Source organism: Streptomyces sp. MMBL 11-1, from assembly GCF_028622875.1.
In the GTDB taxonomy this organism is placed as follows: domain Bacteria; phylum Actinomycetota; class Actinomycetes; order Streptomycetales; family Streptomycetaceae; genus Streptomyces.
In genome coordinates, this window is record NZ_CP117710.1 from 112,883 (window position 1) to 170,553 (window position 57,671).

51 protein-coding genes are annotated in these 57,671 nt (G+C 70.4%); 35 read left to right on the forward strand and 16 right to left on the reverse strand.

Annotated features, from left to right (window positions below; genetic code table 11):
• Positions 1 to 468: 468 nt before the first annotated feature.
• The gene (locus PSQ21_RS35895) at positions 469 to 591 is read left to right on the forward strand and encodes a hypothetical protein (RefSeq protein WP_274036398.1); all 123 of its coding nucleotides are present in this window, start codon (positions 469 to 471) and stop codon (positions 589 to 591) included.
• Between the two features lie 836 nt (positions 592 to 1,427).
• Here PSQ21_RS35895 and PSQ21_RS35900 read toward each other — a convergent pair.
• The 4 genes from PSQ21_RS35900 to PSQ21_RS35915 all read right to left on the reverse strand — a co-directional run bounded on the left by PSQ21_RS35900 (position 1,428) and on the right by PSQ21_RS35915 (position 8,206).
• On the reverse strand, positions 1,428 to 2,636 hold the full coding sequence (locus PSQ21_RS35900; protein ID WP_274036399.1) for a hypothetical protein: 1,209 nt from the start codon (positions 2,634 to 2,636) through the stop codon (positions 1,428 to 1,430).
• Entirely contained in the window at positions 2,633 to 6,865 is a 4,233-nt protein-coding gene (locus PSQ21_RS35905; protein WP_274036400.1) for a DEAD/DEAH box helicase, read from the reverse strand. The genes PSQ21_RS35900 and PSQ21_RS35905 overlap by 4 nt, the downstream gene beginning before the upstream one ends.
• A gap of 270 nt (positions 6,866 to 7,135) precedes the next feature.
• Entirely contained in the window at positions 7,136 to 8,062 is a 927-nt protein-coding gene (locus PSQ21_RS35910; RefSeq protein ID WP_274036401.1) for a methyltransferase domain-containing protein, read from the reverse strand.
• 9 nt (positions 8,063 to 8,071) lie between these two features.
• Positions 8,072 to 8,206, reverse strand: coding sequence for a hypothetical protein (locus tag PSQ21_RS35915; protein ID WP_274036403.1), 135 nt, complete (start codon positions 8,204 to 8,206; stop codon positions 8,072 to 8,074).
• Between the two features lie 268 nt (positions 8,207 to 8,474).
• Here PSQ21_RS35915 and PSQ21_RS35920 point away from each other — a divergent pair, with 268 nt between their 5' ends.
• Together PSQ21_RS35920 and PSQ21_RS35925 are read left to right on the forward strand one after the other, a co-directional pair.
• Entirely contained in the window at positions 8,475 to 8,948 is a 474-nt protein-coding gene (locus tag PSQ21_RS35920) for a hypothetical protein (RefSeq protein WP_274036404.1), read from the forward strand.
• Positions 8,949 to 8,951: 3 nt separating this feature from the next.
• Positions 8,952 to 10,787: a hypothetical protein gene (locus PSQ21_RS35925; protein ID WP_274036405.1), complete on the forward strand. Its 1,836-nt coding sequence runs from the start codon at positions 8,952 to 8,954 to the stop codon at positions 10,785 to 10,787.
• Between the two features lie 271 nt (positions 10,788 to 11,058).
• Here the strand turns inward: PSQ21_RS35925 and PSQ21_RS35930 are convergent, their stop codons facing one another.
• Complete coding sequence (locus PSQ21_RS35930) at positions 11,059 to 11,238, reverse strand: hypothetical protein (RefSeq protein ID WP_274036406.1); 180 nt, start codon at positions 11,236 to 11,238, stop codon at positions 11,059 to 11,061.
• A 125-nt stretch (positions 11,239 to 11,363) separates the two neighbouring features.
• Here PSQ21_RS35930 and PSQ21_RS35935 point away from each other — a divergent pair, with 125 nt between their 5' ends.
• Positions 11,364 to 12,017, forward strand: a complete 654-nt coding sequence (locus tag PSQ21_RS35935) for an HNH endonuclease family protein (protein WP_274036407.1) — start codon at positions 11,364 to 11,366, stop codon at positions 12,015 to 12,017.
• Between the two features lie 679 nt (positions 12,018 to 12,696).
• The gene (locus tag PSQ21_RS35940; RefSeq protein ID WP_274036408.1) at positions 12,697 to 13,035 is read left to right on the forward strand and encodes a hypothetical protein; all 339 of its coding nucleotides are present in this window, start codon (positions 12,697 to 12,699) and stop codon (positions 13,033 to 13,035) included.
• Between the two features lie 241 nt (positions 13,036 to 13,276).
• Here PSQ21_RS35940 and PSQ21_RS35945 read toward each other — a convergent pair whose 3' ends face one another.
• The 4 genes from PSQ21_RS35945 to PSQ21_RS35960 form a co-directional block, all read right to left on the reverse strand.
• Positions 13,277 to 14,422, reverse strand: a complete 1,146-nt coding sequence (locus PSQ21_RS35945; RefSeq protein ID WP_274036409.1) for a methyltransferase domain-containing protein — start codon at positions 14,420 to 14,422, stop codon at positions 13,277 to 13,279.
• 553 nt (positions 14,423 to 14,975) lie between these two features.
• Entirely contained in the window at positions 14,976 to 15,572 is a 597-nt protein-coding gene (locus tag PSQ21_RS35950; protein ID WP_337961709.1) for a gamma-glutamylcyclotransferase family protein, read from the reverse strand.
• A complete protein-coding gene (locus PSQ21_RS35955) occupies positions 15,478 to 16,023 on the reverse strand; it encodes a GNAT family N-acetyltransferase (RefSeq protein WP_274036411.1) in 546 nt (181 codons plus the stop codon). Before PSQ21_RS35955 ends, PSQ21_RS35950 begins: the two co-directional genes overlap by 95 nt.
• Positions 16,024 to 16,046: 23 nt before the next feature.
• A complete protein-coding gene (locus PSQ21_RS35960; protein WP_274036412.1) occupies positions 16,047 to 17,363 on the reverse strand; it encodes a hypothetical protein in 1,317 nt (438 codons plus the stop codon).
• A 232-nt stretch (positions 17,364 to 17,595) separates the two neighbouring features.
• Here PSQ21_RS35960 and PSQ21_RS35965 point away from each other — a divergent pair, with 232 nt between their 5' ends.
• Positions 17,596 to 18,177 (forward strand): hypothetical protein, encoded by a 582-nt coding sequence (locus PSQ21_RS35965; protein ID WP_274036413.1) that lies wholly within the window; start codon positions 17,596 to 17,598, stop codon positions 18,175 to 18,177.
• A 68-nt stretch (positions 18,178 to 18,245) separates the two neighbouring features.
• Here PSQ21_RS35965 and PSQ21_RS35970 read toward each other — a convergent pair whose 3' ends face one another.
• Both PSQ21_RS35970 and PSQ21_RS35975 read right to left on the reverse strand, forming a co-directional pair.
• Positions 18,246 to 18,734 carry a TrmO family methyltransferase domain-containing protein gene (locus tag PSQ21_RS35970; protein WP_274036414.1) on the reverse strand — a complete coding sequence of 163 codons (489 nt, stop codon included), beginning with the start codon at positions 18,732 to 18,734 and terminating at the stop codon, positions 18,246 to 18,248.
• 78 nt (positions 18,735 to 18,812) lie between these two features.
• The gene (locus PSQ21_RS35975) at positions 18,813 to 20,198 is read right to left on the reverse strand and encodes a Tat pathway signal protein (protein WP_274036416.1); all 1,386 of its coding nucleotides are present in this window, start codon (positions 20,196 to 20,198) and stop codon (positions 18,813 to 18,815) included.
• 342 nt (positions 20,199 to 20,540) lie between these two features.
• On the opposite strand from PSQ21_RS35975, the gene PSQ21_RS35980 reads away from it, so the two are divergent.
• The 10 genes from PSQ21_RS35980 (at position 20,541) to PSQ21_RS36025 (ending at position 29,563) form a co-directional block, all read left to right on the forward strand.
• Complete coding sequence (locus PSQ21_RS35980; RefSeq protein ID WP_274036685.1) at positions 20,541 to 20,933, forward strand: ATP-binding protein; 393 nt, start codon at positions 20,541 to 20,543, stop codon at positions 20,931 to 20,933.
• Between the two features lie 80 nt (positions 20,934 to 21,013).
• Positions 21,014 to 21,472 carry a DUF5999 family protein gene (locus PSQ21_RS35985; protein WP_274036417.1) on the forward strand — a complete coding sequence of 153 codons (459 nt, stop codon included), beginning with the start codon at positions 21,014 to 21,016 and terminating at the stop codon, positions 21,470 to 21,472.
• Positions 21,469 to 21,993, forward strand: coding sequence for a DUF6302 family protein (locus PSQ21_RS35990; RefSeq protein WP_274036418.1), 525 nt, complete (start codon positions 21,469 to 21,471; stop codon positions 21,991 to 21,993). The genes PSQ21_RS35985 and PSQ21_RS35990 overlap by 4 nt, the downstream gene beginning before the upstream one ends.
• Positions 21,990 to 23,852 (forward strand): glycoside hydrolase family 15 protein, encoded by a 1,863-nt coding sequence (locus PSQ21_RS35995; protein WP_274036419.1) that lies wholly within the window; start codon positions 21,990 to 21,992, stop codon positions 23,850 to 23,852. The genes PSQ21_RS35990 and PSQ21_RS35995 overlap by 4 nt, the downstream gene beginning before the upstream one ends.
• 157 nt (positions 23,853 to 24,009) lie before the next feature.
• Positions 24,010 to 25,446, forward strand: a complete 1,437-nt coding sequence (locus PSQ21_RS36000; protein WP_274036420.1) for an ATP-binding protein — start codon at positions 24,010 to 24,012, stop codon at positions 25,444 to 25,446.
• A complete protein-coding gene (locus PSQ21_RS36005) occupies positions 25,446 to 25,892 on the forward strand; it encodes a roadblock/LC7 domain-containing protein (RefSeq protein WP_274036421.1) in 447 nt (148 codons plus the stop codon). The genes PSQ21_RS36000 and PSQ21_RS36005 overlap by 1 nt, the downstream gene beginning before the upstream one ends.
• Positions 25,879 to 26,250, forward strand: coding sequence for a DUF742 domain-containing protein (locus PSQ21_RS36010; protein ID WP_274036422.1), 372 nt, complete (start codon positions 25,879 to 25,881; stop codon positions 26,248 to 26,250). Before PSQ21_RS36005 ends, PSQ21_RS36010 begins: the two co-directional genes overlap by 14 nt.
• On the forward strand, positions 26,216 to 26,842 hold the full coding sequence (locus tag PSQ21_RS36015) for a GTP-binding protein (protein ID WP_274036423.1): 627 nt from the start codon (positions 26,216 to 26,218) through the stop codon (positions 26,840 to 26,842). Before PSQ21_RS36010 ends, PSQ21_RS36015 begins: the two co-directional genes overlap by 35 nt.
• Positions 26,839 to 28,176 (forward strand): cytochrome P450, encoded by a 1,338-nt coding sequence (locus PSQ21_RS36020; protein ID WP_274036424.1) that lies wholly within the window; start codon positions 26,839 to 26,841, stop codon positions 28,174 to 28,176. Before PSQ21_RS36015 ends, PSQ21_RS36020 begins: the two co-directional genes overlap by 4 nt.
• A 142-nt stretch (positions 28,177 to 28,318) precedes the next feature.
• Complete coding sequence (locus tag PSQ21_RS36025) at positions 28,319 to 29,563, forward strand: cytochrome P450 family protein (RefSeq protein ID WP_274036425.1); 1,245 nt, start codon at positions 28,319 to 28,321, stop codon at positions 29,561 to 29,563.
• Positions 29,564 to 30,056: 493 nt separating this feature from the next.
• Here the strand turns inward: PSQ21_RS36025 and PSQ21_RS36030 are convergent, their stop codons facing one another.
• Positions 30,057 to 30,302 (reverse strand): hypothetical protein, encoded by a 246-nt coding sequence (locus tag PSQ21_RS36030; RefSeq protein WP_274036426.1) that lies wholly within the window; start codon positions 30,300 to 30,302, stop codon positions 30,057 to 30,059.
• A gap of 443 nt (positions 30,303 to 30,745) precedes the next feature.
• Here PSQ21_RS36030 and PSQ21_RS36035 point away from each other — a divergent pair, with 443 nt between their 5' ends.
• The 19 genes from PSQ21_RS36035 to PSQ21_RS36125 all read left to right on the forward strand — a co-directional run bounded on the left by PSQ21_RS36035 (position 30,746) and on the right by PSQ21_RS36125 (position 55,488).
• On the forward strand, positions 30,746 to 31,240 hold the full coding sequence (locus PSQ21_RS36035) for an SAM-dependent methyltransferase (RefSeq protein WP_274036427.1): 495 nt from the start codon (positions 30,746 to 30,748) through the stop codon (positions 31,238 to 31,240).
• Positions 31,237 to 32,103, forward strand: coding sequence for an SAM-dependent methyltransferase (locus PSQ21_RS36040; protein WP_274036428.1), 867 nt, complete (start codon positions 31,237 to 31,239; stop codon positions 32,101 to 32,103). The genes PSQ21_RS36035 and PSQ21_RS36040 overlap by 4 nt, the downstream gene beginning before the upstream one ends.
• Positions 32,100 to 32,804 carry an SAM-dependent methyltransferase gene (locus tag PSQ21_RS36045; RefSeq protein WP_274036429.1) on the forward strand — a complete coding sequence of 235 codons (705 nt, stop codon included), beginning with the start codon at positions 32,100 to 32,102 and terminating at the stop codon, positions 32,802 to 32,804. The genes PSQ21_RS36040 and PSQ21_RS36045 overlap by 4 nt, the downstream gene beginning before the upstream one ends.
• 16 nt (positions 32,805 to 32,820) lie before the next feature.
• Positions 32,821 to 33,711: an SAM-dependent methyltransferase gene (locus PSQ21_RS36050; protein ID WP_274036430.1), complete on the forward strand. Its 891-nt coding sequence runs from the start codon at positions 32,821 to 32,823 to the stop codon at positions 33,709 to 33,711.
• A gap of 20 nt (positions 33,712 to 33,731) precedes the next feature.
• Entirely contained in the window at positions 33,732 to 33,971 is a 240-nt protein-coding gene (locus tag PSQ21_RS36055) for a DUF5999 family protein (RefSeq protein WP_274036431.1), read from the forward strand.
• A gap of 148 nt (positions 33,972 to 34,119) precedes the next feature.
• Complete coding sequence (locus PSQ21_RS36060) at positions 34,120 to 34,965, forward strand: SAM-dependent methyltransferase (protein WP_274036432.1); 846 nt, start codon at positions 34,120 to 34,122, stop codon at positions 34,963 to 34,965.
• Between the two features lie 368 nt (positions 34,966 to 35,333).
• Complete coding sequence (locus tag PSQ21_RS36065) at positions 35,334 to 36,308, forward strand: helix-turn-helix transcriptional regulator (protein WP_274036433.1); 975 nt, start codon at positions 35,334 to 35,336, stop codon at positions 36,306 to 36,308.
• Positions 36,309 to 36,532: 224 nt separating this feature from the next.
• Complete coding sequence (locus tag PSQ21_RS36070; RefSeq protein ID WP_274036434.1) at positions 36,533 to 37,510, forward strand: hypothetical protein; 978 nt, start codon at positions 36,533 to 36,535, stop codon at positions 37,508 to 37,510.
• Complete coding sequence (locus PSQ21_RS36075) at positions 37,507 to 38,358, forward strand: Scr1 family TA system antitoxin-like transcriptional regulator (RefSeq protein WP_274036436.1); 852 nt, start codon at positions 37,507 to 37,509, stop codon at positions 38,356 to 38,358. Before PSQ21_RS36070 ends, PSQ21_RS36075 begins: the two co-directional genes overlap by 4 nt.
• Positions 38,355 to 39,254: a GntR family transcriptional regulator gene (locus PSQ21_RS36080; protein WP_274036437.1), complete on the forward strand. Its 900-nt coding sequence runs from the start codon at positions 38,355 to 38,357 to the stop codon at positions 39,252 to 39,254. Before PSQ21_RS36075 ends, PSQ21_RS36080 begins: the two co-directional genes overlap by 4 nt.
• 175 nt (positions 39,255 to 39,429) lie before the next feature.
• On the forward strand, positions 39,430 to 40,272 hold the full coding sequence (locus PSQ21_RS36085) for a hypothetical protein (RefSeq protein ID WP_274036438.1): 843 nt from the start codon (positions 39,430 to 39,432) through the stop codon (positions 40,270 to 40,272).
• Positions 40,273 to 40,668: 396 nt separating this feature from the next.
• On the forward strand, positions 40,669 to 43,809 hold the full coding sequence (locus tag PSQ21_RS36090; RefSeq protein WP_274036439.1) for a lantibiotic dehydratase: 3,141 nt from the start codon (positions 40,669 to 40,671) through the stop codon (positions 43,807 to 43,809).
• An 11-nt stretch (positions 43,810 to 43,820) separates the two neighbouring features.
• Positions 43,821 to 44,477, forward strand: coding sequence for a helix-turn-helix transcriptional regulator (locus tag PSQ21_RS36095; RefSeq protein WP_274036440.1), 657 nt, complete (start codon positions 43,821 to 43,823; stop codon positions 44,475 to 44,477).
• Between the two features lie 110 nt (positions 44,478 to 44,587).
• On the forward strand, positions 44,588 to 46,987 hold the full coding sequence (locus tag PSQ21_RS36100; RefSeq protein WP_274036441.1) for a DEAD/DEAH box helicase: 2,400 nt from the start codon (positions 44,588 to 44,590) through the stop codon (positions 46,985 to 46,987).
• Positions 46,984 to 49,164 (forward strand): hypothetical protein, encoded by a 2,181-nt coding sequence (locus PSQ21_RS36105; RefSeq protein ID WP_274036443.1) that lies wholly within the window; start codon positions 46,984 to 46,986, stop codon positions 49,162 to 49,164. The genes PSQ21_RS36100 and PSQ21_RS36105 overlap by 4 nt, the downstream gene beginning before the upstream one ends.
• Entirely contained in the window at positions 49,161 to 51,407 is a 2,247-nt protein-coding gene (locus tag PSQ21_RS36110) for a hypothetical protein (protein WP_274036445.1), read from the forward strand. The genes PSQ21_RS36105 and PSQ21_RS36110 overlap by 4 nt, the downstream gene beginning before the upstream one ends.
• Positions 51,408 to 51,521: 114 nt before the next feature.
• The gene (locus PSQ21_RS36115; protein ID WP_274036446.1) at positions 51,522 to 53,495 is read left to right on the forward strand and encodes a hypothetical protein; all 1,974 of its coding nucleotides are present in this window, start codon (positions 51,522 to 51,524) and stop codon (positions 53,493 to 53,495) included.
• Between the two features lie 464 nt (positions 53,496 to 53,959).
• Complete coding sequence (locus tag PSQ21_RS36120; protein ID WP_274036447.1) at positions 53,960 to 54,502, forward strand: hypothetical protein; 543 nt, start codon at positions 53,960 to 53,962, stop codon at positions 54,500 to 54,502.
• Positions 54,503 to 54,822: 320 nt separating this feature from the next.
• Positions 54,823 to 55,488, forward strand: a complete 666-nt coding sequence (locus PSQ21_RS36125; RefSeq protein ID WP_274036449.1) for a 3'-5' exonuclease — start codon at positions 54,823 to 54,825, stop codon at positions 55,486 to 55,488.
• 158 nt (positions 55,489 to 55,646) lie between these two features.
• Here the strand turns inward: PSQ21_RS36125 and PSQ21_RS36130 are convergent, their stop codons facing one another.
• From PSQ21_RS36130 to PSQ21_RS36145, 4 genes are all read right to left on the reverse strand, one after another.
• A complete protein-coding gene (locus tag PSQ21_RS36130) occupies positions 55,647 to 56,078 on the reverse strand; it encodes an NUDIX domain-containing protein (protein WP_274036451.1) in 432 nt (143 codons plus the stop codon).
• A 33-nt stretch (positions 56,079 to 56,111) separates the two neighbouring features.
• On the reverse strand, positions 56,112 to 56,234 hold the full coding sequence (locus tag PSQ21_RS36135; RefSeq protein ID WP_274036453.1) for an SDR family oxidoreductase: 123 nt from the start codon (positions 56,232 to 56,234) through the stop codon (positions 56,112 to 56,114).
• Between the two features lie 341 nt (positions 56,235 to 56,575).
• The gene (locus PSQ21_RS36140; protein WP_274036455.1) at positions 56,576 to 56,812 is read right to left on the reverse strand and encodes a DUF397 domain-containing protein; all 237 of its coding nucleotides are present in this window, start codon (positions 56,810 to 56,812) and stop codon (positions 56,576 to 56,578) included.
• A complete protein-coding gene (locus PSQ21_RS36145) occupies positions 56,809 to 57,663 on the reverse strand; it encodes a helix-turn-helix domain-containing protein (protein ID WP_337961710.1) in 855 nt (284 codons plus the stop codon). Before PSQ21_RS36145 ends, PSQ21_RS36140 begins: the two co-directional genes overlap by 4 nt.
• Positions 57,664 to 57,671: the final 8 nt, after the last annotated feature.

The window sequence follows — 57,671 nt, forward strand, 5'->3', positions numbered from 1 at the left end:
CCTGGGCGTACCGGCATGGCCGCCCACACGCTGCAAGGCTACGGACAGGGCTGGTCAGAAGGCGATCCAGTCCGCAGGAGCTCCTGTGCGAGCTGGCACCGGTCAGCAGGGTCGGCGTCCCTGCCGGAGACGACCGCCGTGCGGCTGACGTGCTCCAGCTCTCCTCGTGTCCTGCCGCTGCCACCTGATCAGAGAAGCGCGCCTATAGCCAGCACCGGCTGCCAGTTCCTGAAAGAGGAGTCCCCCGTACAATTCCGGAAGACTGAGCTCGCAGCCCGGTCCTATTCTCCGCGCGAGGATCAGGAGGATCCGATGTCTCAAGTAGGCCTCAGGGAACCCCGCGGGTTTACGACCCTGCCGCCCGGCCTCCGCCGCCGATCATTGCTCATCCTGGCCCTGCATATCCTGCTCACAGGACTGGCGCTGGGAGCCGGTATCGCTCTGGGGCGCGCGGCGGACAGCCTCAGCATGACGTGGGCCGGGTACCTCTTCATCGGCGTGCAGTACCTCGCCTTCGGATACGCAGCTTTGCAGGTGCTCGCCACTGTGAAGTACCTCCGATGCCTGCTCATGCGCGTCGAGGCCGAATAGCTCTCAATCAAGATCCGGCTGCCGGACGAGGCTACGCCCGGCCGCCGCGCCGCACCCAACAGGCAGCCCCACTGCCGAGTTCAGGAGCGCGGCCCGGTCATCAAACCGCGGGGTCCTTACCAGAAGCCTGTTCATTCACCCACTGCCTCGAAACCGCGAGGTTCGCGGCGGTGCCTGCGGGCTCGTAGAGCACCCGTTCCCTCTTCCAAGGCCTGCGGCTCATCGGGGCGGAGGTATCCGCCACCACCGTGCAGCGGGTGGTGCCGGCGGGGGATGTCCGGCGGCGGGCGGCGTTGCCGGATTCGCGGGTTGCGACGTCCATATCTTCTGCGGAGCGGAGGCGGAGCGTGTCAGCGTCGATGGGCATCCGCGGCGCCTAGTTGTCAGGCTCCGCACGAGCTTCCCCACCATCGCCGGCCCGCTCCCTCGACGACGAGGGCGGCGCCCAAGGGATCTACTTCCGGTAGCAGCGGCCTGCGAACGAGACGGCCTACGAGCGGGCCAGCGACGCGCTGGCCGTGTTCGGTGTGTTGACCGAAGAACATCGCCGCGCTGCGTGAGCAGGAGGCCGAGGGCGTACGCCGTCGCCTGGAGTTCGACTGATCTGAGGAGAAGGGGGTGGCGGCCCGCACCGGTTGCCCGGGCGGGCCGGCCGGCCTCGGTTGGCAGCCAAGGCTGTGTCCTGCCCGCTGCCACGATCAGGACGTGCGCTGCGTCAGGAACCACCCGTCGGCAGCCGCGCTGCTGCGCGCCCTTGGCAGTGGGCACGCAGCGTCCCCGGTCCTTCGCACGGACCGGGTCTGCGGAAAGCGTATCGGCGGGTACCGACATCGGGGCTATCGCGTGCGGCGGTGCGCCCGGGCTGCGGTGCGCGCGGCGCGGTAGGCCTGAACCGGGTCGGCGTCGGGGCCGGGGACGGGTTGCCAGGGGCCGTACGGGGCGAGGTAGGGATGCCAGCGGCCGTCGGGTCCGTAGCGGAGCTGGATGCCGGCGGCGGGGTCGGTGAGGTGGTTGTCCTCGCATTCGACGGCAGTGTTAGGGGCGGGCCGCAGGGGCTGGATGTCGGCCTGGGCGCGGGCGAGGACGTCGTGGTCGACGGTGTAGCGGTGGAGGTAGGCCGCGGCGCCAGCGGGTCCGCCGTGGGTGTGGGCGAGGGTGAGGTGCCCCATGGCGACGACGTCGAGGCCGAGGTGGTCCATGGCGGCCTGCCGGTAGGGGGCGCCGTGTTCGAGGGCAGTGAAGCGGGCGAGGTCGCTGCCGGTGTCGGAGCCGGTCGACTGCTCGATGCCGGCCAGGAGTTCTCGGGCACGGTGGGCGGCGTCGGCGACGAGGGCCTGCTGTGCGTCCAGGTCGGGCAGCGGCGCAGGTGGTGCGGAGAGCGGGCTGGTGAGGAGGGGGCGGGCGGTGGTGAGGTCGAGGTCGGCGGGGTTGGGCAGCGGGGCCGCCTGCTGGGCCGGGATGGCCAAGGCGTGGTCGGTGGCAGGGCGTACGAGCGACGGGGCTGCTGCCCGGGAGGGGACACCGGCCGGGCTGGCCGCGACGGCGGTCGGCTCGGTGCCACGTAGGCGCTTCTTGATGTGCTGGTAGGGGCGGCCGCGGAGGGTGAACAGCGGGGCGGGAGCGGTGCGGAGCCGTTCGGCGAGGAGCAGTCCGACGGCAAGGGTGTGCGCGCAGGGCCCGGAGGCCGCCTCGGTGCAGGTGCAGTGGTGGGAGAGGTCCTGCGCCGAGGGGAGCAGCGGGATGCCCCCGGTGTGGCGGGGATCGGCGAGTTCGCCGCTGATGGTCGTGGTGGGGATGCGCGCGGCGAGCGCGGCTTCGAGGCGCTCCCACTGCGCGGCGGTGAGTTCTTCGACGAGCAGGCGGGCTCGGGCGGTCCGGCCGCCGGGCAGGGCGAACTTGGCGGTGGCGAAGCCCTGGTTGACGTTGAGCTGGGGGTGAGTTCCGGTGAGGAGACGGCGTGCGGCGTTCAGGGTCGCGGTGTCGGCGCTGGTGGTGAGGGAGGTGGTCAGGGTGTTGGCCCACACGTCGGTGGTGTGGGGGCTCATGGGCGTGCTCCCAGGGTGACGAGGTCGGCGAGTTCGTGGTCGGTGAGCTGGGTGAGGGCGCGGTCGCCGCTGGTCAGGACGGCGGAGGCGAGGTCGCGCTTGTGGGTGAGGAGTTCGTCGATGCGGTCCTCGACGGTGTGCTCGGTGATCAGGCGGTGGACGGTGACGGTCTGCTGCTGGCCGATGCGGTGGGCCCGGTCGGTGGCCTGGTCCTCGACGGCGGCGTTCCAGGAGCGGTCGTAGTGGATGACGTGGGCGGCGCGGGTGAGGGTCAGTCCGGTGCCGGCGGCCTTGAGGGAGAGGATCATCACGGGGTGCTGGCCGGCCTGGAAGGCGTCGACCATGCGCTGGCGCTCGGGCAGGGTGGTTGCGCCGTGGAGGAAGATCGGGTCGTAGCCGTGCTGGGTGAGGTGGCGGTGGAGCAGGTGTCCCATGCTCACGTAGCTGGTGAAGAGGATCGCGGCCTCGGAGCGGGTCCGGATCGTATCGAGGAGGTCCATCAGGGCTGCCGTCTTGGCGGAGCGGGCGGTGAACTCGGTTGTTGCCGCTGCTGATGTGGGGTCTTCGCGCAGGTAGTGCGCGGGGTGGTTGGTGATCTTTTTCAGGGCGGTGAGCAGCTTGAAGACGAGGCCGTTGCGGGTGATGCCGCGGGATGCCTGGATTTGCTGGAGGGTTTCGCGGACGAGCGCTTCGTAGAGGCCGGCCTGCTCGGTGGTGAGGCGGACCAGGCGCGGGTGGTCGATCTTGGCGGGGAGTTCGGGGGCGATCCCCGGGTCCGTCTTGCGGCGTCGCAGGAGGAACGGTGCGATGACCCGGTTGAGTTCGAGGGCTTTCTCGCCGCCGGGGTCCTTCTCCGCCGCGTTCGCCCACCGGGCCCGGTACTCCTTCAGCGTGCCGAAGAGGCGCGGGTTGGTCCAGTCGAGCAGGGCCCACAGCTCGGAGAGGTTGTTCTCCACCGGGGTGCCGGTCAGGGCGAGGCGGGTGGTGGAGGGCAGGGCGCGTAGCTGCCGGGCGGTGGCGGAGGCGGGGTTCTTCGCGTGCTGGGCTTCGTCCGCGATGACCAGCGACCAGGTGCGGTCGGCCAGGCGGGCGGTGTCGCGGCGCAGGACTCCGTAGGTGGTGACCACCACCGTGGTGTCGGTGAGCTCGTCGAGGGTGCGCTCGGGTCCGTGGTAGGCGCGGACGTCCAGGCCGGGAGCGAACCGGGCGGCCTCCCGGCTCCAGGTGGTGACCAGGGAGGCCGGGCAGATGACCAGGGTCGGGCCCGGGGTGTGCTGCTGGCGGTGAAGGATGAAGGACAGCGCAGTGAGGGTCTTGCCCAAGCCCATGTCGTCGGCGAGGACCGCGCCGAAGCCGAGGCTGGCGGTGTGGGCGAGCCAGGTCAGGGCCCGCTGCTGGTAGCCGCGCAGTGTCGCGTGCAGGCCGGTCGGTACCGGTACGGGCTCGGGGTGGTGTTCGCCGCCGGTGAGGATGCCGATCGTGTGGGCGAGCTGTCCGGCTGTCCGGCAGGAGACGAGCGAGTCGTCGATGGTGATGGTGCCGGTCAGGGCGGCGGTCAGCGCCTGGGTGCCGGGCAGGTGCCCCAGCAGGCGGTGGCGTGCGCGGCGGCGCAGGACGGGGTCGGCCAGGACCCACCGTCCGCGGACGCGGACCAGGGGCCGGGCCGCTTCGGCGAGGGCGTCCATCTCCTGTTCACTCAGCGGCACGCCGTCCAGGGCGACCTGCCAGCGGAAGTCGAGCAGCGCGGTCACGCTGAACCGGGGTGCCTCTCCGACCGACCGGTGTCCGGACCCGCCGGGAGCGGGGTTGGTGCCGATGACCGCGGCGGCCTGCAGGGCGGTGCGCAGCTGTTCGGGCCATTGCACCCGTACACCGTGCTCGGCGAGTTCGGCTTCCTGTTCCAGCAGCGCCTCGATGGCCGCGGGGTAGAGCGTGCAGCGCCCGGGATGTTCCTGGGCGGCGAGTCCGGCCAGCGCGGGACACCGGCGTGCGGCCCGGCGCAGGATGCGCCGGACTCGGGGACGCACGGCCTGCGGGTGCTGGCCGGCGAGGGTGGCGTCGCCTGACCACAGACGAGCGGCGGGTACCGGTGTCTCGTCGGGGGAGGTGTCGGTGGCAGCGGGCGCCAGGTGGAGTTCGGCGGTGAGGCGCCCCGTTGTGGCCTGTTCCTCGCTGGGTTCCTCGATCCGCACGATCACCTGAGGGGCCGGTCCGCCGTCGGCCTGGTCGGCGACGCTGTCCAGCCAGACGGCCACCTCTCCTTCGGCGTCCGCCGTCCTCCGGTCGGGGTGTGTCCAGGGGCCGGTGCCGAACACGGCGGCCGCCGGGGTGCGCATGAGCACGTCGGCGATCGCGTCGGCGGCGGCACCGAGCGCCTCGCGGGCCGGCATCCCGGGCGGCGTCGCTCCGGTGGGTGCGGCGGCGGCGAGGACGGACAAAGCCTGCTCGGCGTTCGGCGGGATGGGGCCGACGCACCACGCGGCCCGGCTGCCGTCGTGGGCGGGGTGGACCAGCTGGGCGGCGATCAGCTGCAGGACGATGTGCAGCGCCCGCTGCCAGAAGACGGCCGTCGCGCTTGCCCCGTGGTCCGCGCGGTGGAGGACGGGCAGGCCTTCGAGGAGAGGGATCCGCCAGCCGGAGGGGCCGTCGGAGCGGGGCTCGGCGGTCAGCGGATCGGGCAGGCCGGTCATCGGGAGCGCCTGTCGACCGTTGTCCTGTATCCGCCACGCCGCTGGTCGCCCGGTGACGGCGGGCACGAACGTGACGGAGCAGCCGGAGGCGACGGCATCCAGCAGCAGTGCGGCGGCCGGTCGGCCCTCCACGTCGAGGAAGGACCGGTGCGGATCCGTAGCCGTACGGGCGGCGGGCGCCGGTGTCGAGGACGGCTGGGTGACGGCCGTTTCCGGGCCGGTCGTACGCCGCTCGCTGCCGGCGGCGACGTCCGGGGCCGGTGCGGGGGCGGTGCGGTCGAGAGCGTGGAGTTTCCGCAGCAGCTTCAGCGCCGCCGCCCGGCGCGCGGAGGTCTTGTCCGGGCCGACGGCGGTCGCCTTCACCGGGGTGTCGCTCGCCCGGTACCGGCAGGAGTAGGCGACCTCCTTGCGGACGCCGAGCGTGCGTACGCTCACTTCGGGTTTGCTGATCGTGTCGAGCTGGTGGTGCTTGTTGAGGTACTTGACCGGGTCCTCGCCGGGCCCGGGAACGGTGATCTTCGGCGTGGGGGCCGGTTTTTCGTCGACCGCGTGCGGCGGTTCGGGCAGGTCCGCCATGAGGGCGAGCAGCGCACACGCCGCGTAGTGCCGGGCCGTCTTACGCACCGGCGCGGAGCGCACCGGACCAGTCGACGTCCCCTCTCCGACCGTCAGCAGGGCCCGCGTGTGGTGGAGGCCCTGGTCGTCGACGTCTTCGGTGTAGGTCAGGCCGTGATCCGCGCCGTGCTGCTCGGCGTGCCAGTGCAGGAGGCGGGCGGGGGCCGGTGGCATGGCCGCCGCCCGTTGGAGGGCGACTTCGCGTACGGCTGCCCAAGCCCGGCTGCGGGCCTCGAAGAGCAAAAGGTAGAGCTCCCGGTGACGCAGCCGGCCAGCGCGGGCACGCTTGAGAGCTTCGAGGTTCAGCTCGGCATCGGGGCTTCGGCCGTCTTCGACGTTCCGGCGCAGACGCTGCTCGAAGACTTCCGACGGCATCCCGGGCAGGACCAGGCGATGCGGCTCGCCGGTCACGGCCGGGTCCTCGCCGGGCAGCATGACCCCCGCGAGGCGAGCCAGCAGGGCGAGCGACGCGCGGTCCTTGGCCTCCCGGCCGGTGGGGGCGGACTGCGCGGGGCCCGTCACCTGGGACTCGGCCGGACCGATGACGGCAGCGACGGCGCACTGGCCGTCGCCGATGGCCGTGTCGGTCTCCTCGAACCGCGGAGGTGGCCACACCTCCACCTGCGTGTGGGCGGTCAGGATTTGCCGGGCCGACTCGATGTTGTGGACCAGGTGCTCCATGACGGCCTGCCGGGCCGGCACCCACGACGATACGGCGGGGGTGGCCAGCAACACCAGGCGCATGTCCCGCACGCTCAGCAGACCGGCACGGCTACGGCGCAGAGTATCGCGGGCCATCGCGATGTCGTCGGTGTCCGATCCGACGAGTTGCTTGAGCGCCTCGTGCCACCGGCCCGCGTCCAGCGAACCGACATCGTGGTCTTCCAGCGTCGTCTGCATACCGGTTGTAGCCGTGAAGCTCACTCCCACTCCCCTGCACGAGCCGCCGGCACTGGAGCCGACGGCGTTCACTAACGGCATCGATCTCGCCACAGTAGGCGAGAACACTGGCACGTCCGACGCCTGCCACGGTCTGGCACCCGGGGTCGCCCCAGACACCCGCGCTCCTTGCCCGGAAGGCCCCCGTGGGGCTGGCTGTCCGGCGGACAGGCCCTGCCCACGCCTCCCGGATCCTGCGCTTCGTAGCTACCTGGGTTCAGTCATGGGACTCATCACGACTGGTGGGTCTGAGAATTACTGGAGGGGGCTCTCCGCCCGGGCTGTGCGCGCGGTGGAGCGCTGTTGGGTTGGATCGATGATCTGCTGTCCGCGAGGTCCTGCTTCGACACGGAGTTCCTGCCACCGGTCAACTTCAACGGAGTCAGGCCATCCCAGTTCCGCGTACGGGCGGGGTTCTCGCTGGCCCCGGAAGCGCATGAAGTGAAGCTGCGCCACGAATCGTCCCTGAGCGGTGCCCGGGCCGGTGCCGGTGAGGCGGACCAGGAGGTCGCAGCCGAAAGGACTGTCGAGGGGGGCGAGGAGGACACCGCCGGGGCGCAGTTGCTCCAGCCACGCTCGGGGGATCGTCCGGACCGAGGCGGTGGCGATGATCCGGTCGAAGGGCCCGGACGCCGGGTGCCCTTCTTCGCCGTCGCCGGTGATGACGAGCGGGTCCAAACCCAGCCTGTTGAGGTTCTGGCGTGCGCGCTCGGCGATGGAGGGGTCGACTTCGATACTGACGACGGTTCCTTGGCCGGTGCGGGTGGCCAACAGGGCGGTGGTGTAGCCGGTTCCGGTGCCGAGTTCGAGTACTCGTTCGCCGGGCTCTGGTGCGAGGTGGCGCAGGAGTTCGATGATGACGCCGCTGTAGGAGATGCTGGAGGTGAACGCCCCCTTCGCGGGGCCGGCCGGTGGGATGAGGCCGTCGTCCATCTGCGTGATCAGTGGTGCGCCGGTGCTGTAGACGGCCTTCAGCCACGCCTTGGGGCGCTCGCCCCGGTCGATCAGGCTGTACAGGCCGTCCTCGCGAGGCGAAGGCCACCACACGCGGGCGGGCGCGAAGTGCTCTCGCGGCACCCTGAGGAAGGCGTCCCGCAGCCACACCGCCTCACCGAACCCGCGGGCTGCGGCGTCCATCTCTGCTGCGGAGCGGCGCCGGAGGGTGTCAGCGTTGATCGGCATCTGCGGCGCCTAGTCGTCCGAGTCGTCGGGCTCGGGCATCGGGTTTCCTGGATCGCCTGGGCTGGAGTAGGGGCCGCCGACCTGTCCGTCGCCGGACTGCCGGTCGTCTCCATGGGCCATGATGCTCATCTGTGAGGGCTTCATCTGCTCTCCTCCGCCAGCGGGCCTCGCAGGCAACGGTAGTGGCCTGGTGCCGAATTTGTGGCCGTCTTCCTCGCTTCGATCGGCAAAGTGCTGAACGGCGGCCGCGCGTCGCGGGAGCGACAGGCGCGAGGCCCGTGGTCCCCGCATGCCGGTGCCCGCTGAGTGGAGTCGCCTGGCCTGGGCTGGCGGAGAGGGCGCTACGCGCCCGATGACCGCTGGCCACGGCGAAGGCCCCAAGGGGCCCGTGTTGCGGCATTACGCTACGCGTGTGACGGACACGGTGACGATCAGCGATGCACTTCGGCGGGCGCTGCTCGCGTACAACGCGCGGGCGGTTCACGCGGGCGGTGAGGCAGAGGCCCACGTCTCGGCGTTCTTGGCCGAGGTCGCCGCCGATGTCCTCGCGCTCCTAGACGCCGGCAAGGACCCGGTGCAGAGCGAGCTTCTCGCGGAGGCGTACCGGTGCTTGACCTTCGCTGCCGACGACCCGCTCGGGCAGTCGTGCCGTGAGCGCGATGAACTGGTGAACATCGCCTGCCACGGGCTGGCTCATGCGCGCCTGGCCGGGCCCGGTGGCCGGGCCCGCGAGGACGAGGTGCACGGGCTTCTGGAGGAGGGGTGGACGGCGTCGCTGCTGGCCTGGTCGCAGATCTTCCCGGCTCGCCTGGACGCCGTGACCCAGCCGTGCGCCTGTGGCGCGCTGGGCACCCGCCAGGTGCTGGTCCCTGTCGAAGGGCGGTGACCAATGGCCCGTTCGTTCCCGGAGATCCCCGCGCGTGGGCTCGCAGGCCTGGGCGTCGAACTGCCCGGCCTGGCGGGGATCCGGATCGCGTTGACCGGCGGCCGCGGCACCGCCAAGTTCCACGTGCCGCCGCCCGACCCCGGTCTGCGCCGCTTTCACCACGACGCCTGCCGGTACTCCAAGCCGGCTGATCAGGCCTCCACGTACGGGCTGCTGGAGGTGTTCGAGCGGATCTGCAAAAAGTGCCCCATCGTTCTTCCGGCTGCTGCGGATGCGCTGTGGCGGGCTGTCGCGTTCGCTGCGGGCCGCCGTGAGGTTCTGGACCGGGCCGAGGCGGAGCGGGAGCCGCGGACCTGGCTCGGCTACGCCCGCGCCGCCGCCCGGCATGACCCGGGCGACGACGAGCTGGTGGATCAGTGGCTTCGGCAGGCCCGCGCCGATGCCGCGCTCGCCGAGGACGCGGACACTGTCGCCGACGCCTGGGACCGCCTCAACCGCGCTCGCCGCTCCTTCCTCGACAGGTACGCGGCTGAATGTCCCGAGGTCGAGGCGTACAACGGGGCGCGTGACGCGGTGCGCCGTTCCGTCGGGTCCGAGCAGCGGCGGGTGCTGGACCAGGTGAGCGCGGCGGTCGGCAAGGTCTCCCGTACTCGGCAGCGGACGTACGGGCCGCCGCCGGAGCTGGATGCCGGGGCGCTGGTGTGCGGGGTGTGGCTGGCGGCGCGCTCGCGCGGCCACTCCGCCCGCCGGGCCGCCGAGCTCGCCCACAGTGCGGCCGGGGCGGAGCTGGTCGGTGCCCAGGTCGTCGACGTCACCCGCCTGCACGTCCCGCCCCGCACCGACGGCAGCGCCTACGAGACCCCTGCGGCCTGGGCGAACGAGGAGCTTCAGCATTGGTGGAGGAGCGCGGTCGCGGACATGTGCACGCGTCTGGAAGCCGACTTCGAGGCGGAGTCGGCGGATGCCGCCAGCCGCCTGCTCCTTGTGCGGGACTGGCCGCTGACCGGTACCCGGGACGCACCGGTGGCCTACCTGGCCGCCTCCCCCGTCCTGGGCCCGGTCGTGCCTTACGGGTACCGGGAGGTGGACGACTACGTGTCCTGGAGCGGCGGGGACAGCGCCGGGCCCAGCTTCGGCGCCGTCCTGGCCGCCCCTGCACATCTGGTCGGCAAGATCGAGAAGGAGCAGGCCGCTCAACCCTCCCACCAGCAGGCCCGGTTCACCGCAGGAGGACCCATCACCGACGGTGCGGCAGACATGGAGGCAGCGCAGGGGCTGCTGCGCACCGTGTTCCCGCTGCTGCCCGGCGACGGTGACGGGGAGCCGCCTGTCCCCGCGGCGGCCGTCGCCGAGCAGCGAGCTGCCCGGCACGCCGCGCGTGGACGGCGTCTGGTCGGCGAGGAGCAGCAGCAGCTCTACCGGATCGCGGACTCCATCGGCGGCGGGTACGCCTGCTGGGTACCCGGCGAACCGGACGAGCTGGAGCCGTTCGCCAGGCTCGTATCGTGGCTGCGGTGGAGCACGGTGCGCGTGGACATGCTGTCCGGCCCGTCCGGCGCGGCCGACCGGTGGGTGAGTGTCTTCGGCACCCTGGAGCCCGCCACCACGACCCACCTCGGCATCAGCCCCGGCGGCCGGCACCGCACCGTACGCATCCCCTGGCACCGGATCGTCGCCGTCACTGGCGTCCCGCGCTACGACCCCGGCTACGGCACTCCCGATTTGTGGCAGCCGTACGAACCCGTCGATGCCCCTCCCCCACCCCCGCCCGGGCCCCGCCCCTCACTGATCCGCGGGGCGGGTCTGCGAGCCGTACCCTCGCCGGACGGGGCCGCGTAACCACGACAGTGGGCCTTCGACGGTTCCTCACCCTGCTCCACGTGAGAGGGCGTCGACCTGGTCAAGGCGACGGCGGGCGGCGCGAAAAGCTGATCCGTCGTTCCCGGTCATTCCTCTACCGCTGGGATGGGTTCGGGTGCATCGTGGTCGTGGTGAGACCGCACCTGCCAGGGTGAGGTTTCCCTTCTCAGGCCCTGCCCGCGCCCCCCGTCGCGTGCGGGGCCTGCCGCTCCTCCCGGCTCCCCACGGGAGGCTTCGCGGCTGCCCGGAATCAGAGTTGAGGGAGTTCTCCGGGGCGGATGGGCACGATGGTGACGTCGGTGGCACCGGCAGCTTCGAGGTCGTCCTTGCGGCCGTTGGCACTGCCCTCGTCGTAGGCGACGGAGGACGCTTGGCGTTGCCCAGCTGCATCGGTCCAGGTGAGGGCGAAGTTCTGCATAGTGATCGGCATGATGTTCATCATGGCCGGTGGGTCTGACACTGCCGCGGCGTCGACCGGTACGACTTGCCACTCGGCAGGGTGAACCGGTCGCGGTCTGCGCCTGGGCGGCTTCGGTCGGCCGGTACGAAGGGTGCATGATCACGACGACCCTGCGGGGCCTTGCCGCTACCGCTCTCGCTGTTCTGCCGCTGCTCGCCGCGGCTCCGGCTCAGGCCGCCGAGCCCTTGCCTCTGGCCGAAGCCGTTCAACAGCTGCCCCTGGCTGCTGAGTCCCGGGAGGGATACCAGCGCTCCAGCTTCAAGCACTGGGTGGACGAGGACAAGGACGGGTGCTCGACCCGAGCGGAGGTGCTGATCGCGGAATCCCGAGTGGCTGCCACGGTCGGGCCTCGGTGCAAGGTCACCGCGGGCCGGTGGTTCAGCTATTACGACGGCGTCACCCTCACGGCCCCGGGCGGCCTGGACATCGACCACATGGTTCCGCTCGCCGAGGCGTGGGACAGCGGCGCCTCGGAGTGGACCGCGGCCCGTCGTGAGGCCTACGCCAACGATCTGTCCGCCGAGCGATCGCTGGTGGCGGTCACCGCGAAGACGAACCGCTCCAAGGCCGACAAGGATCCCGACGAGTGGCTGCCGCCGCTGGCTGACGCCCGTTGCACCTACGCGGCGGATTGGGTGTCGACGAAACTGCGCTGGGGCCTGTCGGTGGACGCGGCGGAGGGCGAAGCCCTTGCCGAGCTTGCGGAGGGTTGCGGCCAGGAGACGGTGACGTTCGAGCCAGCCTTCTGAGCTCTTGGTCGCACCCTCCCTCACATCAGGCCGAAGTCGCTCGCGTCGCGGGTAGACACGTGCGGTCCACGAGAGATAGCCAGCGCTGAGGGATGTCCGCGGGCGGCCGGTCGCCCGGACCCTCCAGTTCACGGATCGTACGGTCGTGGAGGTCCCCGCCGCCGTCGTGCCGACGCGCTTGGCTACCTGGCGACGAAGTACGCGCCGCGCCTCCGTAGACCCCGCAGACGGAGAAGAGACTGGCGAAGCGCCGGTCCTCGCAGGGTGGCCGTACCTCCAGGTACTGGACGGTGGACGGTGTCCGGACCGGTGGTGTCGCTCGTGATCCAACCCGCTCCGGCACCGTAGGCACGGCCGCTACGCTCACCCCTAATCCGCGGCGACGTGGAGCGCGCGGGCCATGCCCCGTTCCCGGAGTACGCCCGATGCCGATAGCCGAGCCGGTGCGGTCCCCTCTCGCCCGGCACCGGACCCTCGCCCCGAGCGGTCCGGTATCCGAATACGCTTTTGTGTATCCGGTGAGCCGTTCGGCTCGCACGGCACATCCATCACAACACCGGGCGGAATAAGCCGACTTACCGCCACCCCTTGGTGCCCTGTGGCCATCGCTGGCTACCCTTCTGTACGCAAAGGTGCCCCAGGCAGGGGCACCTGAACATCAGGGGGAATTATGCGCAAGATGGCGGCGACTGCGGCGGGTATGGCTCTGGCGCTGGGGGCCTTGGGCCTCACCACCGCTCCCAGTGCCTCAGCGGCGACACCCTGCCCGTCCGGAGCAGTCTGTATCCGCGAGACGAACGGCAGCATCCTCAGCAGGAACATCTTCTACAGCTACGGCGCCCACAACCTCTCCAACGTCACCGGCAACCGGGTACTGGTCAACAACCAGACCGGCGGCGCCGGCTTCCGGGTCTGCTACGACTACAACGGCGGCAGGTGCTCCGACGTAATGCGCGGCGTGGGCGAGTCCGCCCCGTACAACATGACGCCGATCAACTCAGTCGTCCTCGTGCGCTGAGCACGCCCCACACGCGTCACTCGACGGCCGGCTGCAGAACTCTCACATCTGGTCGCTGACACCACCGTGGCCCGGCTGCCTTCCCGGAGTCAGCCGGGCCACACACGACTGCGTCGGCAGAGTACCGTCGGCGCGGCCCACAAGATGCCCGGGGCGCCAACCATGTCGGGGTGTCGGGGCCCCTTCATCGGTACCGCGTCGCCTTGCCTTCCCAGCTCCTGGGTTCAGGGCACTACGTCGCCTACGGAGCCCCCCTGGAGGGCAGGAGGGTGGACAGGTCGCGCTCGGGGGCGTCGATCCAGAGGCTCTGCCCGTGTTCGGTGACGGAGATACCCGCCCGGGCGCGGGTGGGCCGTCCGAGGGCTTCCCAGGCGTCATGGGCTGCTTCAGCTTCGTCCCAGAGCTGGCGCGGTCCGTACTGGGCGACGGAGTACTCGTCGGTGTCAGGGGTGTAGTCGGCCGAGGCCCAGGAGAGTTGGTCGTCAGCGAGGATCCAGAGGGTCATCTCGCCGCTGTCGTCGTCTGCGGTGACGGGGAGGTGCCAGGCGTCGGGCAGGGCCAGGCCGATATAGAAGAGGGCGTCCGCATCCTGGGCGATCATCAGGGGTGACAGGCCGGTCGGGGAGTGCCTGGCGTCCTGCAGGTGGTGCAGGAAGTCGTCGAGGTAGCCGCGCTTCGGCCTCCGGGTGCGAGAGCGCATGAAGGCCGGGTAGCCGGTGAATCTCCCCTCGGCACGACCCTCGTGAACGTCGAGGACCGCGAACGAGTACGGAAAGAAGGAGCCTCCCCACGGGCTGACGATGCGGCCCTGCGGCGCCTGTTCGACCCAGGCGAAGGGGATCTCGTCGACGGCGTAGGTGGCGATGATCCGCTGGTACGGGGCGCCTTCCGGCCACCCGTGACCGCCGTCGCCCGCCACGATGCACGGGGACAGGCCAGCCGCCGCATTGTTCTTCGCGGCCTGCTCGGCAAGAGCAGGATCGACCTCGACGGAGACGACCCGGTCGGAGCCCAGACGGTGGGCGAGCCACGCCGCGTTGAGCCCCGTGCCCGCGCCCAGTTCTAGAACGCGGTCGGTGGGCTGCACATCGAGCAGAGCCAGCGCTTCCATCATGACGGAGGGCTGCGAGCTCGATGATGTCGGCAGTCGGTACTCGTCCGGGCCCGAGGGACGGCCGTCGTTGACCTGCGTAGTGATCGACACGTCGCTGTAGACCGCCTCAAGCCACCTCTGCGGAGTGACCGTGCGGGAGATCAGCTCATCGCCGACTTCGATGGCCTCGGGGAGGAACAGCTCGCGCCGTACGGAAGCTACAGAGTTCTCCCAAGGGCCCAGGGCCACCCCCTGGGCGCGCAGCGACTCCCGCAACCCAGCGGGCGAGGCCATCACTTCTTCTTCGGAGGGTTGCTCACCGGACCGCTCCACTGGCCGTCCGACTCCTTCGGTGACTGCTGCTTGTCCCCCTCGGTGCCGCCCTTACCATCCCCGTGCTGCCCCATACCCCTGCTCCTCACATCAGACCGGCGTAACGGTCAGCATCCTCTCTCGCACGATGTGTGATCGAAAGGCGGAGACGAGCCATACTGCTCGCGCAGAGGTGGGGCTCCAGCGTCCTTCTCGTGCCGCCCCACCAGCTCCTGGACGCCGCCAGCGCTCCCTTACCGACCCCGGGCCCACCCGACCTCGACGTAGACGAGACCATCGGGGCCCAGCCCGTGTGCGCCCCCGTCGTGCTGAGCTCGCAGTCCGGCACGAGACCGCGCAGGGATGCACTCGCCGCTACTGGCTGGTGACCGAGCGGACCAGAGACAGAAGGCCGAAGAGCGGGTCAGGCAAGGTCAGGATGGCCCGCCACGCTTCCGAGACGGGCGAGCGTGGACCTCTGGGAAGAGCCCTGAAGGTCGCGTTCGCAGTGTGAGGTGGTCGATCAGGTGGCGGTCTAAGCGCCTTTCGGCCGCCCCGCGGCTAGCCCAGGGGCAAGCCGGGCGCAGCGGGCTGCATAGGAGGCGAGGTATTGGTCCTCGAACGCTGCGGCATCCCAGTCGTCCCTGCGTACCTCACCTCCGGGCCATACGTACGCCCAACCCCGTCGGTCGTCGGAGAGCGGCAATTGCCTCAGTTCGTATAGATCGTCCTCAAACGCGTCGAGGATGCGCCACTCTTCGTCGCTCAGGTCGGTCAGTGCCAGCCCGGAGACAACGTCGGCGGGTGTTCCAGCGACGAGGCCCGGGTAGACGCGGCCTTCGAGTGCGGCGGCCCGGTAGCCCCGTGCGACGGCTGGCGACTTGGCCGGAACTCGGCCCAGTAGGGCCCGCAGGACGGCGTCGAACTGAAGAGTTCCGTAACAGAACAGCACATCGGGGCGTGGCGAGAGTCGGCTCTGGTGCTGAGTGGCTTCCGGGGGCGCGGTGGTTATGGCTTGCGTCATGTGCTTTCCGGTCTTAGTGAGATGCCAGGTACATCGCGTCGTAGACGGGTGATTCTGGAGCGTGCTTGATCTGGCCCAGGATCTTGTATCCCCACCGGACATAGGCATCGTGGGCTGGCTGGTTGTCAACGATGCAGGTCAGGGCTGTGACCTTCTCCTCTCGGCCGGAGATGACCGTGTCGTGGATCTGACGTCCCAGACCGTGATTCTGGTGGGTAGGCAGGACCATGAGTTCCCGCAGCCAGAAGATGCCCTTGGAGTTGGCGAGGTCTTGCAACTGGGTCGGTCGTCGGGTGCTGAGGGACGTCCACCAGGGCTTGTCGTTGGGGAGTGTGGCGCCGTGGACGTATCCGACGATGTGACCGTCCAGTCGGGCTGTCACCGTTTCGAATCCTTCGGAGTCGAAGGCGGCTTCGAGGCGGCTCCGGAAGGATTCGACGGAGAAGAAGGGGTCGCCGACGTAGGGCGGGGTGTCGTACACCGTGGCGTAGACGTCGACCAGCTCGGGGAGCAACGCTTTCGCTGACTGCGCGTCGTGCCGCTGAAGCTCCGGGTCCACCGTGTGCACTCTCCTTTGTTTGCTCACGCGACGTGAGTTCTGATCTGTTCGATTAGGTCGCCGACGCCGCGGACGCGTCGATGGGCAATCAGACCATCATGAACGACCGCCAACTGTGCGGTTGTTCGGGTAGACGCCATCCCGCTCGTGACGAGCTGGAGTGCCTGTGTCGCGGCGGCGAGCCCGTGGTCGAGGTCACCGTTCTGCACGGCCGCGACTGAGAGTCGGCCGAGGCACATTCCGCGATTTCTGGAGTGCGCGATGTCCTGTAGCGCTTCAGACCGTGCGAGGAGCGCCTGCGCTCGGGCTACCTGGCCGAGGTCGAGCCGGCACATGCCCTCCAGGCACGTCAGCTCGGCGAGATTGAGGAAGTCTGCCCAGTCCGGGTCCAGCTCGTGGTCGCCGCGTTCCCATTCCTGCCAGGCGCGTTTGATGGCGGCTTCGGCGTTGAGGACATCCCCGATGCGTGCGTGGCCCTGGGCTTCTCGGATGGCCAGCAGTGCGGTGACGCGGCTCGGGGCATTCCAGAGTTCGGCATGGCGCTGTCCGAGCTTGGCGAAGCGTACGGCCTCGCGTCCTTTGTTCAGGTCTACGGCTTGGCGGGCCATGTTGCTCAGGGTGCGGCTGGCGAGTACGTCGTCGCTGGTGTAGTTGGCCGCGTTGAGCGCTTCGGAGAAGTACTGGCGTGCCTGGGTCTGCAGTCCCGCGTCGTAGCAGAACCAGCCGAGCGATGTCGTCAGTTTCCCCGCGAGCGCGTGCAACTGCTGCCCCAGAGCGTCGTCGTAGATGCCTCGGTCGATCATGTGGTGTGTCCAGAGCAGATGAGCCCGGGTCGGTCGCCACAGCCTGTTCGCGCCGAACTGCTGGTCGATGGCGTAGTTGTCATCTGCTGCGCCGGACAGGAGCTCGACCTCCTCGGGCGAGATTCGCCACTCGCCGCTGCGGTCGGCGCCGGTGGTCGTTTCAGTCAGCCATGGGGGCGGGGCCTCATCGGTGAGAGGACTGGGGCCGGCGGCGACGAGGAGAGGGCTGGGTGACGACTGGCTCACCAAGGGCACCGGTGTGAGAACCACTGGACCCGCATTCTTATCTGCGGGGGGAAGGAAGCCCATCTCCTCGAGAGAGCACTCCCAGTAGGCGGTCAGCACTGCCCGGCTGTCGGGATGCGGCCAAGGTGGAGGGTTGAAGTTCTCCCACTTGGAGTACTGGCGGACCGTGAACGTGGGCCTCTTGCTGATCCGCCCCTCTGCCTGGAGGCGTCGGGCAAGGGCTGAGAGTTCCTGGACGACCACCTCTTGCGTGCGGTTCGCTCGGATACGTAACGCCTTGAGTGTGCGCATGCCCACCTCCTCACTGTCTGGATGTCCTCACGGTAGCGACTTCGCCGACCGCGCGTGGGGCTTCGTCGGCTAAAGCACCAGGTCAGAGGGAAAGGGCAGGCGAAAGGGCGGCCAAAGGGCGTCTAAGAGGCGGCCAGAGTTCCGGGGAAAAGACCTGTTCACCGCTCCAGCTCTTCGCTGCACTAGGTCACGCAGCAGACACCCTGTGTTTAGCGTGATGGTGGGAGGGCTTATGGAGGTCGGTGAGATCGCCGAGAGCACGGCTCTGTCCGTGTGGTTCTCCACCGCTACAGCGTGCCCCAGCACCGCGATCCGTCAGTGGCAGGCAAGCCCTCACGCTCCGCGCCGGCTGAAGTGCGGGGTGACCTTCGACGTCGTCCTGGTAGATCGGCGGTTGGTCAAGGCCGCGTTCCGGCTCCTCGATCAGTACGAGCAGCCTCTTGGCCCAGCTGTGAGGTTCACCAGCCTGAGCTCGGCCGCTGTGCTGGTGCCGAGCGGCACGGTCGGACGCTGGGGTCGCCTGGTGGCCGCCTCACAGTGGCCGGGCAGGCTCGCCCGGCCGGTATGCCTCGGCGAGGGGCACGCCCTCGTCGTACCCGCGCCCGCCCCCCTCGCGGCGACCGGGGTCGCACGATGGCTCTTCCCGCCCGACGAGGAGCAGACGATCGGAGGGGTACCGCTGCTGACGAGCCCTGGGCCACTCGCCCGATGCCTCGCCGAGGCCCTCACCTCGCATGCACCGGTGGAGCGAACCCCATTGCGCCGTGCGGTGGCAGCGGTCAAGTCCGCTCTGCCGTACTCCGGGAGGCCGTGATGACAACGGCACCAGCGCAGACCCTTCGCGCGGCCGTACTTGGGCGCATGCCCGGGGAAGGGCACGGCTCAGGGGCGCTCACTCGCGTTCTTCCAGTAGTCCTGCAGCATGTCAGAGGGCCACGGCGGCTGGTGCACCGTTCCGCGGGGAAGCATCTCCGCGAAGACGGGCGCCAGGTCGACAATGGGAGTACCAGCGTCAGCGTCCAGATCCGTGACGTGCAGATCTCGTCCCTCGACGCGCAGCAGCCTCGGGTACGAGATTCCGATCCGGGCCGGACGCCGGTGGTTTCGGTGGACAAGGCCTCCGGTGGCCGGCCAGTCCGGATTTCCCCGCGGGCTCCGCGGTTCGAGTTCGATGTCGCTGTCCGATCCCTGGCTGAAGTGCCAGACCACTTCCAGGTGGCTGAACTCTTCAATGCCCTGCAGTGCGCTTTCCGGGAGACTCGGCACGAGACGGATGACCGACGCGACGCCACCCTTGTAGTCGTCAAGACGACCGGTCGAGCCCTCTACGACCGTGGCGATCACCGGCACCTGGATGTGATGGTCGAACACGTTGCCCCTCTTCCTCTGAACGGGTCCGCCCGGTGCCGACGTGCGCGCGTTCGATTCCGGGGTTCCTTACGGTACGGGTCACCTGTCTGCGAGGACGGCACGGGCCCGTGCGTCGAGGTCGGCGGCCGGTCCTCCGCCTCGGCGGAGGACCGGGCCAAGCGCGCGGCGCATCTGCACGACGGTCTCTCGGGCTCGTCCGGACTGGACGCCGGTCATCGTGTCGAGTGCCTGATGCCACGTGGCGCAGGCCGCTTCGAGTTGGCCCTGCTGGACCTGCACTTCTCCGAGGTATCCGAGGGTGACGGAGTGGGTCCGCTTGAATGGCGCTTGACGCGTGCGGACGCTCCGCTTGAACTGCTGCTCGGCACCCTTCAGGTCGCCCATGTCCCGCAAAGCGGCGGCGGTCTCATGCGCGAGGCTGGCCTCGCCGAAGAACCACACGCGCGCTGGCTCGTCGCCGTCCTGAGAGGCGCGCGAGAGATCGGCCTCGGCACGGTTGAGGACTTCCGCGGCCTGCTTCTTGCAGCCGGCAACGGCGAGTGCTCGGGCGTGGACGACTCCGAGGAGGGCCTTCTCCCTCCAACAGGCTTCGGCGTAGCGGCGGCTGGAGAGGGATCCCTCGGCCAGGCGTACGGCTTCGTGTGGTTGATGCAGGTCCACGGCCTGGTGGGCCATAGCTCGAAGCACGTGGCCGGCGAGCGGCGCGTCACCAGCCTCCTCGGCGAGCTGGGTCGCGAGAGTCAGCCACCGCAGGGCGATCGAGTGTTCCCCTGCGTCGAAACTTGTCCAGCCCGCGAGGTAGGCGAGCTCGGCAGCGGCCGACGTCATGTCGCGGCGCAGACCTTCGGTGGGAAAGCGTCCTGCCAGGAGTTCGGCGACGTCGGTGCGCAAGTAGGCGACCAGAGCCGCGCGGCCCACGCCTCGGCCACCGAGCTGCTGGTCCCGTCGGGACAGGAAGGCGGTCATCTCGCGCACGCTGGTGACGTCCTCGGCCGTGACCGTGTGCTTCGACAGGGGCTTGCGCGTGCGTGCGCGGTCGGCAGCTTCGTGCCACCAGCTGTCGGATGGCAGGGCCAGTCCGGCGACCGAGTAGGCCGACTGTGCCAGTACCTGCCGTCGGGCTATGTCCATGTCCGTGCTCCCGAGAGTCGCCAGCGTCGCGAGGGTGTCGACGCTCCAGGCCGTCGTCATCGGGTCGCCGGTGTCGTCGGTCGCCAGCCCGATGTCCGTCAGTGTGATGGTGCGGCCGAGGCCGCGGGAAAGCGTCGCGGTCAAGATATGCGCTGCGCGGCCTTCCGGTGTGGCTCCACCGATCCAGCGCGCGATGCGGGAGTGGTCGTAGCGCAGGAGTTCCGTTGCACCGTTCTCAGCGGCGACAGTCCTGAAGCGTGCCGCGACTTGACGCTGCGACAGGCCCCATTCCCGGATGACGGCTTCCAGCCGGGTGTTGCGTGTGCGGCTCATGGGTGTGTGCCCCTGTCCCCGAAACGATCTTGCACCACGTGCACCACATCGCTGGTCCAGCTGGCATTCCCGCCGGGCCTCGCACGCGGTTGTCTCGTACAGACGATATTCCTCCAACCCCCGTGTGACGGAGCGGAATCGGCCTCGACATGGCCACGAGCTCGGATGGTGACCGGAAGTGGCTCCTGCGGGGGCCGGGAAGGGCAGCTGATGAACGTGCAGTACCCGATCGCCGGCCTCCGGGGGGCGCGCGCCGTCTCGTTGGTGGCCAGCGGACGAGAAGCCGGGGGGACTCCGTCCCGACCTGTCAGTGTGCCTGCGTGCCGTCCGCGTGACTTCCAGATGGCGGCGGTGGTGCCTGCTCGGGCGGATGCAGTCGCCGGAGCGCGCCGTCAGCTCGCCAGCCTCCTGCAGAGCTCGGGGCTGTCGGAGTGCGCGGCCGCGGTCGAGCTCGTCGCCCAGGAACTCATGGTGAACGCCATGGTGCACGGGTGTGGCAACAGGCCGGAGGGCCGGTTTTCGATGAGGGCCACTCATGGGCATGGGCGTGTGCGCGTCGAGGTGGAGGACCCGTCCGTCCAGCAGCCGCACCCCCGGCCCACGACCACTGATGAGGAGGGTGGCCGGGGCCTTCACCTCGTCGACGCCCTGGTCTCACGCTGGGGGACAGACTCCACCGCGCCGGGCAAGACGGTCTGGTTCGAGATGGACGTTCCCGAGGGGGCAACGTCGTGAACTTCCCCCGCTTCCGTTCAGGGAGCGGCCCGTCTTCCGGGCGCCGGAGCGTCGCTGCCGCCACAGCAGAAACGCTTGCCATGGTGCTGACGGACGACGGCCCAGTCCCCGACTCCGACCAGGACATCCACGACCTGATGCTCCGGCTTCGAGGTCACCTCATGCAGCTCGGGGCGCTCGCGCACGAACGAACTGGCGCCGTGGCCCAGGCCATCGGTGCGGCCTGGGCTCATGAGGCCTTGGTGCCCGAAAGCCATGCTCAGGCTCTGATGCCGCTGAGCAGGTTCGCGACGGCTGTGCGAACGGTGCTCTGGGAACTGCGCGCGGAAGGAGCCCTGTGCGAGCACTCGCCCCCATGTCCACCGGCCGGCGCTTCCGACCACTTGGCGGCCTGCGTCCATAACGCCTATCCGGCGGCCGGCTGGAGCATGCTGTGCAACGGGCTGATCCTCTTCGAGGACACCGGGTACCTCCTGCCGACCGGCGACGTCTTCGGGCCGCGGCGGTCACTGCCCCGCGAGGCGGTGACGACGGCATGACCTCCATCCCCATGATTGAGCCTTCGCCGCTGGGCGTGCGTCTGCTTCCCGCAGTAGCCGCCTGGGACTACGAACGTTGGCAAACAAGCCTCGTCAACCCTGGCCTTCTGCTCGACGCGGTGGCGGTAGCGCTGTATCGAATTCCGCTGCTTGCGGTGCCTTCCGGAGCAGACCGTCGCGGCGGCTCTATGGAGATGGCTGACCCGGTCTTCGCCGAGGCTCTCGTCTGCGCTCTGCTGGGGCGGCCGGGCTTCGACCAGCTCACGGTCTCCGATCACGTTGTGCGATGGGGCGAGCCGCTACCGGAGGGCCTCGCCCTCGATGGACGGTTCCACGGCCTGCGCAATAGGCCCCGGCTAGCCAACCTGATCCGACCCCCTGCCGCACACCGGGCGCCAGCGCTCGCGGCGGACAAACCGGTAATCACCGCCCCCTGGCGCGACCCCGCGCCCTTCCACTCGCACAGGGACCGCTTTCACGCCCACACCACCCTCGCCTCGCATGGAGACCGCACCTCATGACCACCCCGTCGCCTCTCACCCACACCCCGGCCGTTCGCACCCCGCGCATCGAGGACTACGCGCTCGTCGGAGACCTGCAGACCGCTGCCCTCATCTGCCGGGACGGAAGCGTGGACTGGAGCTGCATGCCGCGCTTCGACTCCGGCGCGGTCTTCGCAAAGTTGCTCGGCACCGACGAGCACGGGTCCTGGCGGATAGCCCCCGCCATCGCGGCCGGGGAGCCCGCGCCGTACGCGGACCGGTGCCGCTACGTGGGCGACAGCCTCATCGTCGAGTCCGAGTGGGACACCGCGACCGGCACGGTCCGTGTGCTCGACCTTATGCCGCCCCGTGACGGGCACGGCCCGCAGCTGATCCGGATCGTCGAGGGTGTCACCGGCACGGTGGAGATGGCCTCCACCCTCGCCCCGCGCTTCAACTACGGCCAGCTCGTGCCGTGGGTCAACGACATCGGAGGGCGGACGGTCGCGGTCTCCGGCCCCGACGCGCTGTGGCTCGACACGTCCGTGCCGGGCACTGAGAAGAACGGCGCCGTCCACCACTCCTTCACCGCCGAGGCCGGTACATGGGTGGCCTTCGCCCTGAGCTGGCAGCCGTCCCACGCCCCTGCGCCGGAAGTCCCCGACGCCGAGGTGGCGCTGAAGGAGACCGCGGCGTTCTGGGAGTCCTGGGCAGGGCAACTCGTTTACGACGGCCCGCACCGCGAGGCGGTGATCCGGGCTCTGATCACGCTGAAGGCCCTCACCCACGCCCCCACCGGCGGGATCGTCGCCGCGCCGACGACCTCTCTGCCCGAGGAGATCGGCGGGGTGCGTAACTGGGACTACCGCTTCGTGTGGCTGCGCGACGCGTCAGTCACCCTGTCCGCGCTGCTGCGGACCGGGTTCCGCGACGAGGCGGTGGCATGGCGGAAGTGGCTGCTGCGCGCACTCGGTGGCGATCCGCAGAACCTGCAGATCATGTACCGCCTCGACGGCAGCCGTGACATGCCCGAGCGGGAGCTGAGCTGGCTGCCCGGGTACGAAGGCTCCGCTCCGGTCCGGATCGGTAACGGTGCAGTGGACCAACTGCAGCTGGACGTGCCCGGCGAGGTCATCGAGACGCTGGCCCTGGCGCACGAGCTGGGCGTCGCTCGGTGCGAGAACACCGAGCGCTTGATCCTGCGGCTGGTCGACTACGTCCGCCAGCACTGGCACGAGCCGGACGACTCGATCTGGGAGGTCCGCGGCGGGCGTCGGCACTTCACCCACTCCAAGATCATGTGCTGGGTGGCCATCGACCGCGCGGTCCGTCTGGCGGAGCAGGGCGTGCTCACCACCGACCTGGACGGTCTGGTGGCCCTGCGTGCGGAAATCCACGCCGACGTGTGCGCGCGAGCCTACGACCCGCAGCGCAACACCTTCACCCAGTTCTACGGCTCGAAGGAACTGGACGCCTCGCTCCTGCTCCTTCCACAGACCGGATTCCTGCCGGCCGACGACCCGCGCGTGATCGGCACCGTCGACGCAATCCGCAAACAGCTGGCGCCCGACGGTGTGCTGGTCCACCGCTACCGAACGGAGGGCCATCACGTGGGCATGGACGGGCTCCCGGGCAGCGAAGGCGCGTTCATCCTGTGCTCCTTCTGGCTCGTCGACGCGCTCGCCCTCACCGGCCGACTCGACGAGGCGGAAGTCCTGTTCGAGCAGCTGCTGACGCTGCGCACCGACCTGGGCCTGCTCGCCGAGGAGTACGACCCGGCCACCCGGCGGCAGCTGGGGAACTTCGTCCAGGCGTACTCGATGCTCGGGCTGGCCCATAGCGCCATCCGGCTACAGGACCTCCGCACCAAAGCGGCCAGGCCGGTGATCGCCGCATGAGCACGCAGCAAGGAACTGCGGCCGCTCAGGGCATGCGGTGGCCTCCCTCCGCGCCGCTCTCCGACAGTCCGCTCCGTCAATCTGCAGGAGTTGTTGTGTTGTTCCCTGGCGGCCCCAAGGCCCCTCACTCGGTCATCGCCGCCGGGCAGGTGGGCTGATGCTGGTCTACCTCTACGCGGCCCTCGGGCTGGCCCTGCTCGTCGCGGTGGTGTTCGGGATACTCCTGCGCCGCACCCGCGCGCGACTGGTCCGGGCCCAGGCGGACACACAGGCTGAGCGCAGCCGGGCCGGAACTGAAGCCGAAAGGCTCCGAGTCCAAGCTCAGAATGCCGAGGCTCGCGCGGCAGGGGCGGTGCAGCACGACCGCGCGGTGGTGGCGGAGGTTCGGCATCTGGCCTCTGTTCGGCTGCCCGCGGTGGTCGAGGGGCTGCGGCGCCCGGGTGTGGCCGTGCCCGGCATGGCGGATGAGCGCATGCGCACCGATCCGGTAGCCGGCGTGTGCGAGCAGGCCCTGGCCGTTGTGACCGACGCGGTGCTGGAGGACCGGGTCCGCACCGACGAGTCCGCGCAGGAGGTCGTGCGGTCGGTGATGGGCAGGACACGTGCCCTGGCGGCCCAGGCGGTGCAGCTGGTAGAGAAGGCCCAGTATCAGGCGGTGAACGATCCGGGCCTGCTGCATGATCTGTACGAGCTTGATCACCGGCTCGTCCTGATCCACCGGGACGCGCAGCGCACGGCGGTGGTCTGCGGTGACCTTCCGGGGACGGCGCGTGAGGACACCGTCATTCTGACGGCCATGGAGACGGCGCGGTCGCGCATTGCCCAGCACCAGCGGGTGTCGGCGGTAAGCCACATTCCGGAGGAGGCTGACGGCCGTGCACTGGGCCTGCAGGCTCCATTCGCTGAGCCGTTGATCATGGTGCTCGCCGAACTGTTCGACAACGCGGTCTACTGCTCAGTCGGGTCGGGCCCGGTCCGGGCCGAGGCGCACCCCACGGCCACCGGGGTCTTTATCACCATCTCCGACAGCGGGCCGGGGCTCGACACGGTGGAGAAGCAGCAGTTCGTCCGGCAGATGCTGGAATCCCCCCGTCTTCTTCTGCGCGATGCCGGTTCCCCGCCCCGCCTTGGGCTGGCGGCGGTCGGGCGCCTGGCCCGTCGGTTCGAGGGGCTGACCATCACCCTGGATCCCTCGCCTGCCAGGGGGCTGCGGGTGAACCTGCACATCGATGAGAGCCTCCTCGTTCCGGTGAGCCCGCGCCGGCGGCCCGAGGCGTCCGGGGTCCGGCTGGACCCACTGCCGCAGCAGGAGCAGCCGCAACTGTCGCAGGCGCCGCAGCCCCATCAGCCCGCCGAGCCGGACCGCGCCGCGCTGCCGATGCGCGGCGGCGTTCCCCAGCGTCAGCGCAAGAGCCCCGCCGCCGCCCCGGGGGCCGTCGAGCGCTCCCCGGGGGCACCCGAGGCGTTCCCGCTTCGGGACGCCAACGCCGTCCAGTCCGCCTACGCGTCACTGCAGGCCGGAACTCTCCGGGCACGGCAAGAGCCGGCCGACCATGCCGATCACCCGTCCACCAGCGCTTCTTGGGAGTCCTGATGAGCAACACCAGCCCGCGGTTCACCATCTCCGGGGAACGGCAGCCGCTGCAAGGGAAGTTCGATGCCCAGGCCCAGCGTCTGCTGGAGGCGACCGATGCGCGGTATGTGGTGCTGGGCTCCGCGGACGGGCTCGTGCTGGGCCGTGACGCGAACGCCGGTCGGGACTCCTCCGAGGGTGGGGCCGCACTGGGATCCTCGGTCTTCGGCGCCATGCAGGCCCTCGCCGAACTCTTCCCCGCCTCTGACGACCCGCAGACGGCGGGACAGATCACCACCGAGCTCCACGGCGGGGGCGGCGGATACATCGTGTTGGCGGTGGTCGGCCCGGAGGTGCGGGCCGTGCTGTGGCTGTCGGCGGGAGCGGATCTCGGCAAGGTGAGCTACGAGGTCGTCAAGTTCTCGCAGTGGTTCGCCCCGGAAGTAGCGGGCCGTGCCCAGGCGTGAGTCGCCCCGGGAGATCCCCACCTACTTGGCCACCGAGGGGCGGACACGGCCCCGGACCGAGGTCAAGGGCCTCAAAGACCTGCTGACGCGCCTGGTGTGGCTGCGGGAGGAGCCCCGCCCGGGCCAGAACCTGAGCCCTGCGCAGGGGGCCCTTCTCGACGCGGTGCGGGGAGGTTCGCTGACGCTGGCCGACGCGGCGGCCTATCTGCGTCAGCCGCCCGTCGCGATCCGGATCCTCACGTGTGACCTCATGGATCTGGGCCTCGTCCAGGCTGCCCCGCCCGCCGCCCAGAACGACGTCGACCTTATGGAGAGAGTGCTTCATGGCCTCCGCAAGCTCAAGGACACAGCCGCTTGATGTCCCTGGCTACGTGCCACGGGAAGCGCCCCTGGTGAAGCTCGTTGTGGCGGGTGGTTTCGGGGTGGGCAAGACCACATTGGTCGCGTCCGTCTCGGAGATGCAGTCGCTGCACACCGAGCAGACCCTGACCGCGGTCAGCGCGTCGGTCGACCTCCTCGACTACACCCCGGAGAAGACCACCACCACGGTCGCTGCGGACTTCGGGCGCCTCACCCTGGACCCGGAAGATCCCACCGCACCGGTGATCTACCTGTTCGGCACGCCGGGCCAGGCGCGCTTCCAGAGAGTGTGGGACGACGTGGTCTACGGAGCGAAGGGGGCACTTTTGCTCCTGGACCTGCGACGCCCGGAGGCGTCCTACGAGGCAATGGATCTCGTCGAGCGCTCCGGCATTCCCTATGTGGTCGCTGTCAACGACTTCCCCGGTGCCCCGTACGTCAAGGACTCCGCCGTGCGCGCCGGTCTCGACCTGGGCGAGGAGACCCCTCTCATCCACTGCAACGCCCGCAATCCGCACTCCTCCATCGACGCGTTGATCCGGCTCGTCGAGCACGTGATGACCACCTACTCCCGGGACGTCGCCCGATGAGCACACCGCCCCCGCCGCCTTACTACGCGCTGCACACCGACCACTTCGCCCAGGCCGGCAACCGGGCCGCCTACTACACCAGCATGCGAAAGTACTACGGGGCGGTTGCTCCGGTGGAGATCGTGCCTGGCCTCTACGGATGGCTGGTCGTCTCCTACGAGGCCGCCAAGGACGTGCTGCTGGATTCGGGGAGCTTTAAGAAGGACCCCACCGAGTGGGCCGCCCAGCTTCCCGCCGACCATCCGGTGCTCGGCATGCTCGGCCCGCGGCCGAACCCGTTGTTCACCGACGGCGCCCAGCACGCCCGCTACCGTCGGGTCGTCACCGACGCACTGGCATCCGTCGCCCCCCACCACCTGCGCGACACCGTGCGGGTCGTGGCCGATTACCTCATCGACCAGTTCGCCGCGGAGGGCTCGTGCGATCTGGTCAGGCAGTTCGCGCGGCCGCTACCCAGCTACCTGTTCAACCGGCTGTTCGGGCAGGGCGACGACGAAGCCCCACGGTTGGTGTCCTCGCTGGCCGGGCTGATGGAAGGCGTCGGCGCGGAAGTGGTGGCCGCAACGCGGGAGTTCGAGGGCTACATGGGCGACCTGCTGACCTCCAAGGCGGCCCGGCCCGGCCCGGACCTGGCCACCGCCATGATGCAGCACCCTGCACGACTCAACCAGGAAGAGCTGCTGCACCACTTCGTCCTGACCGTTGCCGCCGGTCAGGAACCCACCACCAACCTCCTGGGCAACAGCCTGCTGGAGTACTTCACCGACGACGACATCTACACCGAAGTCGTCAACGGAACCCTCGACGTCATGCCCCTCATCAACCGGGTCCTGGCCACGCGCCCTCCGATGGCGAACTACGGAGCCCACTACGCCCGCCACCCCATGATGTTCCGCGGCCGGCAACTGGCCCCCGGGCAGCCCATCCTCATGTCCTACGAGGCCGCCGCCCATGACCCCGAGGTACTGGGCACCGGCGCGCACATGGCCTGGTCGCTGGGCCCGCACACCTGCCCGGCCAGCAGCATGGCGCTCACCATCACTCAGATCGCCCTCTCCCAGCTCATCCACCGGCTCCCCGACCTCCAGCTCGGCGTGGACGCCGCCGAGGTCCGTAACCGGCCCGGCCCCTACCACCACGCGCTCGAAGCCCTCCCCGGCCGCTTCACCCCCGTCACGGCGGCGACCCGCAGCGAACCACCGTGGCAGTCGAACCCATACACCACCGCCACCACCGCTCCGGACGGCCCCGTAACCGGGCCCGCTCCGGCGAGCTGGCAAACCTGGCTGCCCACCACGTGCCCGGCCGGACACGGCTCCCACCAGCATCTCTAGACCGGGCAACCACCCTCCGCCCGACCCCGCCCGGCGGTCCGCGAAGTCTCCTTCACAGGACCACCGCACGGCCCGGCCGTCAGCTCCCGCCTGCCCGCTTCATACCCATCGTCCCGCTCCCCGAGCACTAGGAGGCCCCACCATGAGCGCTGCCGACATCCTGGTACTGGATCCCAAGGCCCGCGACCGAGTCGGCGAGGACCGCGAGCTCCGCTCCCGCGGCCCCGTCGCCCGCGTCGATCTTCTCGGCGTCGAAGCATGGGCCGTTAGCCACCCCGCCCTCCTCAAGCAGCTGCTCATCGACACCCGTGTGAGCAAGGACGCCCGCCGCCACTTCCCCACGTTCGAGGAGACCGTCCAGCGGTGGCCGCTGTGGCTGTGGATCGCCGTCGAGAACATGTTCACCGCCTACGGCTCCAACCACCGGGCGCTGCGCAGGCTGGTCGGCCCGGCCTTCAACCACCGCCGCACCCAGGCCATGCGCCCGGTCATCCAGCAGATAACCGACCGCCTGCTGGAGCAGATGCTGGCAAAGGATCAGGCCGGCGACCTGGTCGACCTGCGCGCGGATCTCGCCCACCAGCTCCCCATGGACGTCATCCACCACCTCATGGGCATGCCGCGTGAGTGGCAGGAGGCCATGGCCGAGCCGGTCGGCAAGGTCTTCGACACCTCCCTCGACATGGCCGCAGCGCTCCAGAACGGGGAGGACCTGAAAGCCCTGCTGGCCCGCTTCGTCGAGCACAAGCGCGAGCACCCTGGCGACGACCTGACCACCGATCTGATCCGCGCCCGCGACGGGGACATGCGGCTCAGCGAGGAGCAGCTGGTCGACACGCTCGTCCTCGTTTTCTCCGCCGGCTACGAGACGACCGTCGGGCTGATCGTCAACACGAACCGGAACCTCCTCACCCACCCCCGTCAGCTGGAGATCGTGCGACGCAACCCGAAGGAGGCGACGGCCGCGGCAGTCCAGGAGACCCTGCGCCGCGACGCGTCGGTGGCTTTCCTCCCCCTGCGCTACGCCACCGAACCCATCGACCTGCCCGAGGCCGGGGTCCGTATCGAGCAGGGGGAGCCGATCCTCGCCGCCTACAGCGCCGCCGGCCGCCACCCTGAGGTCTTCGACGAGCCCGACACCTTCGACGTGCTGCGGCACAACGCCTCGGCCCACCTCGCCTTCGGACACGGCGCCCACATGTGCCTCGGCGCCCCGCTGGCCGTCGCGGAAACCGACATCGCCACCCAGTCGTTCCTGAAGGCCTTCCCCGACGCGGTGATCGCCGTGGACGAGGACCAGCTCTCCCCGTTGGAGTCGATCATCTCCAACAGCCTCAGCACCCTGCCCATCACCCGCGGCGATCTCCGGTCAGGGGCGGCAGCGTGAACCCGACCGCGATCCGCCGCCCCGGCCGCGCGGACTATGCGCTCGCGGCGGCCCCCGCCCGATCCTCGCCCGGGTCCGCACGATGACACGCGCGAAACTCGTGGCTTATTTGGTGACCATCGTGCTCGCCCCCGGCTCAGTCATCCTCGCCGCGAGCGTCCGGCCCTTCACCTGACCCTCACCGCCCGCATCGCAACCCATCCACGTACTCGAAGGAGTAGCTGTGCCTGAGCTGATCAGGGCCGATGCCGCCCTGGGCCGTCCTCCGGCCCCTCCCCCGGCGCACCATCAGCCTCCTGGACGGCGCACCAACGGCCTGAACGGCACTCCTTCGCACCACCACGGGTACCCGGCCAGCACTTCGGCCGACCGCCCTTCTACCACTCCCGTCGACGCTCTCGCCCTCCTGGCCAGCCCGGAGGGCGGTGAGCCGCTGCTGGCCCGGGTCCGCGCGGCGCTGTCCCGCTACCCGTACGGGGCTTTCCTTCCCTCGCTATCTGCCCTGGCAGCCGAGTTGGGGGAGCAGGTCGAGCATGTGCGCAGGGCGCTCGGCAAGCTGGAGGCGGAGGGAGAGCTCGTACAGCAGGTTGGTCGGCGAACTTCTGCACGGTACCGACTTCGGCCGGAAGAACCGCATCCCCAGGATGTCGATCTCGATCGGGCTGTACGCGAAGGCATCCGATCCGGGCGGTACCCCGTCGGCACTCCGCTGCCGACGGGGCTGCTCGGGCAGCAACACCGATTCCCGGGCACCCTGATCCCTCGCGCGCTCCGGCACCTCGTCTCCGACGGCTATGTCTCCCACCGGGACGGCCCTGCCGGGCCCGGCTACTACGTCGTCGTGCGGCCTTGCACTGCATCACCCGCCTCGGCAGCACAGGGGGCCGGCCGATGACGGCGCAGGAACTCATGGTTGAAGCGTCCGGGGCCCCGACGACGGCCACGGGTCCGCGGTCTGGCCGGTTGCGGAGGGTGGTCCCGTGGGTCCCGGTGCCGCTGTTGGTCATGCAGGCATTCGCCTTCCACTCCGCCAGATACCTGGCGCGACGGCACGGCATCATGCAGTTCATCCGCCCGAGTGGCGCCGATGGGTTCGGGGCGGGCGCCGCCTTCCCCGCCCGTCGTCCATGCACCGGCGTCCCGGACGCCACATTCGTCCATGTTGCGTCTCCCGTGTCTCCGGTGAAGGACCTCAGCCGCGCGTGCGCCCTGCGGCACGACCGCGCCGTCTTCCACGGGGTGCTGCCACTTCTGCGTACGCCCGCGGTGGAAGCCCTGGACCGGCAGCGGCCGATCGGGATCCTTATCGACAATTCCGGTCCCTGGGCGAGCAGCTTCGCCGACCTCCAGTTCACCCTGAACACGCTGCGCGGCTGGCTGCCGCCCGGCAGCGCGATCGCCCTGACCCACACCACGGACGACGCCACCACCCTCCCCCGTCAGCACGCCCAGGCCCGTGGACACCGTGCCGCAGCCGATCTCGCGGCGGCATCCAGCTGTTCATCGAGGCCTCTGACTCGCACCCAGATCCGCAGCCTCATCGAACCCTGGCCACTGACCGAGCACGGTCTGCTGCCCACCAGCGCGTTCCTCGCCCAGCCTTCCTCCTCTGGCCCGTCCGCCCGCCGCAAGTGCGGCTCCTACGCCGCCATCTCCCTCCACGCGGAGGCGACATGACAGCCCGCATCTCCTCCGAGCCCGACCGGGAGCTCCAGCCCCAGCCGTTGAGATTCCTGGGCCCCGAACGTGACGCCGTGTTCTTCGGCACCGCGCAGTCCCCGCGGGTGTACGAGTGGATGCTCGGCGGCTGCGAGAACTACGAGGCCGACCGGGACCTGGCCCATGCGCTGCTGGAAGTGGCCGACTGGGTCAAGACCTCCGCGCAGCTCAACCGGGACTTCCAGGTCCGGTCCTACACCTGGTGCCGTGAGCAGGGGGTGCGGCAGTACCTGGAGCTGGGATGCGGCTATCCCCACCACCCCGTCCTCTACGACGTCCTCGGCCGGCAGTGCCGGGTCGTCTACGTCGACCGTGACCCGGGCGTCCTCGCTCACGCCCGGACTGACCTCGACCAGGACCACGACACCACCGTCGTCGGCGCGGACGTCCTGGCGATGGACGAGCTGTTGAATAGTGACGCCCTGCGGCAGGCGATCGACCCTTCCCAGCCGGTGGCGGTGTTCCTCGGCGACGTGCTGCCCTGGTGCCCCGACGACTCGGCCGTCGACCGGGCGATGGCGGCCCTCCGTTCGTGGATGCCGCCCGGCAGCTTCCTGGTTCTCACCCACTTCACCGACGAGTTCACGCCCGGCCAGGCCGCGGCCGTGGCCGCCACCTACGCCGCCCACGGTGTGCAGGTGCGCCCCCGTTCGCGGGAGCAGATCGCCGCCCTGTTCGGTGACTTCGTCCACCAGGGGCCGGGCCTGTGCGCGACCGGGCAGTGGCACCGCGGCAGCCCCCAGGCCCGCCGTCCGCCTGAGGGCTCCGCCGCCTTCGCCGGGATCGCCATGAAGCCGACGGCCCAGGGGAGGAACGCTTGACGCCGCCCGACACCACGTGGGACTCCGACCGGGAGGCCGAGTACCTCGCGCAGGAGGAGTACGACCAGTTCCTGGACCTCGGGTGCGGCATTCCGTACTTCTTCGCGATACGGGACGGGAAGCGCTCGTACGACGAGGTGGAGCATGTCCACGAGGCCGTCGCCCGCTTCCAGCCGCACGCCCCGGTCCTCTACGTCGGCATCTCCCCCGTCGCGATCGGCCAGCTGCGTGCCTGCATGGACAACGACGACAACTGCACCTACGTCCACGGCGATATCCGGCACGTTGCGACCCTGCTGGCCTCCCCGCAGGTCACGGAACACCTGGACCTGACCCGGCCGGTAGCGGTGCTGGCCCACGACGTCCTGTCCTGGATGACCCTCATCGAAGCCAGGGAGACCGCCCGCGGGCTCAGGCACGGGCCGCCGCCGGGCAGCGCACTGTCGATCACGCACCCGACCGACGACCTGGGCCTGCCGATGTCGAAGCTCACGCCCCCGTGCGAAGAAGCAGACGTCGTCTACCAGCCGCGTCCCCGGGAGCACGTCGAAGCGCTGCTCGGCGGCTGGCCCCTGCTGCCGCCCGGTCTGGTGCCCACAGGGGCCTGGTCACCGCGCCACGCGGGGACCGAAGCGCCGGGGGACCGCTCCGGCGCGTTCGCCGCGATCGCCGTCAAACCTGCCAGCCGACCCACCTGCTGAAGGAACACCACCTCAGATGTCCAGCATGTCGCTCGTCCCGCCCCGCTCTCCCGCCCCAGTAAACCAGCCGCCTCATGTCTCGCGCGTTGCCGACTACTTCACCGGCGGAATGGACAACTTGCGTGCCGACCGGGAGCTTGCCGACCGGTTGCGCGTGGCGGCTCCGTGGCTTCCGCAGTCGGTGCGGGCCCACCGCGCGCACACCACTCACGTGGTGCGGCACCTGGCGAGCGAGGGCTTTCACCAGTACCTCGACCTCGGGTGCGGCCTGCCATACGCCGAGCAGGGAGACGAGGCCCTCCACCCGTACGACGCGGCCCGCTCGATCCTCGTCGACGTGCACGGCGCCCAGGCCGACGTCCGCACGGTGTACGTCGACAACTACGGACCGGCCTACGGCCACGCCAACACGATCCTGGCCGAGGAGCGCGGAACCCTCGCCGTGAACGCCGACGCTCGCAACGTCGCCGGCCTGCTGGCGCTCCCCTCCGTGACCTCGAAGCTCAACCTGAACCGGCCCGTCGCGGTCCTGGCGCACGACCTGCTGCCCTGGATGGGCGACCACGACGCGGTCGACCTCCTCAACGACCTGCGCCGACTCCTCCCGCCCGGCAGCGCGCTGTCCCTCACCCACACCGCGAGCGACCTGCCTCCCGGCCCCGAGAGCGAGGGCAAGGACTGCATCCGGATGATGTCGGCCCTCTACGCCGAGGCGGGCATCGACTTCCACCCCCGGTCGGCCGGGCACCTGCGGGCCCTGCTGAACCGGTGGTCCGTACAGGAGCCCGGTGTCGTACGCACCGAGCTGTGGGGCTCCGGATACGGCCGGTTCGCTCAGCGGCCCCTCACGGGCGCCGCCGACTTCACCGGCGCCTACGCCGCCGTCGCCCTGACCACCGCACCCTGACGCCGAAAAGGGCCACCCTCATGTCCACCAACTCCACGACCCCGACCTCCGCTACAGCGTGCTGCCGGCACATGCCGCTCTGCCCGCCCGCCGACGCACCGGACCGCGAGGCCGCGCGGCTGACCGCGCACCATCCTGAGCAGGGATGGAGCCTTCTCTGCAACGGCGTTCTGCTCTTCGAGGACACCGGAGAACTGCTGCCCGACGGACAGATCGTGAACCCTCACCGCAGCCCGGTCACGACGGCGGCCGGCCGATGACGGCGGCCCACCGCCTTGGCGCAGCCCTCCCGGGACACTCGGCTGGTACGGGATCAGGACGCTGCGAGCGTCCGCGTACGAGGTGCGGCGAGGGGGCGCTCCCGCGTGCCCGTGGAGCAGCCGGTCGACTTCAGCGGGAGGACCGGCGATGAGCAGGACGCCCGACGGCCCGGCGCGACCGCCTCGGATGCCCTCCGAGTCACCGGTCGATGACGTCGCCCGCAGTCAGGGTCGGGCACAGACCGCCCGGCTGTACAACCATCTGCTGGGCGGCAAGACGAACTACCAGGTGGACCGGGAGGCGGCTGCGTCGCTGCGGGAGGCCTGCCCCGACCTCTCCTTGACCGTGGCGGCCGGCCAGACCTACGCCCGGGCCGTCGCCGGTCACCTCACCGGACTGGGAGTGTGGCAGTTCCTCGACCTCGGTACCGGGATCCCCCTACGGCCCTACCTCCACGAGACCATCGAAAGTCTCGCCGACGACGCCAGGACCCTGTATGTCGACAACGACCCCATGGCTGAGGCGTACGGGCAGAGCTTTCTGACCGGGAACGGCTTCCACTTCCTGGAGGCCGACGTGCGAGACCCCGGGGGCTTGCTCGCGGCAGTGCGGCGTCACGGCGGGATCGACCTGGAACGCCCGGTGGCGTTGTTCATCCATGGCCTTCTCGACTTCCTCGCCGACGAGGAAGAACCGCACGGCATCGTCCAAGCTCTGCTGGACGGACTTGCGCCGGACTCCTATCTCAGCGTGACGCACCACGCAGCCGACCTCACCCCCGACCGGGCGGCCGTCCTCGTGCGCGCCTACCAGGAGCACGGAATCCGTTTCCAGCCGAGAACCCGGGACCAGGTGGAGCGGTTCCTCAGCGGGCTCGACGCAGGTACCGGTCTGACGACGGCCCACCGCTGGGCTCCCGGCCCGGGCCGCGCCCCGATCCCGGGTGGCGACGACCTGGTGCCCCTGTACGCCGGGGTGGGGCGCCTCCCCTAGCCCTCCGCCCCGTCGAGGAACGCTCCGCAGCGCCCAGCTGGCCAGCCCGCGCACACCCTCACCCTCAACTCGACCGTTATGCACCAAATAGGGAATGATATGGATCGCTTTGCTGCTCCGGCGAACCTGGCTCCTCCAGCGGCCGCGCCCGCCGAGCCGCAGTGCCGCGACGTCCCCGTGCCCCTGCGCTCGCGCCATGTCCCCTTCATTGTGGAGCGAGCGCTGTCGGCGGTGGTCGCGACCCGGTACGTGTGCGACCTCCGGCGCGTGTCCGAGGCCGACCCCTCCCACATCAGGGACCTTTGCCGCGGTGGCGGTGTCCCGGACCGGGCCGACAGGGAACGCTGTGCCGTCTCCGGGAGGTCGGAGTGAGCCAGAACCCCTTGCTCACTCCGCGGGAAGCGGAGAGCGTCACGCTGCTGGCCCGTGGGCTGAGCGTCCAGGAGATCGACCAGGAACTCGGCATCGTGACCTCGTCACGTCTGATCGCCTTCGCCAAGGCCAAGGCGATCGTCTCCACCCAGCGCGCCCTGGTCTATGTCAGCCTCGCCCGGGAATGGATCCCGCGCCCGCCCGCCGTACTGCCGCCCGCCCAGCTGAGCCCCGTGGAGGAACTGGTCTGGGCCGGGCTGCGTCTCGACGTCCTGGACGGCCAACTCCCCGGTGCCCTCTCCCAGCTCGCGGGCACGACCAAGGTCCAGGTCACCACCACGCTGAAGGCACTGGTGAAGCAGCAGCAGCTGAATCACTGCGGCCTCATCCGCCATGCGTACGCGATCGGCCTGTTGTCCGGACGTGAGGGCACCGACGTACCACCGCTGCCCTCCCGGCTCGCGCCCCCGCCCCAGGCCCTGACCGTGCCCTGGCAACGGTGCCCGGCCCCGCCGCAGAGCGGCCTCACCGGAGGCAGTGCCCGGCGGTCAGGCCCGCCCGAAACCGGCGACGCCGTCGGAACCGGGACAGCCACGGAAGCGGTCGTGTCCGTCGCGCAGGCGGTGCGGACCGGGGAGGACTTCGACGTGGTCCGGGTCAGCCCAGAGGTGTGCGGCCAACTCCTCGCGGGCCTCCCGCCCGGGGAGCGGGGGCCGGTGGTCTGCCGCGTGGAGTCCGCCACCGCGCTTCTTTTCCTCCCCCCGGCCGTGCTGCCTGATGGGTGGCGTGCCCGGCACGGCCGACTGTGGGCCCGGGGTGCCACGGTGCAACTGCCGCCGGACAACCGCCCGTCCGCCGACGGCTCCTACTGGGCGGTTCCCCGCCGAGCGCCGCTGTGGAGCCCGGACCGCCTGGAGGACCTCCTCAACAACCTGCCGGGCCCTCTCCCAGCACAGCCGGGAGCGGTGTGACCCTCCCCAAAGAACCGAACGGGCCGACGGCAGCTTCCGCCGCTGCCCCCACGCCGACCCACGATCGGACGTCCGCCATGGACCTCACACCGGCCCCGCCGGGCCACCCGCCGCACCCTCCCACCGTCCCGGCTTCGCCGCCTGCCGCCGCGCCGTCACCGGTGCCGGGATGCCGCGCGAGATCACTGCGGGAGCGGGATCCGGTGTCGGGGATCCAGCACAGGATGACGCCTGACATCCAGCTCACCGCGCGGCAGCGGGAGATAGCCGAACGCCTGGTCACGGGGTGGATGCCGGACCGGAACGAGAGCGCCTCCGGCCGGACGATCGACCAGATCCAGGCGAGCCTGGGCGTGCTCACCGTACGCGCGGCGTGCTTCCGCCTCCTGACGCTCGGCCTGGTCCCCGCGCCCGCCCCCGCCGGCGCCCTGGATCTGGACCCAGTCACCCGCACGGCGTGGGAGGCCCTGCGCTTCGACCTCCTGGACGTCGACCTGATACCGACCGTGGCCACCGGGCTCAGCCACAGCGACGATCCGCGGGCGTCCGCGCATGCCGTGGACAGTGCCCTCAACCAGGTGGCACAGCGATTCACGACCACCCGCCACGGGCTCATACGCCTTGGCCTCGCCCACCACGTGCTCTTCGCTGACCAGAACGTGAAGCCACCGGCGCACCAGTTCGCGGCTCCCACACCACCGGGCACGGGAACCTGGGACGCCACGCCCGCTCAACGGCGGGTGCTGGCACTGCGCGCCTCGGGCCGGGACGTGGCCGCCTGCGCCGCTGCTGACGGAACGACGATCGACGCCGTCACCGGCCGCCTCAACGCCGCCAAGCGGATGGCGGGAGGGGTGCGAACCCCCCGGGCGCTCATCCACCGCGCGCTCTGCGACGGCGTGCTCCAGCGACCCGCCCCCCAGCGGGAGACGGACCCCTCACCCCAGAAACAGGCCGTGTGGCGGCACTTCGTCCTCGACGAACCGGAGCCCGCCCTCGCCTCCCGGACCGCCACGCACACCGGCCTGAGCATGAACATCGTCGACCGGTGGACGCGCAGCCTGCGGACCCGGTACCGGGACGACTGCGCTGTCGTCTACGAAGGCTGGCGGTACGGCGTCCTCGACGCGGGCACGCCCACCGACCAGACCTGCTGCGCCGTCACCGGACTGACGACGGCGCACACCGGGGGTGTCCGGTGACACTGTCGAGCCCGGGAACCCGTGTCGTCGGCGCGTGTCTGCGCGACGCGCGCGAGCGGCGCATGATGCTGCCCGAAGAGAGCGCCGACGCCCTCGGCATCGACGTCCCGGCACTGCTCGCGATCGAAGAGGGCCACCGCCGCATCAAGCCCGACGCCCTGGACACCCTCACCGACCTCTACCGGTACCCCGGAACACAGGCTCTGCGCCGACTGCTGGCGCAGCATCTCGACCACGCGGGCGTCGTACGGGACCAGGAGCCCGACCACGCCGCGCGGCTCGCGGCGTGCGTGGACAGCGCCAGTGGCGTCCGGTGGCAGTCGACCGTGGTCCTGCCCGGCCCGTTGCAGACCCCCGCCTACGCACAGGCTGTCGGCGCGGTGCCCGTCACCCGGCCCGGCGCTCCCCGGCAACCGGCCAGCTCGGCGGTGTACCTGGTGGACGAGCGGGTCATCCAGCGCAGCAGCGACGACGCTGCCCTCATGGCGGAGCAGCTGGAGCACCTTCTGCGCCTGCTGGACAGCGGCACGGACATCCGCGTCCTGCCCGCCACCTGCCCCGTCCCGCAGCCCGCCGGCCACCTCGTCGAACTCCACCTGCCCAAAGGGCCGGTCTGGGCCCGCCCGGGCCCCGACCGGGTCGACTACTGCGCGACCCACGGGTTCGCGGACGCCATCACCAACACGCTGTCGGGCACCGACCCGGGCTTCTCCTGGGAGGCCCTCTCCCGCGCGGCCGCCGCCCACCGCGCGCTCGCCCCCTCCCCGCGAAGGGCTCTATCCCCCTCCGGCAACCCGCCCACGCCCGCAGACCGCCCGGCCACCTCCTCCGCCCGGAGGGCACCATGACCGCCCACGGCACCTCCCGCGCGCAGGTCGCCGATCAGGCTGCGATGCGTGACGTCCACGACCGGATCACCGGCGGCTACTACGTGCCCGGGTCCAAGCTCACCCTGCGTGAACTCTCCGCCTCCACCGGACACGACTTCTCCGCTCTGCGGGGGGCCCTGGACCACCTGACCACTACCGGGCTGGTCACCAGCCGAGGGCGGATAGCCGACCCCCGGCCCGACTACCGCGCGGAACGGGCCAGGGCACTCCTGTCCGGGATGATCGAACGGGGTGCGTGGCCGGCCGACACCGTGCTGCCCGCCCGCCTCGTCCTCGGCCGGCTCCTGCTGACCGAGCCGGCCCACCTCACCCAGGCCCTCGGCGCACTGGCCGATGACGGCGTCCTGCGCATGGAGCCCAAGGGCCCGCCGCGCGTACTCCCGGCCCCCGCCGGTTCCCCCGCCCGGGCCCCGTGGCCGCCCGGCGAGACGGACGTGCTGGACGCCCTGCCCAGCAACACGTTGCCCGGAGCCGCCCACGACGCGGACTCCCTCCACCTCGTCGCGCACGCGGTCCGCGAACGGTACAAGGACGGCGTCTGCCTCCCCTCGGAGGCAATGACCATGCAGGAGGGCCGTCAGGCCGAAACCGTGCACCGCCTCGTGACGCAGGCTTTCGCGCACACCTCAGGCCAGGCAACCACACAGTCCCCGACTGTGCGGTCCACCGCCGCCCAGGTGATGGCCTGTCACGCCCTGCCCCGGAACGGGCCTCTCTACGAGCGGCTCTACCGCATCACCGTGCTCGCGACCACCCTCGCGCACCTCGCCGACGCCCTTGCGAAACCTGGCCCACGTCACGTTCCCACCTCCGCGCCCCGTGCCTGGCCCATTCACGCCCCGGAGGGCCCATGAGACCTCTGCTCCGGGCTCCGCCATCAGCGCGGCCGCGGCCGGCCGACGCCCAGAGCCGCAACGGGATACAAGCGGCCGGCCTTCGCATTGAACCCGTCCCGTACACCGCTCCGCCGAGGCCCCTGTGCCCGGCACCGGCATACCGACAACACATCGAGAATCAGGAAGACATCAGGTGAAGACCCACATCGTGCACCAGGCGGGCAGCAGGTTCGACGAACTGGCCCAGCGCATCGAAACGCTGGTGGCGAAGGCAGCCCCGTTGGTAGAGGAAGTGACCCAGCTTCGCTTGCCCGACGCCCTGGTGATCCGGACCATGACGTGGCGCAAGAGGCGCCGGGTAATGAGCCGCCACGCCCGGCAGGTGTTGCGCGCGGAGGCCTACGAACTCCGCCCCCCGCTCAGCAGCATCCGCGCCGCGAAGGGGGACATGAGGGCCGCCCGGGCAGCAATGCGAACGCATTGGATGGGAATGGGCGCCGAGACCGTCGACCTCCGCGGCCGGGCCGAGATTCTGCTGTTGCCCCAGGCCCTGCGGGAAGCCGGACGCCTGCACGACGACGACTCGCTCCTTCAGGTCTTCGCTCATGAGCTGACGCACGTCGCCCAGTGGAAGTACGCCGGGGAAGATGCGTGGCGCCGCGCGCTCACGCTGTTTCCCGCCGAGCGGGGCATCACGGACCGCGACTACTCCTTCCTTTTCGAAGGGCATGCCTACTGGACCGATGCGCAGGTGACCGCCAAGATCCTGGGCGCCCCGGTTCCGATCGCCGAGATCAGCCCCCACTCCACGCTCCGCTACCGAGCCATGGCCGAGGCCCCCGAAGCCGAAGCGGCCGTACGGCATATCAGGACGGCCCGCGACAGCGTGTCCGCCGCCATCAGCGCGCACGGCCTCGACCTCATCAACGACGCGTTGCGCGACCCGAAACTGGTGCCGCTCAGGTCCGAGACCAGCACCCCGGAGGCCTGGTCAGCGCGCCTCACCGACAAGCGGGCCGAGCAGTCGCGACGGTGAACGAGAAACGCCGAGGCCCGCCGTGCCGACGACTGGCGCAGGCGGGCGCAGGCGCCCTTGGAGCCGCAGCCTCAGCACCCCCACAGTCCTTCTTCCAGGAGACCCCTGTGTCCAGACGCCGCCCCGCTGTCGACCGCCCAGCCTCAATCGACCCCGAGGCACCTCACGCCCGGCACCGTCGACCGGCCACATTGCTACCCGCGTCCCCGCCCCAGTCACCGGGACCACGCTGGGCGGCGTTCACGACCGCCGTACGCGCGCATCGCCCCGTTGCACACGACTTGGACGTCCGCGAGGGCGAAGTGCCGTTCACGGGCGACGGCCTCGGCCACTTCTTTTCCCACCCCTGACACCCCACCGATCCGCCCGACTCGGCCGTCGACGCGAAGGACCACGATGCCCCGACCTCCCTCCTACCAGGCCCAACGCCCCATCCTGGTGCGCGCGCCGCTCCACGCCGACCTGTCCATCCCGCAGCTCCCGGACCTCCGAGAGGACGGGCACGCGGCGGCGGCCGCGCGCCGCACCTGGCTGGAGGAGGTGTGGGCGGACGACCGGTTCGCCGAGGCCGTACGGCACGCCTCCCCGAGTCTGGGCAGCACGATCGACACACTCGCCGGTGCCCGCACTGCGGATGACCCCGCCGTACGGCAGGCAGTGCGGGCGCTGGCCGGATACGCACTGCGGGCCGTGCACCGGCCCACCCCGTTCGGGCTGTTCGCCGGAATCGCGGAAGGCTCATTCGGTGAAGCGGCGCGGGCCGACTGGGGCACCGGGCACACCGTGGTCGCCTCGGCAGGAGCGCAGTGGATGGCCGACATCGTCGACCGGCTCGCCCAGGACCCCGAGGTGCGCACCCGGGTGAGCGTCGTCGCGAGCAACGGCGCCCGGGTGAGCGGAAGCCGGCTGGTGGTGCCCTGGCGGCGGCGCCGCAAGGGCGAGGACGACTCCGCGGTGCGTTACACGACCTTGCGCCACACGGAGGTGGTCCGCGCGCTCCTCGCTCTGACCGCGTCCCCGCTCCCCTACCGGGAAGCCGTGGGCAAGGCCGCCGCCGAGAGCGGCTGCGATGCCGGGCAGACGGCGGCGGTGCTGGATCAGCTCATCGAACAGCACGCCGTGCTCACCATGCTGACGCCGCCGACCACCGTGACCGACCAGCTCGGCCATCTGCGGACCGTGCTGCGGGACGCCGGAGTACACCCGTCGGCGGCGAAGGGCTTGGCCGGGGCGCTGCAGGACATCGGCGGGGTGCTGGAGCAGCACAATCGGCCTGGGTGCCGAGTCGAGGAGGCCCGGGAACTGCGCACACGGCTCCGGAAGCGAATGCTTCCCTGGAGTCCGGTGTCGGACCAACTGGACCTCGATGTACGTCTGGACGCCGACGTCACCCTGCCCCGTGCGGTGGCGTGGGAGGCGGAGAGGGCTGCGGGGCTGGTGGCCCGGCTGTCCGCCGAGCCCGACGGGACGGCCGCGTGGACCCGCTACCGTCGCCGGATCGCCGACCGGTACGGGCCCGGCGTCCTTGTTCCCGTCGCCGACCTCCTCGACCCGGCGACGGGCCTGGGCCTCCCGGAGGACTTCCACGGCACCCCGCGCGCACCCGCACCGGGGCTCTCGCACCGCGACGCCGTCCTGATGGCCCATGCCCAACAGGCCGCCGCCGAGCACCGCGAACTCGTCCTGGACGAGGTGCTCATCAACGAACTCACCCGCGACCACCCGGTGGCCACGGGGCCGGCGACGCTGGAGCTGAAGACGTCGATCCACGCCGCCAGCAAGCAAGACCTGGACGCGGGCCGCTTCACCCTGCTCATCGACCGCGTCAGCCGAGGGTGGGGCCACTTCTCTGGAGGCCGGTTCGCGCGACTGCTCCACCACCGCTCCCCCGCGATGCCGGGCGGTCTGCTCGCCACGCTCATGGACCGTCCCACCGCCACCCGCGGCGCGGTACCCGCCCAGCTGGCCTACCCCGGGCTGCAGCGCAGCCACCCCGTCGTCACCACGACCCCCCGCCTGGGCCCCGACCTGATCACTCTGTCCGAACCGTCGGCTCCAGCGGACATCACCGCCCCGCCGATCGCCCTCGACGATCTCGCCGTCCTCCTCGACCCGGCCGCCGACCGGCTGCACCTGGTCCGCATCTCCACCCGCCGGATCATCGAAGCCTTCACGCCGCACCCACTGCAATGGGAGTTCCTCACCCCCACCGTCGGCCGGTTCCTCGACGAACTCACCCGCGGCCAGGCCGCCCGGGTCACCGACACCTTCGGCGTGCTGTCGACATGGGACTGGGGAGCGGCCCGGCTCCTGCCCCACCAGCCCCGTGTCCGGGCCGGACGCACCATCCTCAGCCCCGCCACCTGGGACCTGAGCCACGCCCAACTCCCCAACACGAACACCTCCGGGCGGCATTGGGACGATGCGTTCCGCGCGCTCCGGGAACGCTGGGCGATCCCGGACCGGGTCCACGTCCAGTGGTTCGACCAGCGCCGCACCCTGAACCTGACCGACGCCACCCACCGGACCCTGCTCCGCGAGGAACTGACCAGGGACCGGCCCGCCGGGCGGGCCCAGCTCATCGAGGCCGAACCTGCGGAAGCGTACGGGTGGTGCGGCGGCCGCCCGCACGAGATCGTCACGCTGCTGGCCTCCCGCACCCAGGCGCCCGAGCCCGCCGCCGTGCGCACCGCGCCCGTCGCCCGGCGCAGCGACGTGGGGATGCCCGGCGCCTCCGCGTACCTGCGGGTGCGCCTGCACACCGGCCACCCGCAAATCCACCCGCTGCTGACCGAGCATGTTCCCGACCTCATGGCGGACCTGGACGGACCCGCGTGGTGGGCTGCCCGCGACGACGACTACCCCGGCCGCGCCGAGCTGACGATCCGCATGCCCAGCCCGGAGACGGCCGCCCCGGCCCTGGGCGTCGTCGGACGATGGGCCGAGGTCCTGACCCGGACCGGGGTGCTGTCCAGCCTCGCCGTCCTGCCCTACCGCCCCCGGCCCGGGATCTGGGGCGAGGGCCCCGTGATGACCGCCGCCGAGAATGTCCTCGCCGCGGACACCGCGTGCACCGTTCACCAGCACGCCCACGTCACCGGTGAGGACCCCCGCGTCCTCGCAGCCCTGAACGTCCTCGCCATCACCGCCGGCCTCACCGGCAGCCACCGGGCCGGTCTCACGTGGATCGTCGCCCAGCCGAAGCCAGCCGCGACACAGCCACTGGCCCGGGCCCTAGACCAAGCCACCCGGGCACGGGTTCATACCCAGCCGCTCGTCGACAGCCTCTCGGTCCTGCCCGGCGGGCGGAGGCTGGTCAACCAGTTGTGGCCCCAGCGCGACACAGCGCTCCTCGCCTACGCCACCCAGCTGTCGGAATCCGACCGCTGCCGGGACACGGTGCTGCACGAACTGGTGCGTGCCCACCTTCGTCTGGCCCTGCACAGCTCCGCCGACCGGGCAACTGCCTGGCGCCTGGCCCGCTCCGCCGCCCTCGGCCATCTCGCCACCGCGCAGGAAATGGAATGCGACCAGTGAAGGAATCAGCGATGAAGGGCCCCGGCCGCTCGGCCGCACCGGTCGGCGAACCCATCCTCGTCAACGTCGCGGCAGCCGACGCGCTCTCCCGGGCAGGACTCGTCGCGCAGCTGCGCCCGCACCCCGAGGTATGCGTCCTGGACGAGGGAGACAGCACCGAAGCCGCGGTGCTGGTCCTCGTCGCGGACACCGTCGACGAGAACGTACGCGTCCTGGTACTCCGCACGAGCCGGACCACCACGATGCGCACGCTGCTCGTCGTCACCTCGATCGACGAACAACACCTGGTCAGCGCAGTTGAAAGCGGAGTCACCGGAATTGTCCGCCGAGCCGACGCCTCCCCCGAGCACCTCATCCAGGCCATCCGCTCCGTCGCCCGACGAGACGGTCATCTGCCCGGCGACCTGCTCGGACAGCTCCTCACAACCGTCGGCACCGTACAGAAGACCCTGCTGGGCCCTCGCGGGCTGTACTTCGCAGGCCTCAACGACCGCGAGCGGAACGTGCTTCGCCTGCTGGCCGACGGACACGACACCAGTGACGTCGCGGAGAGCCTGGGCTGCTCCCAGCGCACGGTCAAGAAGATCCTCACCGATCTCATGCATCGGCTCAACCTGCGCAATCGCACGCAGGCGGTGGCGTACGCGCTGCGCAACGACCTCATCTAACCGGAAGCGAAAGGACCACACCCGATGACCGGCGACTCACCGCCCCCCACCGCCCTGCATCTGATCGTTGAGCGTCTGGCCGATGGCGCCTCCCAGGAAGGATCCGCCCTGTGACGGAGCGTCCGTCCGCCAACGTCGTGAGCAGCCAAATGGCGGCTCACGCCGGGCCCCCTGCCCCGTCCGCATCGCGGCCGCTGTGGCCCCACCAGCGCGACGCCGTCAACGACGCCGTCGGCGAACTGAAGGTCGCCGACCGGGCGACCGTGGTGATGGCCTGCGGCACGGGCAAGACCCGTGTTGCTGCTGAGACTGCCCTGCGCCTGGCGGGTGCGCGTAGTGGTGGCTTCCTCTACACAGCCCCGAACCTCGAGCTGCTCTCGCAGACGCTGGCCGAGTGGCGCACCACCTTCGGCCACGAGCCGTGGGGCCGGATCATCGCCGTCTGCTCGGACAAGGACCTCGACGGGAAGCAGGCTGCTGAACTTCACGCCGGGCGAGCGGCGGTTACCACCCAGCCCGCCGAGCTCGCCGCCCTGGCACCGAAGACCGGGCGCTTCACCATCCTCAGCACCTACCACAGCCTCGGCGTCGTCGGTGCTGCGCAGCGTCACCACGAGATGCCCATGATCGACCTGCTGGCAATCGCCGACGAAGCCCACCGTACGGCGGGCGCGGTGCACAAGCCCTGGACGGCCTTCCACGACGACACCCGCATCCGCGCAGCCCGGCGTCTCAACCTCACCGCGACCCCCCGCATCGTGGCCGGCGGTGACCAGGTGATCAGCATGTCCGACGAGCGGGTCTACGGCCGGACCTGCCACACACTGCCTTTCGGGAGGGCCATCGAGCTCGGGCTGCTCGCCAACTACCGGGTCGTGGTGCCCGTCATCGCCACGGATCAGCTGCGCGAGGCGGCCCGTGTCCTGCGAGGACGCAGCGACTTCTTCCGCATCGGCAAGACCGCCATGTCCCCCGACGCCCTGGCCACGCAGATCGCGGTCCTGCGGGCCGCCCGCACCTACGGCGTCCAGCGCATGATCACCTTCCACAACCGAGTGACCCACGCACGCTGGTTCGCCACCACCCTGCCTCTGACGGCAGATCTGCTGCCTCCCGGTGAGAGGCCCGAGCATGTGAAGGCCGGACACGTCCACGGCGGACAGACGCTGGCCGAGCGCCGGGCCGTCCTGAAGGGCCTGCGCTCGGATGGAGACGAGTTCTGCGTCGTGTGCAACGCCCGCGTCCTGGGCGAGGGCATCGACCTGGAGGTGGACGGCATCGCATTCATCGATCCCCGGAAGTCGGTGATCGACACAGCTCAGGCCGTCGGGCGTGCGCTGCGGCTCGGACGCCGGGGAGCGGCGAAAACCGCCACCATCCTTATCCCGGTTCACCTGCGGGAGGGACAGGATCCCGAAACCGCTCTGGAGTCCTCGCAGTTCGGACCGGTCTGGGAAGTCGTGCGCGCTCTCGCCTCGCACGACGAAGTGCTCGCCGGCAATCTCAAGGACCTGCGCCGCCGCATCGGCATCTACGGCAACCTGCGCGACCCTGCCCGGCGCTCCGAATTGCCGGAGTGGCTCGACGTTACCGGCGTGCCCGTGCCCGCAGGGTTCGCCGAAGCCATCACCGTGCACTTGGTCCGTTCCAGTACAACTCCCTGGGAGGAGTTTCTCGGCGCTTGCTCAGCCTTCTACGCGGAGCACAACCATCTGGACGTTCCCCCTCAGTACACAACTCCCGGCGGTCTCCCTTTGCACGAGAAGCTTCATCACCAGCGTCAGAGATACCGCAGAGGAGTTCTCGACCCGCGACGCAAAGAGGAACTGGAAAAATTCGGAATAGTTTGGGAGGTCCTCGACAGTAAGCGCCAGCGCTTCCGTGACGAGCTCATCAGATTCCGCCGGGAACACGGGCACCTGCGCATCCCGAAGGGTTTCCGCACCGGCGGTGATAATCCCATGAATCTCGGGAGCGCCGTGGGGACCGTCCGAGCCCGGTATGCAGCCGGGAAACTCTCCACCGAAGAGATCGATTTCTATGAATCTCTTGGAATGATCTGGCGGGTCACCGAGGCCGATCGAGCGCAGTTTCTCGAGGACCTGCGCCAGTACAAGGACCAGCACGGCCATCTCGACATCCCGGTGAAGTGCGTTCTCCCCGGTGCCCCGCCACGCAAGCTCGGCCAGCAGGTATCAATCCTGCGATCGCAGTTCGTGCGCGGTGAGCTGCCTCCGGAAATGATGACCGCATTGAAAGAAATCGGATTCATCGAGAACGTCTACGAATTCCGATACCAGAGGTATCTTGACGCCTTAATCCTATTCAAGGAGGAGAACGGGCACGTAAGGCTTCCCCCCGGATACCGTACACCCCCGCCGGGCGATCTAGCCCTCTATGAATGGTTGCAGAACAGAAAGAGCGATTACACGAAGGGCAAACTTCCACCGGAGCGCATACGCGATCTCGTCGACCTGGGCTGCGAGTGGCACAAAGGAGGCATGGCGTGAACCCGAACGGCAGAATTCCAGCGAACCGGGGGGTGGGGCTGCCCGGGCCGTACTCCGCCACGACCACCGGGCGGAGCGGCGCGCTGTCCGCCGTCACAGGCCCGGGCGCGACGGCCGCGAACACGATCAACGATGGGGTGTTCCAGGGGCCCGTCGTACTGGCCGGGACCGTCACCGGAGGAATCCACCACCATGCTGCGCCGCCACTGAAAGTGGCCGCGTGTCAACTCCCACGGCTCGCACCGTACTTCACCAACCGGTGCACCGAGCTCGCTGCGCTGGAAGCAGCCCGGGCCACCGGCACTCAGATGGTCGTGCTCAGTGGGATCGCCGGAGTCGGTAAAAGCGCCTTGGCCGCCCAGTGGCTGCACACCCAGCAGGACACCGCCGATGCCCAGTTGCACGCCGACCTCACTCCTCCGCTCGCGGCCGGCTCCCTTCCCGAGGCGGTGCTGGCCCCATGGCTCCGCGCGCTCGGGGTAGAGCGTGCCTCGGGCCGGGGAGCGGAGCTAGTCGGGCTGTGGCGCTCGCTGACGGCGCAGCGGGAGGTACACGTCCTCATCGACGGTGCCCGCGACGCCGAGCAGGTCCGCCCGCTCCTCCCCTCAGGCACCCGCTCTTTCGCCTTGGTCACCAGCCGGCGGCTGCTGTGGGAGCTGTCTGCCGACGGCGCCCTGCTGCTGCCGCTGGGCCCGCTCGCCCCGCGGGACGCCGTCACCCTGCTCTGCGCGGCCGCCGGCGTCCCCGAGGCGGCCGTCGCCGAGGAGCGCGCGGCGGCGGCCGCAGCCTGGGCAGCGTCCTGCGCTCACCTGCCACTGCCGTTGGTCCTCACCGGGGCCCGGTTGCGCTCCCGCCCTGCTCGCCCCTTCGCCCCGCCCCGAGCCGGCGTGGCCTCACCTCAACCTCAGGAGCATGCCCTCGTGGCCATCACCACGGCGCTGGACGCCAGTTACGCCGAGCTGGAGGCCGAGGCCCAGCGCCTGTACCGGACGCTGGGTGCCCTGCCCGCCCCCACGGTGGACGCGGACCTGGCCGCCGCCGTCTGCGAACTGCCCGTGGCCACCGCCGGATGGCTCCTGGAGATCCTGGCCGAGGAACGTCTTCTGGACCCCGGTCCCGGGGATGGCTCTGCGGCTCGCTATCGGATGAACGCAGCGTTACGGGACCACGCCTGGTCGAAAGCGAAGGCCGAGCCCGATGCGGCCGAACAGCGCGAGGCGGCCCTTCGGCGGCTGTGCATGTGGACGCTGGATCTCCTGCGGCACGCGCAGAAGCTGCTCACCCCTGCCCAGGCGACCCTGCTCACCCCCCGGCAGCTGCCGGACAGTCCCTTCACGGACGGGGATATGGCCTTGGCCTGGCTGGACGATCAGGAGGAGAACCTCCTGCCGGTTGTCGCGGCCGCCGCTGCGGAGCGGTGGGACGAGCTCACCTACCAGCTGGTCGACGCGTGGTGGCCCTACTTCCTGCTCCGCCACCCCTTCGACCTGTGGCTGCCCGCACACGAGCTCGGGGTGGCCGCAGCCCGGCGAGCGGGCAACGCGCCGGTCCTGCGGCAGCTGCTCGCCTCCTGGGCCATCGGGATCAGCGCCTCCGGCCACCCCGCCGACGCCATCCCCCTCCACGAGGAACTGCTGCACGCGGCGCGGGGGGCGGGCGACGTGCGGGACGAGGGACAGGCACTGCTCGGTCTCGGCGGGTGCCACCTCGACGCCGGCCACCCCGCGCCGGCCCGACTGCACCTGCGGGAGGCGATCGTCCGGTGGGAGTCCTGCGGGTACACCCGTGGGATCGGTCTGGCGGAGATCACCCTGGGGCAGGTCTGCCTCGCGGACGAGAACCCGGCTGCCGCCACGGTGCATCTGCTGTCCGCGTACGGGCGGCTGACCGAGATCCAGGAGCACTTCGAGGCAGGGCGGGCGCTGGCCCTGCTCGGCCACGCCCGGAGCACCGGCGGAAACAGTGCCGAGGGCATCAGCGACCTGGAGCGGGCCCTGGACCTGGTCGCCATGAGTGCCCTCTGGCGGGCGCGGACGCTGGAGTGGCTGGGTGACGCACACCAGCACCGGGGTGACGAGGCCACCGCCCGCACCTGTTGGCGCTCGGCCGCTGATGCGTTCGCCACGATCCGCCGGGACGACGCCGTGCGTCTGTGGGCGAAGGCGACCGGCCGGTGACCCCGGCCGCCGGTTCCGGCAGCCACACGGAGACCCGGAACACGGTCACCGGCGATGCGACCGTATACGGGGCGGTCATCCAGGCCGGGAGCATCACCGGGGGCATGCATATCCACCCCGGCTCTCCCGCCCTGCCCATTCCTCGGCAGCTCCCGCCCGTGCCGGCCACGTTCACCGACCGGCAGGAATCCGTGGACGCCCTGGGCGACTGGATCCGGGAGCACTCCGCCTACGTACGGGCCATCGCCGTGCACGGCACCGCGGGGATCGGGAAGACCACCCTGGCCGCACGGCTCCTGGACGGCCTGCGCGACCAGTTCCCTGCCGGCCAGCTCTACGCCGACCTCCGAGGCGCGCGCAGGCCGGGGCACGCCTCCTCACTGACCGATGTGCTCGGATACCTGCTGCGCTCGCTGTACACGGGCAGGCTGCCGTCCGGCCTGGATGAACGGGGGGCGCTGTGGCGGTCGGTGACGGCCGGGTGCACGCAGCCGCTCGCCGTCCTCCTCGACAACGTCGTGCTCGCCGAGCAGGTCCGGGCCCTGATGCCGGGGGGCCGGGGCCACCTCGTCGTCGTCACGAGCCGCGAGCCGCTGAGTGATCTGGTGCGCGACGGGGTGCTGCTGCACCAGCTCGCCCCCCTCGCGCCGCCGGCCGCGCTGCAGTACCTGGCACGTCTGGCCGGCCAGGAGCGTATCGACGTGAACCCGGCGGCAGCCCGCCGGATCACCGAGCTGTCCGCCGGGCTGCCGCTCGCGCTCGGGCTCGTGGGCGGCGAGCTCGCCGCCCACCCGAACCGGGACCTTGGAGCCATGGCCAACGTCCTGGAACACGCCCACCACCGAACACGCACCACTTCACACCCGCCGTCCACGACAGGAATCGCCGTGACCTCTTCGCTCCACCTCGCCTACGCCAGCTTGCCGCCCGCGTCCGCCCGTCTCTACCGGAACCTGGGCCCGCTGAACTTCACCCCCGACATCGACACGGCACTCACCGCCGCACTCGCCGACCTGACGCCTCAGACCGCCGCGCACCAGCTCCAGACCCTCCACGAATCCGGGCTGCTGACGGTGAGGTCCGAGTCCGACCCGGTACGCGGCACCGTCTACACACTCCACGACGAGGCCCGCGCCCACGCCCGCGGCCGCACCGAGGACGTGGCCACCGACGGCGAGCGCGAGGAGCGGGCCCGACGGGTCCTCGACTATCTGCTACACAACCTCACCGCGGCGGAGCGTGAACTCACCCCCGAGCACCGTCGCCTCGCGCGCACCTACCTCTACCCCCCGCCCGGGCCCGCCCCGTTCACCGACGCCGCCGGGGCAACAGCCTGGCTCCACGCGTACGCCGAACACTTCCTGCCCGCCGTACGGGCTGCGGCCGCCGCCGGACTGCACGCCACAACCTGGCAGCTCACCCACGCCCTGTGGTGCTGGCTGCGCCTGTCCCACGACTACGCAGCATGGTCCGAGTCCCACGCCCTGGCCGCCGACGCCGCCCGCGCGGACGGAAACGCCCTGGCCCAGTGCGAGATCCTCGGCACCTGGGGCATCGGCCTACGCAACGAGCACCGCTACGACACGGCGATCGAGAAGTTCACCGCCGTCTTGGATCTCGCCCGTGACGGCGGGGACCAGCGTGGCGCGGCGCAGGCCTTGCACGAGATCGGCGCCACGCACCTGGCCGTCGGCCGCCGTGACCTCGCTGGCCGGTTCCTGTCCGAGGCACGGCAGCTGCGCGAGGGCCTCCTGAACGCCGCCGAAGACCCCGCTGAGCAGCGGGCTCACCGGCGGTCGGTGGCACTGACCGACATCTGCCTCGGCGAGCTCGCCATCGCTCTGGGGCAAGGCGAAGTGGCAGTTGCCCGACTCACCGGCGCTCGCGACTCGCTCCTCGACATCCCCGATCCCCTGGACGCGGCCCGCGCTTGCGCGTATCTCGGCCGGGCTCACGCCCTCACCCGGGACTACGACGCCGCACAGGACCAGGGCCGCCGAGCTGTGCACGAGTGCACAGGCCTGGGGACGTACCGCTGGACTGCGCGGAGCACCGAGATGCTCGGCCGCACCGTCCTGGAAGCGGGCCGCCACGCAGAGGCCCGCATCCTGCTCCAGCAGGCCCGCGGCCTCTTCGCGCCCATCAGCCCGGCGGATACCGAACGCGTCGACGTTCTCCTCCACCACCTTGACTCCACCCGGCCCCCCGAGCGCTGCCCCCTCCGCGAGAAGCACGAGTCGTGACTGCCCCGTGTCGTCACGCAACCGAACCCCGCTCCCGCATCAGGCCGACACCTTCGATGTCCCGCCCGCGCGGACCAGCGTCCGCCCCTGTCCTGATCTCCGAGAGGAGCTGCGATGCACCACCATGTTGGCCGCCTGATCGCCAACCGCTACCGGATCACCGAACCGGCCTCACCGGGCGACGATGCAGCCGGTTTCCTCGCCACCGACGAGCGGCAGGCCACCGAAGTCACCGTGCTCGTCCGCCCCTACGCCCTGCCCGAGGTACTCATACCCGACGACTCCCACCGGTACGGGCCCCGCACCGATCGGGCACCGTGGGAAGCGGCGAAGATCACCGACATCGTGCGGGTGGTCACCCAACTGCCCGAGCACAAGCACGTCGGCGTACTTCGCGATGCCGCCGCCGACGGCGACCTCGTGTGGCTCGTCCAGGAGCGCATCGCCCCGGGCGAACCGCTATCCCGAACACTGACCCGCGGTCCGGCCGACCCGCATCGCGCTGCGGAGATCGCGCACGACCTTCTGCGGGGCCTACGGCACCTGCACCGGCGCGGCTGGCACCACGGCAACATCACGCCGCAGACCGTCTGGCTCGACGACTACGGCAACGCCATTCTCACCGGCCTGGATCAGGCCGTTCTCGACGACCTGGTCTGCGGGATTCCCCGCAGCATGCCTCAACCGCCCGCCCCGCCACCCGCAGTCACCGGACCCGGCTTCCGCACGCCACCGCAGCCCGCCGCCACCGCACCCCCGGTCGCCGTACGGCCGGGAGCAATCGGCGGGATCGCGGGCGGCGTACGCGCCGACGCCTTCCGCGGCACCGGCGCCGGACCACGGGCGGCCGTTGCCCGGCCCCGGCCGCACACCGAAGCCGCACCCCCCGAACCGGCCACGCCCGCGGCTCGCCCGCCGCTCACCCCGCTGGAGGCCGGCCGCGCGCAGCAGCTCCGCATGATCACGGTGGGATACGTGGTGGAGCGGTGGGCGCCCGAGCAGGCGCTCCTCCTCAGCGACGCAACGCCCGTCATACCGCCGGTCGGCCCGTCAACCGACCTCTGGGCACTGGGCGCCCTGCTGTTCAGGGCCGTGACGGGAGGCCCGCCATACCCTGAACTCCATGACACAGCCGAGCTGCTGGACATGGTCCGCTCCGAGCCGCCCGCCTACGCGGAGGACACCGGTGCCCTGCGGCCACTGATCGAACAGCTCCTCTGCTCCGACCCCCTCAAGCGCCCGAGTACCGAGGAGCTGCTGCGCTGGATCGCCTCCATAGCGCGTGACGCCCCAGAGCCCACCACGGTCGCCCCCGCCCGGGAACCCGCTCCGCCCCCTGGGACCAGCCTGGTTCTGCGCTTCCGCGGGCACCTCGTACGACGGAGCAGAAAAGCCATGCCCCCGTCACGGCCTGTTCGCCGCCGGGCCCGTCATCGACGGCCCGACTCACGTCTACGGATCCCGCCACGAACCGTCTGCCTCATCACGCTCACCGCGGCCACGGCCCTCACCTTCAGCGTCTACACCAGCACCCGGGCCCCTGGCCCCAACCACGCACCCGCCGACGACCGGCATCTCCCGCCGCAACCCTCGGCCCCCGGACCGTCGCCTGATACCCAGCCGGTCGTCCGTGACCCGGCCGGCTTCAGCATCGCCACCGCCCCCGGCGCCCACCGGCACGCCACACCACGCACAGTCGAGTACCGGCACAACGGGATCACCATCACTGTCGTGCCGGGGCACGACACCTTGCACCCCAGCGAATCGCCGCTCGACTACCAGAGACGGCAGCCGGAACTCGCCGCCGTCCGAGCCGACCCCGAAAGCACAGCCTCCGGACTGCGCCTCACCACGATCGGCCAAGGCGGCACCATCGCCGAAGGCACCTACCGGTTCTCTCCCGACGTCGGTCCGCCGACCTACCTACGCAACCGGGTCAATGTCCTCGGCGGCAAACTCCACGTCCTCCTGGTCTCCGGACCTGTCGCTCGCCACGAGCAGATCGACGCCGCATACCTCCAGGCAGCCGAGTCCTATGAGCCCACACTCCTAGAACAACAGCCCGCGCGGCGCGCGGCCCCCTCCTAGTCCGCAGAAACTCGCACCCGGGAATAAACAGCGCCGCCGGAGAGCCAACCCTGGCGGCGCAATTCGCTATTCCTGAATATGGAAACTCGACACCGAGAAGGGCAATTGACACAGTTCCGCCGATTCGATTGACGAGCCCATTTGCAGACCCCTAACGTTGCCCGGAGTGTGCGAACAAGGGGCTACGTAAAAGGCAGTTGGCAGGAGCAGCCAAGGCGCGGACCATCACCCCCGAGGGAGTCACGAAGCTCTCCCGCCGGGGATGGTCCGCCTCGATCGGCTGATCGTCCCCCCGCGCCACAACCTGTTCCTGCCCCTTACAGAGCTTCTGCAGACCATTTCCCCGCCAAGCGCAGTCCACCGCGCCGCCCCGACCGCACCAAATGGGAATCGGACATCCGTCTGGCCGATCGGCCAGACGCCACCGTGCTCTCTGCCCCCACCTTCTCCTGCTTGGAGGCCGGATGACCGTCATCGTCGGACTCGTCCACAAGAACCGCGTCCACCTCGGAGCCGACTCCGCCGGCGTCTCCGGCCTTCAACTCACGGTCCGCGCCGACCGCAAGGCATTCCGGAACGGCCCGTACGTCATGGGCTTCACCAGCAGCTTCCGAATGGGCCAGTTGCTCCGCTACGCCTTCCAGCCCCCGCCCCCCACCGGCGATCTCCACGGCTTCATGGTCACCACCTGGACCGACGCCCTTCGGACCTGCCTCAAGGACGGCGGCTGGGCCCGCCGTGACAGCGAGCAGGAACAGGCCGGAACGTTCCTTGTGGGCGTACAGGGAAAGCTGTTCAGCGTCTGGGACGATTACCAGGTCGCTGAGCACGCCGACGGCTACGCCGCAGTCGGCTGCGGAGACGAACTCGCCCTCGGCGCCCTCCACGCCACCGCCCACCTTGGTATGGCCCCGCGAGCACGCCTCACCGCCGCCCTCGCCGCAGCCGACCACCACAGCGCCGGAGTCACCGGCCCCTACGCCTACGCCAGCACCCTCAAGCAGTAGTGGCGGAGACCTGGGACACCGACCCCGACCAGCTCGCCAGAACGGGCCTGGCCACAGGGCCAGGCCCGCAGGTACTGGTGCATTCCAGGCGCCGGCCTCGGCGTCGGCTGACCTGTGGCGCAGCACGGGGACGTGGTGGAGGTAGCAGATGATGGGGATCCTGGCCTCAGAGCTCTCCGGGAGGACTTGTTGGTTGAGCATGGCCGCAAGCCGAAGGCGGTCACCACCATCGATGTTCTGGGGTATCGGCTACCGGGAGGGGGCGCCCGCGGCGGGCCTCAGTGGGCGGGCGTTCACCCTGCCCCAGGGGAGGTGACATCGTGGCCGCGCTAACGAGCGATGCTCCCTTCGTCGCGATGACATTCGTGGTGATCGACTTCGAGGGCCTCACCCCCGCCGGGCGTCCCGCCGAGCCGATCGAGGTCGCAGCCCTCGCGCTGCGCACACGGGAGGGCCGATTGGTGGAAGTCGGCCGGTACGAGGCGTTGATGCGGCCACCTGCCGACGTGCCCGTGACCGCGCGGGACGTGCAGCTCAAGGGCATTACCCAGCGGATGCTCGACTCGGCGGCTTCCGCTGCCGAGGTGATGGCGCGGCTCGACGCGCGGCTGACGGCTCCGCCGTACCGCCTAGTCGCCCACCACGCCTCTACAGAAGCCGGAATCATCGCCCGCCAGGCCGCCCACTGTCCCGTACTCGCTTCGACTCCGCTCCTGGACACCTTGCGTCTGGCTAGGGTTGTCCTGCCCGGACTCCGCTCCTACGGGCTGGACAGTCTGCTGCGCTACTTCGGCATTCCTACGCCTGCCGGCCGGCATCGGGCAATGCCGGATGTAGAGGTGACCTCCGAGGTGCTGAGCCGACTGCTGGCCGACGGTGTCGCCGCGGCACGATGGAGCACTCTCCTCGAACTCGATATCGCCGGCGGCCTGCAGCCCGTACGGCCGCCCACGGCACCCGGAGCCGAACAGGATGCCTTGTTCTGACCGTCGGCCACAACGTCCGCGCAGCCGACACCAGCGTCTAAGGAACCAGTTCCCGGAGCCCTGCGCACCGGACCGGTGGCATACCGGCGTCGCGGGGCGATGCCCAGGTGTCAGGGCTTGGTGCACAAATTGGCTGTTCGGCTGCTGGATGGTTCCGGTTACAGCTCGGCCAGCTCACCGCGCGTGATGGCGTCCCGCAGTACGGAGGAGATCTCGGGGGGCATGAGGTTGAGCTTCGCGATGGCTTCCGTGGTCAGGGGCACTTCTTCGAGGAAGTATTCGCCGCGGTCGTCCCTTTGGAACTCGGGACCGGTGCGGTCGGCGAAGTTCCACCTCTCGATCCGCGCCAGGTAGAAGACCTCCTTCTCCCCCGCCGGGTTCTGCAGTTCGTGGAAAGGCCGTACAAGGTCGGCGTCGCCTGCGATCTCTTCCCGGATCTCGCGCAGGAGGGCGTCCTCGGGGCTGGCGTCCCTGTCCTCGACCCCGCCGCCGACGACGACCCAGTAGGGGGCGGCACCGGGCCTGACGCGCTTCATGAACAGCGTCGCGCCGGCGGAGGTGATGAGGATGGCGCGTACGCGCTGTTTCACGGCTGGGCCTTTCGGTGGTGCGAGTGGGGTCGGTCAGTGCAGGAGCCAACCGCCGTCGATGTGCAGGGACTGGCCGATGGTGAACGAGGCGGATGGTCCCGCCAGGAAGACGATGGCGGCGGCGACGTCGTCGGGCTGGCCCCGGCGGGGACGCACTCGCGGGCGATCTGCTGCTCGGGCGGTACCCACTGGTGGGCGGGGAGGGTGTCTTCGGCGTCGGCCTGGATGGCTCTGGGGACGACAGTGTTCACGCAGATGCCGTCCAGGCGTACGAGCAGCGACTGCGCCATCACCGTCGCGGCCGGTGGTGTCCTCGCGGTCCGCCGGACCGGGGCTGCTCGACCACAGCTCCAGCTGGGCATCTCCCTGTTCCCGTTCGTCCGCCTGCCAGGAGGCAGGCGTTTCTGTGCGGTCGCTCCCCGGGGATACGGATACGGTGAAGCGCGTCTCCCCCAGGTGGAATGGGGGAGACGGGCTTCACCCGGGCGGCCGGTCTGTCAGATGCCGAACGCACCCGCCTTGAGACCGGTCGTGAAGGCCGTGAACGCCGCTTCGGGAACGAGCAGCGCCGGGCCCCCGGGGTTCTTGGAGTCCCTGACGCCTCGCTGGCCGGCCGACGGGGCGGTGGTGAGATCAGCGACCTCTACGCACTGGCCTTCGTTGCCCCCGCTGTATGAGGACTTCCTCCATACGGCGCCTCGGAGTTCCGGGGGTGTCAGGTTGTTGGTGGTCACTGTTGCAGTCCTTCCAGGTACTGATGGAGAACATCCCGCGATTTGTCGACGGGACGAGAGATGTCGGCGATGGCGGCGAAGTCCTTCTCCAGGAACCCCACCTGCTGCGCGTCTTCGGTGTGGTTCCCGCCCATGGGGCTGTCGGTGCTGGCGACCTTCGCCCACGGGTGCTTGAAGGACATGATGGTGATGGCGCCGTTGGACCCGTAGGTGGGGTGCGCGGTGAGGGGGATGAGCTGGAGTTCGATGTTCGGCATCGCCGAGAGGTCGAGCAGCCTGAGGATCTGGTCGCGCATGAGGGCGGGACCGGACTCGAAGGTGGCGTGGAGGGCCGATTCCGGCACGAGGGCGTGGAGTCGGTCCACCTTGTTGAGGACGATCTGCCGGGCCTGGCGGATCGCGACAAGCATCTCCGCGTGCTCGGCCGATACAGCGGTGGGCGCGCGGGTGATCATCTCCCGGACGTAGCCGGGCGACTGCAGCAGGCCTGGCAGGATCGCCGGGTGGTGGATCTGCAGTTCGCGGGCGTCGGATTCCAGCTCGATGAAGTCCAGGTAGTTCTGGCCGATGCTCCCCGCATACGGCTTCCACCAGGCAGAGCTCAGCGGCTCCTCTGCTGCCCGGGCTACTTCTTCGACCGCCTCGGGGTCGTCGACGCCGACGATGTCGGCGAGCTTGCGGATGTCGGCGGCCGAGATCCTGTACGTGCCGGTCAAGATGCGGCTCAAGCGGGTTCCGTCCCACTGCATCTGCTTGGCGATGTCACCGGCCTTGGCTGTTCCGATCCACCGACGCAGCTGACCGCCAACTCTGCGCCGTTTAAGCGTCGGTGTCGCACGTTTCTGCGTCATGGACGCAG

Bases quoted from the DNA above. Each gene is read 5' to 3' on its own strand.
- PSQ21_RS35895 (WP_274036398.1), top strand. From the start codon at position 469: ATGACGTGGGCCGGGTACCTCTTCATCGGCGTGCAGTACCTCGCCTTC.
- PSQ21_RS35900 (WP_274036399.1), bottom strand. From the start codon at position 2,636: ATGAGCCCCCACACCACCGACGTGTGGGCCAACACCCTGACCACCTCC.
- PSQ21_RS35910 (WP_274036401.1), bottom strand. From the start codon at position 8,062: ATGCCGATCAACGCTGACACCCTCCGGCGCCGCTCCGCAGCAGAGATG.
- PSQ21_RS35915 (WP_274036403.1), bottom strand. From the start codon at position 8,206: ATGAAGCCCTCACAGATGAGCATCATGGCCCATGGAGACGACCGGCAG.
- PSQ21_RS35925 (WP_274036405.1), top strand. From the start codon at position 8,952: ATGGCCCGTTCGTTCCCGGAGATCCCCGCGCGTGGGCTCGCAGGCCTG.
- PSQ21_RS35930 (WP_274036406.1), bottom strand. From the start codon at position 11,238: ATGCCGATCACTATGCAGAACTTCGCCCTCACCTGGACCGATGCAGCT.
- PSQ21_RS35935 (WP_274036407.1), top strand. From the start codon at position 11,364: ATGATCACGACGACCCTGCGGGGCCTTGCCGCTACCGCTCTCGCTGTT.
- PSQ21_RS35940 (WP_274036408.1), top strand. From the start codon at position 12,697: ATGGCGGCGACTGCGGCGGGTATGGCTCTGGCGCTGGGGGCCTTGGGC.
- PSQ21_RS35945 (WP_274036409.1), bottom strand. From the start codon at position 14,422: ATGGCCTCGCCCGCTGGGTTGCGGGAGTCGCTGCGCGCCCAGGGGGTG.
- PSQ21_RS35950 (WP_337961709.1), bottom strand. From the start codon at position 15,572: ATGCCTATGTCCGGTGGGGATACAAGATCCTGGGCCAGATCAAGCACG.
- PSQ21_RS35960 (WP_274036412.1), bottom strand. From the start codon at position 17,363: ATGCGCACACTCAAGGCGTTACGTATCCGAGCGAACCGCACGCAAGAG.
- PSQ21_RS35965 (WP_274036413.1), top strand. From the start codon at position 17,596: ATGGAGGTCGGTGAGATCGCCGAGAGCACGGCTCTGTCCGTGTGGTTC.
- PSQ21_RS35975 (WP_274036416.1), bottom strand. From the start codon at position 20,198: ATGAGCCGCACACGCAACACCCGGCTGGAAGCCGTCATCCGGGAATGG.
- PSQ21_RS35980 (WP_274036685.1), top strand. From the start codon at position 20,541: ATGGCGGCGGTGGTGCCTGCTCGGGCGGATGCAGTCGCCGGAGCGCGC.
- PSQ21_RS35985 (WP_274036417.1), top strand. From the start codon at position 21,014: ATGGTGCTGACGGACGACGGCCCAGTCCCCGACTCCGACCAGGACATC.
- PSQ21_RS35990 (WP_274036418.1), top strand. From the start codon at position 21,469: ATGACCTCCATCCCCATGATTGAGCCTTCGCCGCTGGGCGTGCGTCTG.
- PSQ21_RS35995 (WP_274036419.1), top strand. From the start codon at position 21,990: ATGACCACCCCGTCGCCTCTCACCCACACCCCGGCCGTTCGCACCCCG.
- PSQ21_RS36000 (WP_274036420.1), top strand. From the start codon at position 24,010: ATGCTGGTCTACCTCTACGCGGCCCTCGGGCTGGCCCTGCTCGTCGCG.
- PSQ21_RS36005 (WP_274036421.1), top strand. From the start codon at position 25,446: ATGAGCAACACCAGCCCGCGGTTCACCATCTCCGGGGAACGGCAGCCG.
- PSQ21_RS36015 (WP_274036423.1), top strand. From the start codon at position 26,216: ATGGCCTCCGCAAGCTCAAGGACACAGCCGCTTGATGTCCCTGGCTAC.
- PSQ21_RS36020 (WP_274036424.1), top strand. From the start codon at position 26,839: ATGAGCACACCGCCCCCGCCGCCTTACTACGCGCTGCACACCGACCAC.
- PSQ21_RS36025 (WP_274036425.1), top strand. From the start codon at position 28,319: ATGAGCGCTGCCGACATCCTGGTACTGGATCCCAAGGCCCGCGACCGA.
- PSQ21_RS36040 (WP_274036428.1), top strand. From the start codon at position 31,237: ATGACAGCCCGCATCTCCTCCGAGCCCGACCGGGAGCTCCAGCCCCAG.
- PSQ21_RS36050 (WP_274036430.1), top strand. From the start codon at position 32,821: ATGTCCAGCATGTCGCTCGTCCCGCCCCGCTCTCCCGCCCCAGTAAAC.
- PSQ21_RS36055 (WP_274036431.1), top strand. From the start codon at position 33,732: ATGTCCACCAACTCCACGACCCCGACCTCCGCTACAGCGTGCTGCCGG.
- PSQ21_RS36060 (WP_274036432.1), top strand. From the start codon at position 34,120: ATGAGCAGGACGCCCGACGGCCCGGCGCGACCGCCTCGGATGCCCTCC.
- PSQ21_RS36070 (WP_274036434.1), top strand. From the start codon at position 36,533: ATGACGCCTGACATCCAGCTCACCGCGCGGCAGCGGGAGATAGCCGAA.
- PSQ21_RS36080 (WP_274036437.1), top strand. From the start codon at position 38,355: ATGACCGCCCACGGCACCTCCCGCGCGCAGGTCGCCGATCAGGCTGCG.
- PSQ21_RS36090 (WP_274036439.1), top strand. From the start codon at position 40,669: ATGCCCCGACCTCCCTCCTACCAGGCCCAACGCCCCATCCTGGTGCGC.
- PSQ21_RS36095 (WP_274036440.1), top strand. From the start codon at position 43,821: ATGAAGGGCCCCGGCCGCTCGGCCGCACCGGTCGGCGAACCCATCCTC.
- PSQ21_RS36115 (WP_274036446.1), top strand. From the start codon at position 51,522: ATGCACCACCATGTTGGCCGCCTGATCGCCAACCGCTACCGGATCACC.
- PSQ21_RS36120 (WP_274036447.1), top strand. From the start codon at position 53,960: ATGACCGTCATCGTCGGACTCGTCCACAAGAACCGCGTCCACCTCGGA.
- PSQ21_RS36145 (WP_337961710.1), bottom strand. From the start codon at position 57,663: ATGACGCAGAAACGTGCGACACCGACGCTTAAACGGCGCAGAGTTGGC.